Source organism: Streptomyces sp. NPDC127092 (assembly GCF_042722475.1).
Classification (GTDB): domain Bacteria; phylum Actinomycetota; class Actinomycetes; order Streptomycetales; family Streptomycetaceae; genus Streptomyces.
On sequence record NZ_JBHXFE010000037.1, the window covers coordinates 9,157 to 66,827 of the forward strand.

Annotated in this window: 44 protein-coding genes and 1 riboswitch (1 of these 45 running past the window's edge); of the genes, 10 read left to right on the forward strand and 34 right to left on the reverse strand. The window is 73.0% G+C overall.

The genetic code is table 11. The annotated features are described in order from the left end of the window. Nucleotides 1-95: 95 nt before the first annotated feature. The 3 genes from ACFWJO_RS27005 to ACFWJO_RS27015 are packed head-to-tail and all read right to left on the reverse strand — an operon-like array spanning nucleotide 96 to nucleotide 5,112. Nucleotides 96-1,424, reverse strand: a complete 1,329-nt coding sequence (locus ACFWJO_RS27005) for a polysialyltransferase family glycosyltransferase (RefSeq protein WP_386869129.1) — start codon at nucleotides 1,422-1,424, stop codon at nucleotides 96-98. Between the two features lie 2 nt (nucleotides 1,425-1,426). After that, on the reverse strand, nucleotides 1,427-2,392 hold the full coding sequence (locus ACFWJO_RS27010; protein WP_386869131.1) for a glycosyltransferase family 2 protein: 966 nt from the start codon (nucleotides 2,390-2,392) through the stop codon (nucleotides 1,427-1,429). A gap of 41 nt (nucleotides 2,393-2,433) precedes the next feature. After that, nucleotides 2,434-5,112, reverse strand: coding sequence for a YfhO family protein (locus ACFWJO_RS27015; protein WP_386869133.1), 2,679 nt, complete (start codon nucleotides 5,110-5,112; stop codon nucleotides 2,434-2,436). A gap of 233 nt (nucleotides 5,113-5,345) precedes the next feature. Between ACFWJO_RS27015 and ACFWJO_RS27020 the strand changes: the two genes are divergently transcribed. Then, on the forward strand, nucleotides 5,346-6,338 hold the full coding sequence (locus ACFWJO_RS27020) for a GlxA family transcriptional regulator (RefSeq protein WP_386869135.1): 993 nt from the start codon (nucleotides 5,346-5,348) through the stop codon (nucleotides 6,336-6,338). A gap of 93 nt (nucleotides 6,339-6,431) precedes the next feature. Here ACFWJO_RS27020 and ACFWJO_RS27025 read toward each other — a convergent pair whose 3' ends face one another. The 4 genes from ACFWJO_RS27025 to ACFWJO_RS27040 form a co-directional block, all read right to left on the reverse strand. Then, nucleotides 6,432-7,082 carry a thymidine kinase gene (locus ACFWJO_RS27025; RefSeq protein WP_384415126.1) on the reverse strand — a complete coding sequence of 217 codons (651 nt, stop codon included), beginning with the start codon at nucleotides 7,080-7,082 and terminating at the stop codon, nucleotides 6,432-6,434. A gap of 109 nt (nucleotides 7,083-7,191) precedes the next feature. Further along, entirely contained in the window at nucleotides 7,192-8,397 is a 1,206-nt protein-coding gene (locus tag ACFWJO_RS27030; protein ID WP_386869137.1) for an alkaline phosphatase family protein, read from the reverse strand. Next, nucleotides 8,397-8,990 carry a DUF5998 family protein gene (locus ACFWJO_RS27035; RefSeq protein ID WP_384415131.1) on the reverse strand — a complete coding sequence of 198 codons (594 nt, stop codon included), beginning with the start codon at nucleotides 8,988-8,990 and terminating at the stop codon, nucleotides 8,397-8,399. The genes ACFWJO_RS27030 and ACFWJO_RS27035 overlap by 1 nt, the downstream gene beginning before the upstream one ends. A 74-nt stretch (nucleotides 8,991-9,064) precedes the next feature. Beyond that, on the reverse strand, nucleotides 9,065-12,043 hold the full coding sequence (locus ACFWJO_RS27040) for a GNAT family N-acetyltransferase (protein ID WP_386869139.1): 2,979 nt from the start codon (nucleotides 12,041-12,043) through the stop codon (nucleotides 9,065-9,067). Nucleotides 12,044-12,256: 213 nt separating this feature from the next. Here ACFWJO_RS27040 and ACFWJO_RS27045 point away from each other — a divergent pair, with 213 nt between their 5' ends. Further along, on the forward strand, nucleotides 12,257-12,538 hold the full coding sequence (locus tag ACFWJO_RS27045) for an HPr family phosphocarrier protein (protein WP_128976898.1): 282 nt from the start codon (nucleotides 12,257-12,259) through the stop codon (nucleotides 12,536-12,538). A gap of 239 nt (nucleotides 12,539-12,777) precedes the next feature. Here ACFWJO_RS27045 and ACFWJO_RS27050 read toward each other — a convergent pair whose 3' ends face one another. The 4 genes from ACFWJO_RS27050 to ACFWJO_RS27065 form a co-directional block, all read right to left on the reverse strand. Continuing rightward, nucleotides 12,778-13,461, reverse strand: coding sequence for a GntR family transcriptional regulator (locus ACFWJO_RS27050; RefSeq protein WP_386869141.1), 684 nt, complete (start codon nucleotides 13,459-13,461; stop codon nucleotides 12,778-12,780). 229 nt (nucleotides 13,462-13,690) lie between these two features. Next, nucleotides 13,691-14,461 (reverse strand): M23 family metallopeptidase, encoded by a 771-nt coding sequence (locus tag ACFWJO_RS27055; protein ID WP_386869143.1) that lies wholly within the window; start codon nucleotides 14,459-14,461, stop codon nucleotides 13,691-13,693. A gap of 12 nt (nucleotides 14,462-14,473) precedes the next feature. Next, nucleotides 14,474-14,638: riboswitch (cyclic di-AMP (ydaO/yuaA leader) on the reverse strand. Between the two features lie 201 nt (nucleotides 14,639-14,839). Then, on the reverse strand, nucleotides 14,840-16,207 hold the full coding sequence (locus ACFWJO_RS27060) for a M16 family metallopeptidase (protein WP_386869229.1): 1,368 nt from the start codon (nucleotides 16,205-16,207) through the stop codon (nucleotides 14,840-14,842). A gap of 26 nt (nucleotides 16,208-16,233) precedes the next feature. Further along, the gene (locus ACFWJO_RS27065) at nucleotides 16,234-17,580 is read right to left on the reverse strand and encodes a M16 family metallopeptidase (RefSeq protein WP_386869145.1); all 1,347 of its coding nucleotides are present in this window, start codon (nucleotides 17,578-17,580) and stop codon (nucleotides 16,234-16,236) included. A 185-nt stretch (nucleotides 17,581-17,765) separates the two neighbouring features. On the opposite strand from ACFWJO_RS27065, the gene ACFWJO_RS27070 reads away from it, so the two are divergent. Continuing rightward, nucleotides 17,766-20,252 (forward strand): DNA topoisomerase (ATP-hydrolyzing) subunit A, encoded by a 2,487-nt coding sequence (locus ACFWJO_RS27070; protein WP_386869147.1) that lies wholly within the window; start codon nucleotides 17,766-17,768, stop codon nucleotides 20,250-20,252. A gap of 332 nt (nucleotides 20,253-20,584) precedes the next feature. Here the strand turns inward: ACFWJO_RS27070 and ACFWJO_RS27075 are convergent, their stop codons facing one another. Beyond that, nucleotides 20,585-21,667 carry a CobW family GTP-binding protein gene (locus tag ACFWJO_RS27075; RefSeq protein ID WP_386869149.1) on the reverse strand — a complete coding sequence of 361 codons (1,083 nt, stop codon included), beginning with the start codon at nucleotides 21,665-21,667 and terminating at the stop codon, nucleotides 20,585-20,587. Between the two features lie 121 nt (nucleotides 21,668-21,788). Between ACFWJO_RS27075 and ACFWJO_RS27080 the strand changes: the two genes are divergently transcribed. After that, nucleotides 21,789-23,576: an ATP-binding protein gene (locus ACFWJO_RS27080; RefSeq protein WP_386869151.1), complete on the forward strand. Its 1,788-nt coding sequence runs from the start codon at nucleotides 21,789-21,791 to the stop codon at nucleotides 23,574-23,576. Beyond that, nucleotides 23,573-24,265, forward strand: coding sequence for a response regulator (locus ACFWJO_RS27085; protein WP_386869153.1), 693 nt, complete (start codon nucleotides 23,573-23,575; stop codon nucleotides 24,263-24,265). The genes ACFWJO_RS27080 and ACFWJO_RS27085 overlap by 4 nt, the downstream gene beginning before the upstream one ends. A 6-nt stretch (nucleotides 24,266-24,271) precedes the next feature. Here ACFWJO_RS27085 and ACFWJO_RS27090 read toward each other — a convergent pair whose 3' ends face one another. The 3 genes from ACFWJO_RS27090 to ACFWJO_RS27100 form a co-directional block, all read right to left on the reverse strand. Then, nucleotides 24,272-25,864 (reverse strand): cation acetate symporter, encoded by a 1,593-nt coding sequence (locus tag ACFWJO_RS27090; protein ID WP_386869155.1) that lies wholly within the window; start codon nucleotides 25,862-25,864, stop codon nucleotides 24,272-24,274. Then, complete coding sequence (locus tag ACFWJO_RS27095) at nucleotides 25,861-26,334, reverse strand: DUF485 domain-containing protein (RefSeq protein WP_386869157.1); 474 nt, start codon at nucleotides 26,332-26,334, stop codon at nucleotides 25,861-25,863. The genes ACFWJO_RS27090 and ACFWJO_RS27095 overlap by 4 nt, the downstream gene beginning before the upstream one ends. A gap of 158 nt (nucleotides 26,335-26,492) precedes the next feature. Next, entirely contained in the window at nucleotides 26,493-28,610 is a 2,118-nt protein-coding gene (locus ACFWJO_RS27100) for a type IIA DNA topoisomerase subunit B (RefSeq protein ID WP_386869159.1), read from the reverse strand. A gap of 433 nt (nucleotides 28,611-29,043) precedes the next feature. Between ACFWJO_RS27100 and ACFWJO_RS27105 the strand changes: the two genes are divergently transcribed. Beyond that, nucleotides 29,044-29,274, forward strand: a complete 231-nt coding sequence (locus ACFWJO_RS27105; RefSeq protein WP_046910811.1) for a hypothetical protein — start codon at nucleotides 29,044-29,046, stop codon at nucleotides 29,272-29,274. 165 nt (nucleotides 29,275-29,439) lie between these two features. Here the strand turns inward: ACFWJO_RS27105 and ACFWJO_RS27110 are convergent, their stop codons facing one another. The 8 genes from ACFWJO_RS27110 to ACFWJO_RS27145 all read right to left on the reverse strand — a co-directional run bounded on the left by ACFWJO_RS27110 (nucleotide 29,440) and on the right by ACFWJO_RS27145 (nucleotide 42,566). Then, nucleotides 29,440-30,258, reverse strand: a complete 819-nt coding sequence (locus tag ACFWJO_RS27110; protein WP_386869161.1) for a serine protease — start codon at nucleotides 30,256-30,258, stop codon at nucleotides 29,440-29,442. A 159-nt stretch (nucleotides 30,259-30,417) separates the two neighbouring features. Next, nucleotides 30,418-31,962 carry an RNA polymerase sigma factor gene (locus ACFWJO_RS27115; RefSeq protein WP_386869163.1) on the reverse strand — a complete coding sequence of 515 codons (1,545 nt, stop codon included), beginning with the start codon at nucleotides 31,960-31,962 and terminating at the stop codon, nucleotides 30,418-30,420. A 376-nt stretch (nucleotides 31,963-32,338) separates the two neighbouring features. Beyond that, complete coding sequence (locus tag ACFWJO_RS27120; protein WP_386869165.1) at nucleotides 32,339-33,223, reverse strand: FadR/GntR family transcriptional regulator; 885 nt, start codon at nucleotides 33,221-33,223, stop codon at nucleotides 32,339-32,341. A 160-nt stretch (nucleotides 33,224-33,383) separates the two neighbouring features. Beyond that, complete coding sequence (locus tag ACFWJO_RS27125) at nucleotides 33,384-35,237, reverse strand: ATP-binding cassette domain-containing protein (protein WP_386869167.1); 1,854 nt, start codon at nucleotides 35,235-35,237, stop codon at nucleotides 33,384-33,386. A gap of 120 nt (nucleotides 35,238-35,357) precedes the next feature. Then, nucleotides 35,358-36,128: an NUDIX domain-containing protein gene (locus ACFWJO_RS27130; protein ID WP_384415186.1), complete on the reverse strand. Its 771-nt coding sequence runs from the start codon at nucleotides 36,126-36,128 to the stop codon at nucleotides 35,358-35,360. 77 nt (nucleotides 36,129-36,205) lie between these two features. Beyond that, on the reverse strand, nucleotides 36,206-38,260 hold the full coding sequence (locus tag ACFWJO_RS27135; protein WP_386869169.1) for a glycogen debranching N-terminal domain-containing protein: 2,055 nt from the start codon (nucleotides 38,258-38,260) through the stop codon (nucleotides 36,206-36,208). A 178-nt stretch (nucleotides 38,261-38,438) separates the two neighbouring features. Continuing rightward, nucleotides 38,439-40,232: a DUF4192 domain-containing protein gene (locus ACFWJO_RS27140; RefSeq protein WP_386869171.1), complete on the reverse strand. Its 1,794-nt coding sequence runs from the start codon at nucleotides 40,230-40,232 to the stop codon at nucleotides 38,439-38,441. A gap of 147 nt (nucleotides 40,233-40,379) precedes the next feature. Beyond that, on the reverse strand, nucleotides 40,380-42,566 hold the full coding sequence (locus ACFWJO_RS27145) for a RecQ family ATP-dependent DNA helicase (RefSeq protein ID WP_386869173.1): 2,187 nt from the start codon (nucleotides 42,564-42,566) through the stop codon (nucleotides 40,380-40,382). 331 nt (nucleotides 42,567-42,897) lie between these two features. Here ACFWJO_RS27145 and ACFWJO_RS27150 point away from each other — a divergent pair, with 331 nt between their 5' ends. Beyond that, complete coding sequence (locus tag ACFWJO_RS27150) at nucleotides 42,898-43,524, forward strand: hypothetical protein (protein ID WP_386869174.1); 627 nt, start codon at nucleotides 42,898-42,900, stop codon at nucleotides 43,522-43,524. Between the two features lie 375 nt (nucleotides 43,525-43,899). On the opposite strand, the gene ACFWJO_RS27155 is transcribed toward ACFWJO_RS27150, so the two are convergent. From ACFWJO_RS27155 to ACFWJO_RS27165, 3 genes are all read right to left on the reverse strand, one after another. Beyond that, nucleotides 43,900-44,529, reverse strand: a complete 630-nt coding sequence (locus tag ACFWJO_RS27155; protein WP_386869176.1) for a hypothetical protein — start codon at nucleotides 44,527-44,529, stop codon at nucleotides 43,900-43,902. Nucleotides 44,530-44,671: 142 nt separating this feature from the next. Continuing rightward, complete coding sequence (locus tag ACFWJO_RS27160; RefSeq protein ID WP_386869178.1) at nucleotides 44,672-45,382, reverse strand: ribonuclease HII; 711 nt, start codon at nucleotides 45,380-45,382, stop codon at nucleotides 44,672-44,674. Nucleotides 45,383-45,646: 264 nt separating this feature from the next. Then, entirely contained in the window at nucleotides 45,647-46,264 is a 618-nt protein-coding gene (locus tag ACFWJO_RS27165; protein WP_384415203.1) for a TetR/AcrR family transcriptional regulator, read from the reverse strand. A 134-nt stretch (nucleotides 46,265-46,398) separates the two neighbouring features. Between ACFWJO_RS27165 and ACFWJO_RS27170 the strand changes: the two genes are divergently transcribed. Next, the gene (locus ACFWJO_RS27170; RefSeq protein WP_386869180.1) at nucleotides 46,399-47,970 is read left to right on the forward strand and encodes an MFS transporter; all 1,572 of its coding nucleotides are present in this window, start codon (nucleotides 46,399-46,401) and stop codon (nucleotides 47,968-47,970) included. A gap of 61 nt (nucleotides 47,971-48,031) precedes the next feature. Here the strand turns inward: ACFWJO_RS27170 and ACFWJO_RS27175 are convergent, their stop codons facing one another. Both ACFWJO_RS27175 and ACFWJO_RS27180 read right to left on the reverse strand, forming a co-directional pair. Beyond that, nucleotides 48,032-49,480, reverse strand: coding sequence for a DUF4153 domain-containing protein (locus tag ACFWJO_RS27175; RefSeq protein WP_386869182.1), 1,449 nt, complete (start codon nucleotides 49,478-49,480; stop codon nucleotides 48,032-48,034). A 647-nt stretch (nucleotides 49,481-50,127) separates the two neighbouring features. Further along, nucleotides 50,128-51,039, reverse strand: a complete 912-nt coding sequence (locus ACFWJO_RS27180) for an ADP-ribosylglycohydrolase family protein (RefSeq protein ID WP_386869184.1) — start codon at nucleotides 51,037-51,039, stop codon at nucleotides 50,128-50,130. A gap of 169 nt (nucleotides 51,040-51,208) precedes the next feature. Here ACFWJO_RS27180 and ACFWJO_RS27185 point away from each other — a divergent pair, with 169 nt between their 5' ends. Further along, a complete protein-coding gene (locus ACFWJO_RS27185; protein ID WP_386869186.1) occupies nucleotides 51,209-51,484 on the forward strand; it encodes a hypothetical protein in 276 nt (91 codons plus the stop codon). A gap of 53 nt (nucleotides 51,485-51,537) precedes the next feature. On the opposite strand, the gene ACFWJO_RS27190 is transcribed toward ACFWJO_RS27185, so the two are convergent. The 4 genes from ACFWJO_RS27190 to ACFWJO_RS27205 all read right to left on the reverse strand — a co-directional run bounded on the left by ACFWJO_RS27190 (nucleotide 51,538) and on the right by ACFWJO_RS27205 (nucleotide 54,796). Further along, nucleotides 51,538-52,110: a hypothetical protein gene (locus ACFWJO_RS27190; RefSeq protein WP_386869188.1), complete on the reverse strand. Its 573-nt coding sequence runs from the start codon at nucleotides 52,108-52,110 to the stop codon at nucleotides 51,538-51,540. Between the two features lie 320 nt (nucleotides 52,111-52,430). Next, entirely contained in the window at nucleotides 52,431-53,090 is a 660-nt protein-coding gene (locus ACFWJO_RS27195) for a phosphoglycerate mutase family protein (RefSeq protein WP_386869190.1), read from the reverse strand. Nucleotides 53,091-53,339: 249 nt separating this feature from the next. Beyond that, a complete protein-coding gene (locus ACFWJO_RS27200; protein ID WP_384415218.1) occupies nucleotides 53,340-53,945 on the reverse strand; it encodes a YdbC family protein in 606 nt (201 codons plus the stop codon). 32 nt (nucleotides 53,946-53,977) lie between these two features. Then, a complete protein-coding gene (locus ACFWJO_RS27205) occupies nucleotides 53,978-54,796 on the reverse strand; it encodes an arylamine N-acetyltransferase (RefSeq protein WP_386869192.1) in 819 nt (272 codons plus the stop codon). Between the two features lie 86 nt (nucleotides 54,797-54,882). On the opposite strand from ACFWJO_RS27205, the gene ACFWJO_RS27210 reads away from it, so the two are divergent. Continuing rightward, nucleotides 54,883-55,425 carry a TerD family protein gene (locus ACFWJO_RS27210; protein ID WP_386869194.1) on the forward strand — a complete coding sequence of 181 codons (543 nt, stop codon included), beginning with the start codon at nucleotides 54,883-54,885 and terminating at the stop codon, nucleotides 55,423-55,425. A 72-nt stretch (nucleotides 55,426-55,497) separates the two neighbouring features. Here the strand turns inward: ACFWJO_RS27210 and ACFWJO_RS27215 are convergent, their stop codons facing one another. After that, nucleotides 55,498-56,178 (reverse strand): DUF6215 domain-containing protein, encoded by a 681-nt coding sequence (locus ACFWJO_RS27215; RefSeq protein ID WP_386869196.1) that lies wholly within the window; start codon nucleotides 56,176-56,178, stop codon nucleotides 55,498-55,500. Between the two features lie 175 nt (nucleotides 56,179-56,353). After that, nucleotides 56,354-57,671 carry the end of a vitamin B12-dependent ribonucleotide reductase gene (locus ACFWJO_RS27220; protein WP_386869198.1) on the reverse strand. Its footprint extends 1,571 nt past the window's final position, so only the last 1,318 of its 2,889 coding nucleotides appear in the window; its start codon lies beyond the right edge, outside the window; the stop codon is at nucleotides 56,354-56,356.

Consider the following 57,671-nt stretch of genomic DNA (forward strand, 5'->3'; position numbering starts at 1 on the left):
CTGTCGCGGGTGTACCGGCCCCCCCCTCGGGCGCGTTCTGGGATCCGGTCTTTCCCTCCCGAGGGGGCGGACCCCCAGCGCCGGTCGCGCGACCGCTACGCCCGTGCGAGGGCCCGCAGCTCCAGCTCCGCCAGGCGCTCCGCCGGGAAGTGGAGCTCCAGGCCCGGCTCCCCGCCGTGCTCCGCGACGTACCCGGCCGTCTCCTCGCGCAGGGCGGGGTGGGCGGTGGGGCGCATGCAGTAGCCGACCGCCCGGACCAGCGGGGCCAGGCTCTCCGGTGCGGCGCCGGGCACGGCGGGCGCGGTGTCGCCCTCCAGGTCCGGGACCACGTGGCCGACGACCGTGAGCGGGATCCGGTTGCTGTTCTCGTACGGCGTGAGCCGGGCCAGGACCATGTCGGTGCCGACCCGCGCGACCGGAACGCCGTAGTAGACCGCGGCCGTCAGCATGGCCGTGGAGAAGCAGCCCACGACGAGCTGCGGGCGGCAGCGTTCGTAGTAGGTCTCGGCGAGCAGCGGACCGTCCAGGACGGTGAGGGTGACGCCGGTGCGGGCGGCCTCCTCGTGCAGCGCGGTGGAGTAGCTCGCCGGGGCCGTCGGATGCGGCTTGAAGACGACGGATCGGTGGCCGGCCGCGGCGGCGCCCCGCAGCATCCGCACGTGCAGTTCCTCTTCCTCCTCGCCGGTGAGGATCCCGAGGACGGCGAGGTACTGGCCGAGCAGCAGCGCCGTGGGCGCGGCGGCGGCCGCCGCGGTGAGCGCGGCGTTCTCCGCGGAGTCCCGGGAGGCCTCGGCGATCTCCCGCAGCACCGAGCGGAAGGCGTCGTCGGCGACGAGCTCGGCGCCGACGCCGTACTCGGTGAGCAGCAGCGGCCGCAGGCCCGGCACCAGGTCGAGGTGGAGGACCCGGCGGATGCGGCAGGCGATGGACTGGGGCAGCTCGTCGCGGGTGGGACCGTAGCTCATCAGGCCGTCCGCGTAGACGTGGACGGCGCTCTCGGCGAACACCGCGGCGAGCGCCTTGGCCGGGTTGACCTGGATGGACTCCACGACCAGCTCGACGGTCGCGGTGCCGAGGTCCCAGGCGGTGCGGAAGACCCGCTGCCACAGCGGGGACTCCTCGGGGCGCGGGGCCCAGGAGCTGGGGTGGTGCGGGTGAACGGCCTCGTTCCAGTCGACGACCTGGTCGAAGCGGGCCGCGATCCGCTGGTACCCGGTCATCGTCTCCAGGCGTACGGCGGTCTCGGGGATCTCGGCGTTGTTCGAGACGAGCAGGACGCGCCGGGCGTCGCCCTGGCCGCCGAACTGGCCGGCGTCGATCGCGGCGGCCACGGTCGCGGCCCCGTACAACGTGGACACCTGGAAGATCTGGACCCGGTCCGTGGCGGGCAGGGGGCTCGGCGCGGCACCCGTGGTCGTCGGCATGGTCAGGCTGCCTTTCCGGTGTCGCGCAGGCTGCGGAGCAGGGTGCTGCGGGGTGTGTCCATGGTCGCGAGGGTCTCGGCGAGCACCTGCTGCGGCATCCGGCGCAGGGCGTCGGTGACGTCGCGGCGGAGCCGCTTCGTCACGGCCGGCTCGTACTGGTCGGCCTTCGCCATGTGGAAGGCGATCATCGCGCAGTAGGTCCGGACGGCCTTCGGCAGGAAGCGGTCGGCGTCGCGGTCCCGGGACACCTCGTCGAGCAGCAGGTCGTAGGAGGGGATGAAGTCCAGCTGCCGGTTGTCGGTGATCTGGGTCAGCGAGGTGGTGACGCCCCGCCGGTAGAAGACGCCGTGCAGCGAGAGCGCCGCGTAGCTGGTGGCGGTGAGGTGCAGCCGCCAGATCCAGAGCCGGTCCTCGGCGGTGCGCAGCTTCGTCTCGAAGCGCGAGGCGCCGTTCTCGAAGAGCCGGGCGCTGTAGACGCCGAACGGCACGAACGGGTAGTCGACCATCGTGACCATGCTGGACGGGGCGATGCCGTCCCGTGGGTCCATGACGGCGTCCCGCACCTTCGCCGGCGCGTAGCGGATCTGCCGGTTGCGGGCGGTGGACAGGACGTGGTCGGTGCGGGCGAAGTCGCAGCCCAGGCGGTGGATTCCGGTCACCATGGCCCGGAGGTGTCCGGGGGCGTACCAGTCGTCGCCGTCGAGGAAGGTGATGTAGTCGCCGGTGGCCGCGTCGATTCCGGTGTTGCGCGCCTGGGCGACGCCGAGGTTGGTCTCGTGGCGGATCACGGTCGCCTGCGGGATGCGGCTCTTCCAGCGGTCGAGGAGGTCCGGCGTCTCGTCGGTCGAGTGGTCGTCGACCAGCAGGAACTCGGTGTCGTCCTCCGCGTTGTCGGCGAGACTGCGCAGGGTGTCGGGGGCGTAGGGCCCGACATTGTGGAAGGGCACGACGACGGACAGTTTCGGCACTCGGAGATCACCAACTCGCTTATCGGTACTGGTCGGGCAGGCTAGACGGAGGTCTTCTCCGTTGAACGAGCCGTGTGTGCACGGACGGTGAACTCTTCCCGTCCGCGGGGTTCACGCCCGCGAGGGCGGCGGTGGAGCAGCGCGGTCACGAGCAGCGCGAGGAGCGCCGCCGCCCCGACCGCTCCGCCGAGCCGCAGGCCGGGCGGCCGGAACGAGCAGGTCACGGAGGTGGCCCCGCCGTCCAGCGGGACGGCGAGCAGACCGAGGCGGCTGCGCGCGGGCGCGAGCGGCGCGTCGCCTGCGGCGCAGCGCCAGCCGGAGATCCGGGGTACGGCGAGGACGGCGGTGCCGGTGCTGCCCGCGGGGAGCTCGGCGGTGACCGTGTGGCCGGTGGTACGGACGGAGGTCGCACCGCCTGCGGTCAGGGCCCGTACGGCTGTGTCGAGCCGGTGCTGCCGCAGGCAGCCGATCGGGCGGGCGGGGAGCTTGAGCGGGGGCGCGGCTGTGGCCTTGCCCTGGCCCTTCGTCGCGGCTTCGGGGTGGAGGTCGATGCGTACGGTGCCGGAGGCCGGGACGGTGCCGAGCCGCTGCATGGGCGCGAGGACGGAGGGCAGCTTCCCGGCGTACGCCACGGCCGGAGCGCCCCGGCCGTCGGCGAGGGCCGCGGTGCCCTGGTACTCGGGTGCCCAGAACCAGACCTCGGAGCCGGCCGGGCAGCTCGCGGTCAGGGTGGTCGCGGTGCCGTCGGGCGCGGCGGTACGGGCCGGGGCGGCCGGCACCTCGTACACCTGGTGACCGAGCATCCGCTCCTGGCGGGTGAAGGCCGACTCGGGTGCGCCCTGCGGCTGCGCCGGTGTGCGCGGGTGCACGGTGACGAGCGGCGGCACGGGTGTGTCGGTGACGGTGATCGCGGCCTCGGGGAGCCGGTCGAGCGCGAGCGGACCCTCGGGTGTGGAGCGCATCCGGGTGCCGATGGAGAAGATCGCGTCGGTGACCGGGTTGTCGAGGCTGACCGGGTGGCGGCCCTTGGCGTAGTAGCCGAAGCCGAGCCCGGCGAGCATGCGGGAGTACGTGTCGGAGGTGAGGCTGCTGTAGTAGTCGGCGCCCTGGCCGCCGACGAGGAGGACGTCGTTGCCGCCGGGCACCTCGCCGGGGTCGGTGCGGTGGCGCGGCCAGGCGTCCTTCTCGGTGACGGCGGCGGCCATGTCGGTGTGCCAGGGGCCGATCCGGGGCGCCCAGGAGACCTTGGCGAGCTGCTGCTCCTCTATGCGCTTGCCGGTGACCAGGGTCTCGCCCGCCTGGGCCGCGAGCAGCAGGCCGACGGCGAGGACGGGCAGCAGCCGGCGGGCCGGGCGGGCCCGGGCGAGGAGGGCGACCGCGGCGGCGAGGACGGCGGCGCCGGCGCCGGCCGGGTAGGTCCAGCGGTCGATGTCGGCGCTGTCGTTCGCGGCCCGCGCGATGAAGGCGAGCAGTCCGGCGCCCCCGAGGAGCGCGGCGGGCCGGGGCAGGCCGCGCGCCACGGACAGCCACGCGGCCGTGAGCAGCAGCCCGCAGAGGACGAAGGTCTGGCGGTACGGGATGCCGTTGGGCGAGGCGCCCGCGTGCCAGAGCAGATGGGTCGGCTCCCACTGGAGGGAGAGGGCGACCAGCACGATCGCCGTGATCCAGCCGGTGCGGACGCGGGCGGCGACCGCGGTGTTGAAGGGCAGGGTCAGCGCCAGCGCCAGGGCGGGCGTGCCGATGAAGAGGGCGGGCGTGGCGACGCTCGCCGTGGCCGGCAGGAAGCGGGCGAGGACGTCGGTCCAGGCGGCCGGGACGAAGGGCGTGGGCGGGGTCGGATCGGCGGTCTTGGTGCCGAGGAAGATCACGAGGACGAGCGGGGCGGCGAGTCCTACGCCGATGGCGACGGTACGGGCGGCCCGCAGCAGCGCGCGGAACCGCGGGCGCGACGGACGGGGCCGGTTCGCACCGGCGGGGACCCCAGCCCGGGCCTCGGTGCTGGCACCGGTACCCGTGTCGGTGCCGGTGCCGGTGTCGTCGGTGGTGAGCAGCCGGACGACGAGGACGATCGCGGCGCCGATGGTGGCCATGTACGCGGTGTAGAAGTTGGCGATCCACGCGACGGCCACCACCAGCGGCCCGAGGACCGGGCGGCGCCCCTTGCGCGCCCACTCCCCCACCATGCAGAGCAACGGGAAGGCCACCAGGCCGTCGAGCCACATCGGCACGCTCGCGCCGTAGTTGAAGGTCCAGCCGGACAGCGCGTACGCGGTGCCGAGGATCGCGGCGACGGGCCAGGGACCACGCCGCAGGGTGAGGAGCAGGGCCGCCATCGCCGCGCCCGCCGTGGCGATCTTGAGCGCGGTGATGACGTACAGGGCGAGTTCGGGGCGGTCGGCCGGGAAGAGGACAACGAGCAGGTCGAACGGGCTGCTCAGATACGTGCCGAAGTCGCCCAGGAAGTTCGTGCCGAAGCCCGAGGACCAGTTGAGGAAGAGGTCGCCGTCGGTGTCGCCGAGGAGCAGCTTGCGCCAGTAGACGTGGTACGGCAGGTACTGCTGGCCCAGGTCGACGATGTTGCGGGTCCGGGGTCCGAGCGGATGGCTCCCGGCGAGCCGGCCGGCCAGGGAGAACAGCAGGCCGGTGAGCAGGGCCGCACCGGCCGCCGCCCGGAGCCGAGGCCGGGACGGTCGGGACTCGGTCTCGGCTGCGGGTGGCACACGTCCTCCAGAGGCGGTTCGGCTCGGCCCGCGGCGCAGGCCTGCGAGCGCCACGCGGTCCGATGGTCGTAGAGACGCATTACCTCCGAGTCGTGCGACCTTCGGCCGATCGGAAGGAGGTCGCTGGGCACACCTCAGGTGAACAGCCGGTGCCCCTAGGGCGCGCACAGCGGGGCGCGTACGCCGGGGCGCGCACGACCGTCCCTACGAGCGGCCCCGTACGATGCCGAGTCATGAGCACCGTCGGCCGACTCGTCGTCATCGTCCTGTTCGAGGGCGTCGATCTGCTCGACGTCACGGGGCCACCGGAGGTGTTCGCCCTGTTGCGCCGTGAGATCGACGACCCGACGGGCTACGAGGTCCTCCTCGCCGCGGCGTCGAAGGAACCGGTCACCACCTCGGCCGGCGTCCGCGTCCTCCCCGACATCACCTTCGAGGAGGCGGCCGCCCGGAGGATCGACACCCTCATGGTTCCCGGCTCGGTCGAGACGGACGCCGAGCGGCGGGTGCGGGCGCTCGTCGACCCGGAGGTGGTCACCTGGGTGAAGACCCTGGCCGCGCGGACCCGCCGGGTCACCTCCGTCTGCGTCGGCGCGCACATCCTGGCCGCTGCCGGGCTGCTCGACGGCAAGCGAGTCACCACGCACTGGTCGACGGCGGGACAGCTGGCCGCCGACCACCCGGCGGTGGAGGTGGACGCCGATCCGATCTTCATCCGCGACGGCGACGTGTGGACGGGCGCCGGGATCAGCTCCTGCCTGGACCTGTCGCTCGCGCTCGTCGCCGACGACTTCGGCGAGAACACGGCGCTGCGGGTGGCCCGGCAGCTGGTGATGTACCTCAAGCGGCCCAGCGGCCAGAGCCAGTTCAGCGTGCCGCTGGAGCCGGTGTCCACCACCCGGCGGGTGGAGGACCTGCGCCACTACGTCACGCGCCATCTGGACGCCCGGCTGACGCTCGCGGACCTGGCCGAGGTCGCCCACGTGAGCGAGCGTCAGCTGACCCGCATCTTCAAGTCGGAGCTCGGCACGACGCCGAGCGCGTACGTGGAGTCGGCGCGCGTCGAACGGGCCCGCATCCTGCTGGAGTCGACGGACGCGACCCTCGACCGCATCACCACCACCTGCGGGTTCGGCACGACGGACACGCTCATACGGGCGTTCCGGCGCAGGCTCGACACGACGCCGATGGAGTACCGGCGCCGCTTCCGGGCCGTACCGGGCTGACGGACCGCCTCGGCGGGGGGATCCTCGGGTCCTCCGCGTCCCGCGACAGCGGGCGGGTGGGCGGGCAGTCGCCTGGGACGCGAAACAGTGTGCCTAGGACGCGTCCGGGACCGGCAGGACGTCCGGCGACAGGGCCGCGGCGCGGGCGGTGGCGGCGGTCATGCGGCGCCGGTGGTGGCGCCGGCACAGCACCTCGTAGCCGACCTCGTCGCCCGCGTTGACATCGCCGACCACGACCTGCGCGCCCTCGACGACCATCTCGCCGCCCACGGTGCGCGCGTTGTGCGTGGCGCGGGCGCCGCACCAGCACAGGGCCTCGACCTGGAGCACCTCGACCCGGTCCGCGAGCTCGACGAGCCGCTGCGAGCCGGGGAACAGCTTGGAGCGGAAGTCGGTGGTGATGCCGAAGGCGAAGACGTCGAGTTCCAGGTCGTCGACGACGCGGGCGAGCTGGTCGATCTGCTCGGGCGCGAGGAACTGCGCCTCGTCGGCGATGACGTAGTCGCAGCGGCCGCCCTTGGACAGATGGGCGACGAGGTACGCGTAGAAGTCGAAGCCCTCGGCGGCCTCGACGGCGTCGGTGACGAGGCCGAGCCGGGAGGAGAGCTTGCCCTCGCCGGCGCGGTCGTCCCGCGTGAAGATCATGCCCTGGAGGCCGCGGGCGGAGCGGTTGTGTTCGATCTGAAGAGCGAGGGTGCTCTTTCCGCAGTCCATCGTTCCGGAGAAGAACACCAGCTCGGGCATGGGAGGTCGAGGACCTTTCGGGTCGGAGGAGGAGGTGGAGCGGGAGGCGGGGGGCAGGGGGCGGGTCGGGCATCCAGGAGGTGCCCGGCGGGCCCGGCCGCCCGTCGCCTCAGGAGCGTACTTCGAGCAGGGGGACGAGCTGCTCCGCCGCGGTCATGGAGCCGTGCATGCCCGCCATGGCGGACTCGTTCGGCTCGTTGACGGAGGCCGTGATGGCGAGGTCGTCCTGGGCGGCGGCGACCACGTCGCCGATGCGTCCGTACACCCGCTCGTCGATCCGGTCGCCGAACCAGCCGAGCGCGATGGCCTCGTCGCGGCTCGCGACCCAGAAGCGGTCGCCGAGGACCTCCCGCCAGCAGGTGAGGACGTCCGCCTCGGCGCCGGGGACCGCGTAGACGTGCCGGGCCCTGCCCTCGCCGCCGAGCAGGGCGACGCCGGCGCGCAGCTCCCAGTCCTCGTCGAAGTCGATCCGGTGGTCCTCGTCGAAGGGGATGTCGACCATGCCGTGGTCGGCGGTGACGTAGAGGGCCGCGCGGGGCGGGAGCTGCTCGGCGAGCCGCTGGACCAGCCGGTCGACGAACATCAGCTGGCCGCGCCAGGCGTCGGATGCGACGCCGAAGCGGTGTCCGGCGCCGTCGAGCTCGCTGTAGTACGTGTAGACGAGGGAGCGGTCGCCGGCGGCCAGCTGCTCGGCGGCGACGTCCATCCGCTCCTCGCCGGAGAGCCGGCCGTGGAAGGTGCCGCCGCTCAGCGCGATCTTGGTGAGCGGGGTGTCCTGGAACGCCGGGGAGGAGACCTGCGCGGTGTGGACCCCGGCCTCGTCGGCGAGCCGGAAGACCGTGGGGTACGGCTGCCAGACGCGCGGCGAGGTCCAGGGCTTCCAGCGGAGCTGGTTCATCAGCTCGCCGGTGTCCGGGTTGCGCACGGTGTAGCCGGGCAGTCCGTGGGTGCCGGGGAACTGCCCGGTGCCGACGGAGGCGAGCGAGGTCGCGGTGGTGGCGGGGAAGCCGGCGGTGAGCGGGCGGCCGGTGCCGCCGCGGGAGGTGGCGAGCAGCGAGGTCAGATAGGGAGCCTCGTCCGGGTGGGCCTTGATCTGCTCCCAGCCGAGCCCGTCGATGAGGAAGACGCAGTTGCGGTCGGCGGGGCCGAGCTCGGTGATCCGCGGCTCGAAGCCGGGCACTCCCTGTCCGGCGACGAGCGTCGGCAGCAGGTCTGCCAGGGAACCGCTGCCGTATGCGGGGACCGGTGCGGTGGCGGGGTCGAGCGGCACCGGCTCGTCCGGCCAGCCCTGGGCGACGGCGGCGGGCAGCGCCATCAGCGGGCGGCCGGGGTCGTCGCGGTGGCCTCGGAGAGCGCCTGGGCGAAGGCGAGGGTCTGCCGGACGGTGTCCGGGCCGTCGCCGGCGTCGCTGACCCGGAGGCTGAGGTCGTCGGCGGTGGAGTTGCCGGTGTAGCCGTGGTCGGCGTCGCAGTTGGGGTCGCCGCAGGCGGCCGGCTCCAGGTCGATCCGGGAGACGGCGCCCCAGCCGATGGTGAGGACGACCTCGCGGGGCAGGGTGCCCGGGGTGTACGACTCGGGGTTGGAGACGACGCGGCTGACGACGACCGAGGAGATCCGGTCGAGCTTCACGGACTCGGTGGAGGTCGTGGCGTACGGCGTCGGGGAGCTGGTGTCGGCGGCCTGCTCGTCGGTGTGGCTCACGATGAAACGGTTGGCCGTGAGGACGAGGACGGTGACGTGGCGCCGGACCTCGTTCGCGTCGAAGGTCGTCTCCTGGTGGACCACGTACGACGTGACGGCCTCGCCGCCGACGGCGGACTCCACCGCCTCGGCCACGAGGGCCGGGTAGTAGCCGCTGCGCTCGATCGCCGCGCGCAGCCCCTGGGTCGTCGTACCGGTCTTCGCCATGGGCTCCATCCTACGGGGCTGCGGGCCCCCCTCCGGCCCTCCGGCGGCGCTCGTCGGCTCGGTCACGGGCGGGGTCAGTAGCTCGGGAGGCGGCGCGGGCCGAGGTCGGTGCGGGGCGGGGGCGGGGCGAGGCGGACGGTGGCGCCGAGGACGGAGAGGCCGCGCGGGGCGACGACGACGGGTTCGAGGGAGACGGCGACGACCTCGGGGTGGTCGTCGACCAGCCGGGAGACCCGCAGCAGCAGTTCCTCGAGGGCGGGGGTGTCGACGGGGGCGGAGCCGCGCCAGCCGAAGAGGAGCGGGGCGGTGCGGATGGAGCGGACGAGTTCGGCGGCGTCGCGGTCGGTGGCGGGGACGAGCCGGTGGGACATGTCGCCGAGGAGCTCGGAGGCGGCGCCGGCGAGCCCGAAGGAGAGGACGGCGCCGACGGCGGGGTCGATCGCGGAGCGGACGACGGTGTCGACGCCTCGCGGGACCATCGCCTGGACGACCGGCTGGAGCTCCTCGGGCTTGCCGAGGGTGTCGGTGAGCTCGTCGTAGGCGGTGCGCAGCTGCTCCTCGGTGGCCAGGTCGAGGCGTACGCCGCCGAGGTCGGGGCGGTGGCGGAGATGGGGCGCGGTGGTCTTGAGGGCGACGGGGAAGCCGAGGCGGGCGGCAGCGCGTACGGCCTCGTCGGCGCTGGGCGCGGGCAGCGTGGGCCTGACCTCGATGCCGTACCGGCCGAGGAGCTCTCTGGTGTCGTCGCTGCCCAGGGTGACGCCGCGTTCGTCGGCGCCGGGCGCGCCGAGGGCCCGGTCGACGAGGGCCGCGGCGCCCGGCTCGTCGATCCGGTCGAACTCGGGAACCCGTCCCGGGTCGGCGGCCTGGCGGCGCCACTGGGCGTAGCGGACGGCCTCGGCGAGGGCGCGGACGGCGCGCTCGGCCGCCGGATAGGCGGGGATGACGCCGGGCTGGGGCGCGGGGGGCGACGGCGGGGCCGCGGATGCGGCGGTGGCGGTGGCTGCGGATCCGGCTCCGGCTCCGGCCGGCTCGGGGACGGCTGCGGGGGGTCCGGGCGGGACCGGGGCCGCAGGCCCGGCGGCCCCGGCAGCCACCGCAGGCCCGGCGGCCCCGGCAGCCGTCACCGGCACGGCCGGCCCCGGCGCCGGCGTCGCGGGGCGGGTGCGGGTGGCCTCGGACAGGGCGTCCGCCAGGGCGCCCATCTCGACGTGGACGACGACGACCGGCTTCGTCGGTCCGGGGCCGGGTGCGGCGGTGACGGCGGAGCGGAGGGCGGCGGCCAGGACCTCGCCGTCGCCGGACTCGGTGGCGCCGTTCTCGCCCACCCAGGGGATGGCCGTGACGACGACGGCGTCGCAGGTGTCGTCGGACAGCGCGGCGGTGAGCGCGGCGCGGAAGTCGGCGGGCGTGGCGCCGGTGGTCAGGTCGACGGGCCGCAGCGGGCGGAGCCCTTCGGTGAGGCAGGCGTCGTAGGTGAGCAGGCCGAGGGACTCGGAGTTGCCGAGGATCGCGACGCGCGGGCCGGCGGGCAGCGGCTGCTCGGCGAGGAGGAGGCCCGCGTCGACGAGCTCGGTGACGGTGTCGACGCGGATGACGCCGGCCTGCCGCAGCAGCGCGGAGACGGTGGCGTGCGGGATGCGGGTGACGGGGACGCGGTGGCCGGGCGGGGCGCTGCCGCTGTGCCGTGCTCCCTTGACGACCACGACGGGCTTGACGGCGGCGGTCCGGCGGGCGAGCCGGGTGAACTTCCGCGGGTTGCCGATGGACTCCAGGTAGAGGAGGACGACGTCGGTCGCGGGGTCGTCGTACCAGTGCTGGAGGAGGTCGTTGCCGGAGACGTCGGCGCGGTTGCCGGCGGAGAGGAACGAGGACAGGCCGGCGCCGCGCCGGTGGAGGCCGGCGAGCAGGGCGATGCCGATGGCGCCGGACTGGGTGAACAGCCCGATCCGTCCGGTGGCCGGCATCTGGGGGGCGAGGGAGGCGTTCAGGCGTACGGGCTCGGCCGTGTTGATGATCCCGAAGGCGTTCGGCCCGATGATCCGCATCCCGTACGAGCGGGCCTGGCGGACCAGGGCGCGCTGGCGCTCGCGTCCCTCGGGCCCGCTCTCGGCGTATCCGGCGGACAGGACGACGAGGCCGCGGACACCGTGTTCGCCGCAGTCGGCGACGGCCTCGGGGACGCGCTCGGCGGGGACGGCGACGACGGCGAGGTCGACGGGTTCGCCGATGTCGGCGACGGAGCGGAAGGCGGGCACGCCCTCCAGCTCGTGCGGGCGGCCCTCCTCCAGCGCGGCGTTCACCGCGTGGACGCGGCCGGTGTATCCGCCGTCGAGGAGGTTGCGCAGCACGGTGCGGCCGACGCCGCCGGGCGCGCGGCCGACGCCGATCACGGCGACGGAGCCGGGGGCGAGGAGCCGCTGGACGGACCGGGCCTCGGCGCGCTGTTCGCGGGCGCGCTGGACGGCGAGCGAGCGGTCGGTGGGCTCCAGGTCGAGGTGGAGGCGGACGGAGCCGTCCTCGAAGCTGCGCTTCTGGGTGTAGCCGGCGTCCGTGAAGACCTTGATCATCTTGGTGTTGGCCGGCAGCACCTCGGCGGCGAACCGGCGGATGCCGCGTTCGCGGGCCACCGCCGCGATGTGTTCGAGCAGCGCGGAGGCGACGCCGCGGCCCTGGTGGGCGTCCTGTACGAGGAAGGCGACCTCGGCCTCGTCGGCGGGTGCCGATGCGGGCCGGCCCAGCTCGTTGATGCGGTCGTAGCGCACGGTGGCGATGAACTCGCCGCCGACGGTCGCCGCGAGCCCGACCCGGTCGACGAAGTCGTGGTGGGTGAAGCGGTGGACGTCCTTGGCGGAGAGGCGCGGGTAGGGCGCGAAGAAGCGGTAGTACTTCGACTCGTCCGACACCTGCTCGTAGAAGCTGACCAGGCGCTCGGCGTCGTCGGCGGTGATGGGCCTGATGCGCGCGGTGCCGCCGTCCCGGAGGACCACGTCCGCTTCCCAGTGGTCGGGATAGGCGTGCTCCGGCTGCCCCGACTCTTCCGACGCGCTCTGCATGGGGCAAGCGTACGGCCGGGGTACGACAGTGGCACCGGCCGTGCGGGGCACGGTCCCGCGCGGCACCGGCGCACCGCTCGCGCCCGGGGTTCGCGCCGTGCAAGGTAGGGAGGGCCGATCGGCCGCCGGCGTCGGGCCGAAGGTCGGTACGAGCATGTCGTCACCCGTGAGAGACTGGTCTAGACAACCGCTGAAAGTTGAAGGGCAACCACCATGGCTGAGCGCCGCGTCAACGTCGGCTGGGCCGAGGGCCTGCACGCCCGCCCCGCCTCCATCTTCGTCCGTGCCGCCACGGCCGCCGGCGTCCCCGTGACGATCGCCAAGGCCGAAGGCAACCCGGTCAACGCCGCGTCCATGCTCGCGGTGCTCGGCCTGGGCGCCCAGGGTGGCGAGGAGATCGTGCTCGCTTCGGACGCCGACGGCGCCGAGGCCGCGCTCGACCGCCTGGCGAAGCTGGTGGCCGAGGGTCTCGAGGAGCTTCCCGAGACCGTCTGACCCGTCACCTCCCCGACGACGGATCGCGAAGCGGCCGTGTCCTCCGGTTCTCCGGCAGGCACGGCCGTTTTCCTTTCCCGGCGGCGGGGCTCCGGTCCGACGGAAATTCAGCAATGGGTATTGCCGTATTGCCGCCCGCCCGGAAGTCATGGACGGGAGCGAAGCGCCATGGAATTCCGATTCAGGGCAGCACGGAACAGCGGGAAAGAATTCCCGGCTCTTTGTATACGACCCTCGCGTTAATTCCGCGGTCCCGGACTGTTTACGGCATGTTGCGAAACCCTCACACGCGGCCGGTCCGCCTGTTTCAGCCGGTACAGCGGGGCCGCGCGCTCCACGTGCAGCGCGGTCAGCGCCCGGGCCCGTTCCGCGTCGCGGCGGGCGACGGCGTCCACGATGGCCCCATGCTCGGCCCAGGACTCCGCGGGCCGCTCGGCCGGGTCGAGCGCGTACATCCAGGCGATCTTGTGGCGCAGCTGGGTGAGCAGCGTCGTGAGCGGCGGACTGCCCGAGGCCTGGGCGAGGGTCTCGTGGAACCAGCCGCCGAGCGCCGCCAGGTCCTCGCCGCGGCCGCTCCTGGCCCGCTCCTGCCCGAGTCTGACCAGGCCCCGCAGCACCTTGAGGTGGGCGTCGGTGCGCCGCTGGGCGGCCCGGGCCGCACCCAGCGGCTCCAGCAGGGAGCGCATGTCGAGCAGGTCGGCGGCCTCCTGCACGGTGGGCTCGGCGACATGCGCGCCGGCGTGCCGGCGGGTCACGACGAAGCCTTCCGACTCCAGGGTGCGCAGCGCCTCGCGGACCGGGACGCGGGAGACGCCGTAGCGGCGGGCGAGCTGTTCCTCGGTCAGTCTGGCGCCCCGCGCGTACACCCCGGAGACGATGTCGTCCCGGATCGCCGTGCATACCGAGTGCGCGGGAATGCGCATGTCCGACCTCCGAATTCGTCCGCGCTAAACCCCCGTCGGGCGGCGCCTGTCCGGCGACTCTATTGCAGGACGGCGGAATTTCCGATGCCGCCCGGTGACAAAGAACGCAAAAAGCCCCGGCTCGTTTCGAGCCGGGGCTTTCGTGCGGGATGCGCGCGCCGGACCGCGCGGGATTCGCGCCCCGGAAGCCCGCGCCGGACGCCCGTGCCGGATGTCCGTACGGGGTGCGTCAGACGTTGACGCCGCGTGCGCGCAGGTAGGAGATCGGGTTGATGTCGGAGCCGTAGTCCGCGCCGGTGCGCGCCTCGAAGTGGAGGTGCGGGCCGGTGGAGTTGCCGGACGAGCCGGAGACGCCGATCTGCTCGCCCGGCGTGACCTTCTGGCCGACGCGGACGGTGATGGCGGAGAGGTGGCCGTACTGGGTGTACGTGCCGTCGTTCATCCGGATCACGATGTTGTTGCCGTACGCGCCGCCCCAGCCGGCCTCGACGACGGTGCCGGAGCCGACGGAGACGACCTTGCTGCCGTAGGCGGCGTGGAAGTCGATGCCGGAGTGGCTGCCGGAGGACCAGAGCGAGCCGCCGGTCTTGTAGCCGGTGGTCACGTACGAGCCGGCGACGGGGAGCTGGAAGGAGGCGAGGCGCTTGCGCTCCGCCTCGCGGGCGGCGCGCTCCTTGGCCTCGCGGATCTCCTTGGCGCGGGCCTCGGCCTTGCGCTTCGCCTCGGCGGCGGCCTTGACGCGGGCCTCGGCCTCGGCGGCGGCCTTCTCCTGGGCGGCGGCCTGGGCGTCGACGCGCTCGGCGAGGGAGTCCTCGGCGATCACCTGGGTGAGGCCTGTGTCCTCGAGGGAGGTGTCGTCCGTGTCGGCGGCGAGCGCCGGGGAGGCGAGGGTGCCGATCACACCGGTGGTGGCGAGCGTCGCCACGCCGGCGATGCCGGCGCCTCGACGAGCCAGCCGGCTCGGACCACGATGCTTCCCGGTGGCACGGGTGAACGCCATGTAGTGGCTGATCCTTTCCTTCCCTCTCGCCTACCGGGTTAGCTGACGGGTTCGGAGCAGGAAGGTCTCCTACGGGCCCCTCCGCCTGAGCGAAGGCGTCCGATTCACCCCAGGGACTGCGCGTGGGTCCCCGGCTCCCCAGGCTCGCGCCTTGCGGGGACTCGGCGATGACTGTCCGTTGCCGCGGATGCGGCGTCGTGCAACGGCCGGACAGCCGGGTCGACGCTAGGCCGATCTTCTGTCAATCGCCAAACAGACAGCCCAGTTTGTAAGACATGCCACAGGGCAGAAGATCACACTCCTTGGCAATAGGGACATACGGGAGGACCCTGACTAACCGGGTCGTCAGGGTCCTCGAAACCGGGTGCGGCGGCTCAATCAGCCGCTGACGACGGTCACTTCACCGATGCCGAGCGCCCGCACCGGCTCCGCGATCTGCGCCGCGTCGCCGACCAGGACCGTCACGAGCCGGTCCACCGGGAAGGCGTTGACCACGGCCGCGGTCGCCTCCACCGTGCCCGTCTCGGCCAGCCGCGCGTACAACTGCGCCTGGTAGTCGTCCGGGAGGTGCTGCTCGACCTGGTCGGCCAGCGTCCCGGCGACGGACGCGGCCGTCTCGTACTTCAGCGGTGCCACGCCCACCAGGTTCTGCACGGCCACGTCGCGCTCCGCGTCCGTCAGGCCCTCGGCGGCCAGGGTGCGCAGCACCTTCCACAGGTCGTCAAGTGCCGGGCCCGTGTTGGGAGTGTCGACCGAGCCGCTGATGGCGAGCATCGACGCGCCGTTGCCGGCGCCGTCGGAGCGCAGCACCTGGCCGAAGGCCCGCACGCCGTACGTGTAGCCCTTCTCCTCGCGCAGGACGCGGTCCAGGCGGGAGGTGAGGGTGCCGCCGAGGCAGTACGTGCCGAGCACCTGGGCCGCCCACACGCTGTCGTGGCGGTCCGGGCCGACGCGGCCGATGAGCAGCTGCGTCTGGACAGCGCCGGGCCGGTCCACGATGACGACCCGGCCGGTGTCGTCGGCCGTGACGGGCGGCATCGGGCGCGGCGCGGCCGGCTTGCCGCTCCAGGCGCCCAGGGTCTCGGCGAGGACCTTGTCGAGGTCGACGCCGGTCAGGTCGCCGACCACGACGGCGGTGGCGGCGGCCGGACGGACGTACGCGTCGTAGAAGGCGCGGACGGCGGCGGCGTCGATCGCGGCGACGGTCTCCTCGGTGCCCTGGCGCGGCCGGGACATGCGCGAGGCGGCCGGGAACAGCTCCTTGGAGAGCTGCTTGGCGGCACGGCGGGCCGGGTTGGCCGTCTCGTGCGGGATCTCGTCCAGCCGGTTGCGCACCAGCCGCTCGACCTCGGACTCGGCGAACGCCGGGGCGATCAGCGCCTCCGAGAGCAGGCCGAGCGCCTTGGGCAGCCGGGAGACCGGCACCTCGAGCGAGACCCGTACGCCGGGGTGGTCGGCGTGCGCGTCCAGCGTGGCGCCGCAGCGCTCCAGCTCGGCGGCGAACTCCTCGGCCGAGTGCTGGTCGGTGCCCTCGGACAGGGCCCTCGCCATGATCGTGGCGACGCCGTCCAGGCCCTCGGGCTCGGCGTCCAGCGGGGCGTCGAGGAAGATCTCGACGGCCACCACCTGCTGGCCGGGGCGGTGGCAGCGCAGCACGGTCAGGCCGTTGTCGAGCGCGCCGCGCTCCGGGGCCGGGAAGGCCCAGGGCTTCGCCTCGCCCGGGGTGGGCTGCGGGTGGAAGGTCATGCTGGTCAAAGACGTGGCGGCGTCGGTCACCGGTCCGCTCCCTCTTCCTCGTCGCTGTCGGTCTCCTCGGCGGTGTCGCCCACCGGCTCGTAGACCAGGACGGCGCGGTTGTCCGGGCGCAGCCGGGCCTTGGCGACCTCCTGCACCTCCTCGGCGGTGATGTCGAGGACCCGGTCGACGGCGGTCAAGGCCAGCTGCGGGTCGCCGAAGAGCACCGCGTACCGGCACAGTTCGTCGGCGCGGCCGGCGACGGTGCCGAGCCGGTCCAGCCACTCGCGCTCCAACTGGGCCTGGGCGCGCTCCATCTCCTCGGGCGTGGGGCCCTCGGCGGCGAACCGGGCGAGCTCCTCGTCGACGGCCGCCTCGATCTGCGGCACCTCGACGCCGCCGGAGGTCTTGACGTCCAGCCAGCCGAGCGAGGGCGCGCCGGCGAGCCGCAGCAGGCCGAAGCCGGCGGCCACGGCGGTGCGGTCGCGGCGGACCAGCCGGTTGTGCAGGCGGGAGGACTCGCCGCCGCCGAGGACGGTCAGGGCCAGGTCGGCCGCGTCGCACGCGCGCGTGCCGTCGTGCGGCAGCCGGTAGGCCGCCATCAGAGCGCGGGCCGGGACCTCCTCCTCGATGACCTCGCGGCGCTGTTCGCCGATGGTCTCGGGCAGGTCGCCGGGGCGCGGCGCGGGCTTGCCGTCGTGCCCGGGGATGGAGCCGAAGTACTTCTCCACCCAGGCGAGGGTCTGCTCGGGGTCGATGTCGCCGACGACCGAGAGCACCGCGTTGTTCGGCGCGTAGTACGTACGGAAGAAGTTCCGCGCGTCTTCCAGGGTGGCGGCGTCCAGGTCGGCCATCGAGCCGATCGGGGTGTGGTGGTACGGGTGGCCCTCCGGGTACGCGAGGGCGGTGAGGCGCTCGAAGGCGGTGCCGTAGGGCACGTTGTCGTAGCGCTGGCGGCGCTCGTTCTTGACGACGTCGCGCTGGTTCTCCATGGAGACGTCGTCGAGGGCGGTGAGCAGCGAGCCCATGCGGTCGGCCTCCAGCCAGAGCGCGAGCTCCAGCTGGTGCGCCGGCATGGTCTCGAAGTAGTTGGTGCGCTCGAAGCTCGTCGTGCCGTTGAGCGAGCCGCCCGCGCCCTGCACCAGCTCGAAGTGGCCGTTGCCGTGGACCTGCTTCGAGCCCTGGAACATCAGGTGCTCGAAGAGGTGGGCGAGGCCGGTGAGGCCCTTGACCTCGTGACGGGAGCCGACGTCGTACCACAGGCAGACCGCCGCGACCGGGGTCAGGTGGTCCTCCGAGAGCACCACGCGCAGGCCGTTGGCCAGCCGGTGCTCGGTCGCTGTCAGTCCGCCGGAGCCGGCCTCGGCCTCAGCCGTGTGACCCATGGGCGTGTGTCCCTTCGATCGCGATCGGGAAAAGTCCTGCCACTGTATGCAAGCGCGCCGACACCTGGCGAAGTTCCCGGCCGCATCGGATGTCCCTCTTCCGGGTCGCGGTCGGCGTTGTCGGTGCCACGGTCCACAATGGTCCGCGTCAGATCAACCTTGTTGGTGAAGGAGCCGCAGCCGCGATGGCCCGCCGCAGCACGAAGACACCGCCGCCGGACGACGCGTTCGAGGAGCGAATCCTCGACATCGACGTCGTTGACGAGATGCAGGGCTCCTTCCTCGAGTACGCGTACTCGGTGATCTACTCGCGCGCGCTGCCCGACGCCCGCGACGGCATGAAGCCCGTGCAGCGGCGCATCGTCTACCAGATGAACGAGATGGGCCTGCGGCCCGACCGGGGCTTCGTCAAGTGCGCCCGCGTCGTCGGCGAGGTCATGGGCAAGCTGCACCCGCACGGCGACGCGTCCATCTACGACGCGATGGTCCGCATGGCGCAGCCCTTCTCCATGCGCGTGCCGCTGGTCGACGGACACGGCAACTTCGGCTCCCTCGGCAACGACGACCCGCCGGCCGCGATGCGGTACACGGAGTCGCGGATGGCGCCGGCCGCGCTGCTGATGACGGAGTCCATCGACGAGGACACCGTCGACTTCGCGCCCAACTACGACGGCCAGGAGCAGGAGCCGGTCGCGCTCCCCGCCGCGTACCCGAACCTGCTGGTCAACGGCGCCTCCGGGATCGCGGTCGGCATGGCCACCAACATGCCCCCGCACAACCTGGCCGAGGTCGTCGCGGCCGCCCGCCACCTGATCCGCCACCCGAACGCGGACCTGGAAGCGCTGATGCGCTTCGTGCCCGGCCCCGACCTGCCCACCGGCGGCCGGATCGTCGGCCTGTCCGGCATCAAGGACGCGTACGAGACGGGCCGCGGCACCTTCAAGATCCGCGCGACGGCCACCGTGGAGACGGTGACGGCGCGCCGCAAGGGCATCGTCGTCACCGAGCTGCCCTTCACCGTCGGCCCCGAGAAGGTCATCTCCAAGATCAAGGACCTGGTCGGCTCGAAGAAGCTCCAGGGCATCGCCGACGTCAAGGACCTCACCGACCGCAACCACGGCCTGCGCCTGGTCATCGAGGTGAAGAACGGCTTCGTGCCGGAGGCGGTCCTGGAGCAGCTCTACAAGCTGACGCCGATGGAGGAGTCCTTCGGCATCAACAACGTGGCCCTGGTCGACGGCCAGCCGCTCACCCTCGGCCTCAAGGAGCTGCTCGAGGTCTACCTCGACCACCGCTTCGACGTGGTCCGGCGCCGTTCGGAGTTCCGCCGCGGCAAGAAGCGCGACCGGCTCCACCTGGTGGAGGGCCTGCTCGTCGCGCTCCTCGACATCGACGAGGTCATCCGCCTCATCCGGGAGAGCGAGAACTCGGCGGAGGCCAAGGAACGCCTCATCGAGCGCTTCTCGCTGAGCGAGATCCAGACGCAGTACATCCTGGACACCCCGCTGCGCCGGCTCACCAAGTTCGACCGCCTGGAGCTGGAGAGCGAGCGCGACCGGCTCAACGGCGAGATCGACGAGCTGACCGGGATCCTGGAGTCCGACGCGGAGCTGCGCAAGCTGGTGTCGGCGGAACTGGCGGCGGTCTCGAAGAAGTTCGGCACCGACCGGCGCACGGTCCTGCTGGAGTCGGCGGGCGCCCCGGCCGCGGCCGTGTCCCTGGAGGTCGCGGACGACCCGTGCCGGGTGCTGCTCTCGTCGACCGGTCTGCTGGCCCGCACGGTGACGGAGGACCTGCCGGCCGAGACGGACGGCAAGCGTGCCAAGCACGACGTGATCGTCTCGGCGGTGGCGGCGACGCAGCGTGGTGACGTCGGCGTGGTGACCTCGGCCGGCCGGCTGCTGCGGGTCGCGGTGATCGACCTGCCGCAGCTGCCCGACACGGCCGCGGCGCCGAATCTGGCGGGCGGGGCGCCGCTGTCGGAGTTCGTCACGCTGGAGGCGGACGAGACGGTGGTCTGCCTGACCTCGCTGGAGGAGGCCTCGCCGGGTCTGGCGATCGGCACCCTGCAGGGCGTGGTCAAGCGCGTGGTCCCGGACTACCCGGCGAACAAGGACGAGCTGGAGGTCATCTCCCTCAAGGAAGGCGACCGGATCGTCGGCGCGACCGAGCTGCGTACGGGCGAGGAGGACCTGGTCTTCATCACCTCCGACGCCCAGCTGCTGCGCTACCCGGCCTCCCAGGTGCGGCCGCAGGGCCGTCCGGCGGGCGGTATGGCCGGAATCAAGCTGTCGGCGGGCGCGGAGGTGCTGTCCTTCACGGCGGTGGACCCGGCCGTGGACGCGGTGGTGTTCACGGTCGCCGGTTCGACCGGGACGCTGGACGCCTCGGCCGGCACCTCGGCCAAGCTGACGCCGTTCGACCAGTACCCGCGCAAGGGCCGTGCCACCGGCGGTGTGCGCTGCCAGCGCTTCCTGAAGGGCGAGGACGTGCTCGTCCTGGCCTGGGCCGGTGCCACTCCGGCCCATGCCGCGCAGAAGAACGGCACTCCGGTGGACCTGCCGGAGCCGGACCCGCGCCGTGACGGCTCGGGCACGCCGCTGCCGAAGCCGGTCGCGGTGGTGGCCGGCCCGGCGCACCAGGGCCCGGCGAGCCGGGTTCCGGCGAACTAGCGCCAGGCGAGCCCGGGGGCTGTCCGGCGGTCAGGGCCGGACAGCCCCGGCCGGCTCCCCGGGCCCGGGCACCGGGCCCGGATCCGGACCGCACGCCGCCTGTTCCGCGCCGTCAAGGCGCGGGGCCAGGGGTCCTGGGTCCTGGCGGCGGTCGGCGCCGATGGCCCGGAGCCCGCCGAGGTCCGCGTACCGGCCGGCGCGTGACCCTGCACCACTGCCGACGGCGCACGAGGACGCCGGCCTCGGCGCGGCACCCCACGGCGACCCCGGTGGGCGACCTCGGCGGCGACGCCGGCGGCGACCTCCTCGGCGACCTCGGCGGCGACGCCGTCCTAAAGGGTGCCGGGCTCGGTCTCCGGCTCGTCCTCGCTGCCGGGCACGTACCTCAGGACGCCCCACATCGCGGTCTCGTCCGGCACGTCGTGCGGACCGTTCAGCTCGCAGCCGGCGAGCTCCTTGCGCAGGGCCGCCGCGTCCACGCCGGAGCCGATGAGGACGAGCTGGGTGAGCCGCTCCTCCCCGGCCGGCCACGGCTCGGGATAGAAGCGCAGGAAGCGGCCGACGGCGTGCACGGTGTAGCGGTTGGCCGGATCGGCGGCGCCGAAGTCGACGAAGCCCTTGATGCGGTAGAGCCCTTCGGGGCGCGAGTCGAGGAAGGCCATCAGCCGGCGCGGGTGCAGCGGCGTCGAGGCCGTCAGCGACACCGACTCGTACGCGGCGTGCGGATGGGCGTGGCCCCCGGCGCCGTCGACGTCCTCGCCCTCCTCGCCGTACAGGATGTCCTCGATCGACATCTGGCCCTCGATCTCGCCCTCGGGCACCACCCGGTCGAAGAGCAGCTCCGGGTCGATCCGTCCGTGCGCCGAGGCCACCACGGCGGCGCGCGGGGCGAGCGCGGAGACCTCCTCGCGTACGGCGGCGAACCGATCGGCGGGCACCCGGTCGGCCTTGTTGACGACCACGAGGTCGGCGGCGGCGAGATGGCGGTCGGTCTCCGGGTGGCGGGCGCGGGTCGCGGCGAACTCCGCGGCGTCCACGACCTCGACCAGCCCGCCGTACACGATCCGCTCGTTGTCGCTGGCGAGCACCATCCGGACGAGTTCCTGCGGCTCGGCGAGGCCGCTGGCCTCGATCACGATCACGTCGAGGCGCAGCTCCGGCCGGGTGAGCACCTCCAGGTACTCGTCCAGCTCGCTCGCGTCCACCGCGCAGCACAGACAGCCGTTGCCGAGCGAGACCGTGGAGCCGACCTGTCCGGCCACGGTCATGGCGTCGATGCCGATGTCACCGAAGTCGTTGACCATGACCCCGATCCGCGTTCCGCGCGCACTGCGCAGCAGATGGTTGAGCAGGGTGGTCTTCCCCGCCCCGAGAAACCCGGCCAGGACGACGACGGGGATCTGCTGGGTGGTCAAGGGTCATGCCTCCGGGCCATCGGTGCCTGCGACTGCGAAGCCCCCAGGATAGGCAGGCCCCCGCTCCACTCCCGGCAGCGGCATTTCCGGTCGGCGCCCTCGTCCCCGTACCGTTTCCGCCATGAGCCCCGCATCCGCCTCCCGCTCGCGGCGTCCCGTGCGGCCTCCCGTGCGCAGGCGCAGGATCGGGTGGCCGCGGCGGGTGTTCTCGCAGGTCCTGCTGATGCAGCTGGCCATCGCGACGGGTGTGACGGTGCTCGCGACCGGGCTGTTCCTCGCCCCGCTCAGCGCCCAGCTGGACGACCAGGCCATGCGCCGCGCGCTGGCCATCGCGCAGACCACCGCCTCGCCGCAGGTCGCCGCCGACCTGGCGGCCACCAGGCCTTCGGCGCAGGGGCCGGTGCAGGCGGAGGCGGAGCGGATCCGGCGCTCGACCGGGGCCGAGTACGTGGTGGTGATGGATCCCCGGGGGATCCGCTGGTCGCACACCGACCCCGCCCAGATCGGCAGGCGCGTCTCCACCGACCCGAGCGAGGTGCTCGCCGGGCACGAGGTGATGGAGATCGACAGCGGCACCCTGGGCCGCTCGGCTCGCGGCAAGGCGCCGCTGCGGGACCGGCGCGGCGAGATCGTCGGCGCGGTGTCCGTCGGCATCGAGTACGACAGCGTCCGCGACCGGCTCGTGGCGGCGATCCCCGGCCTGCTCCGGTACGCCGGCGGTGCCCTGGCGGCGGGCGCGCTCGCCGCCTATCTGATCTCCCGCAGGCTCCAGCGGCAGACCCACGACCTGGCCTTCTCCGACATCTCGGCGCTGCTCGCCGAGCGCGAGGCGATGCTCCACGGCATCCGCGAGGGAGTCGTCGCCCTCGACGGCCACGGACGGATCCGGCTCATGAACGACGAGGCGCAGCGGCTCCTCGGCCTCGGACCGGAGGCCACCGGCCGGCCTCTGGAGGAGGTGCTGGGCGCCGGCCGCACCGCGGACGTGCTCGCGGGCCGGGCGACCGGCGAGGACCTGGTCACGGTGCGCGGCAGCCGGGTGCTGATCGCCAACCGGATGCCCACGCACGACGGCGGCGCCGTCGCCACCCTGCGCGACCGCACCGAGCTGGAGCGGCTGGGCCGCGAGCTGGACTCCACGCGCGGACTGATCGACGCCCTGCGCGCCCAGGACCACGAACACGCCAACCGGATGCACACCCTGCTCGGCCTGCTCGAACTGGAGATGTACGACGAGGCCGTCGAGTACGTCACCGAGGTGGTCGGTGTGCACCGGGCGACCGCCGAACAGGTCACGGAGAAGGTCCACGACCCGCTCCTCGCGGCGCTCCTGGTCGGCAAGGCCGCCGTCGCCGCCGAGCGGGGCGTCTCGCTGCGCGTCGCACCCGGGTCGCTGCTCCCGGACCGGCTGGTGGACCCGCGTGAGCTGGTCACGGTGGTCGGCAACCTCGTCGACAACGCGCTGGACGCCGCGTCCGGCACTCGCCACGCGCGCGTGGAGGTGGATCTGCGCACCGACGGCCGGACGGTGGTGCTGAAGGTCGCGGACAGCGGCTCCGGTGTGCCCGACGAGCGGCGCGAACTGATCTTCACCGAGGGATGGACGACCAAGGAGCCGCCGGCCCACGGCAAGCGGGGCCTGGGGCTCGCCCTGGTGCGCCGGCTCGCGGAGCGGCGCGGCGGCAGCGCCCGGGTCGGCTCCGGTGCGGACGGCGGTGCGGAGTTCACCGTGGTGCTGCCCGACGCGCTGGGCGAGGCGGACGAGGAGCGCGTGCCCGACGACGAGCGCGTGCCTGACGACGCGCGCAGGCCTGATGTGGAGCGCGTGGCCGACGACGAGCGCGGGCCGGATGGGGAGCGCGGGCCCGACGGGGAGCGCGGGCCCCTGGCCGCGGAGGAGGCGCGGTGATCGGCGTCCTGGTCGTCGACGACGACGTGCGGGTGGCGAAGGTGAACGCCGCGTACGTGACGAAGGTGCCGGGCTTCCACGTGGTCGGCGTGGCCCACTCGGCGGCGGAGGCGCTGGACCGGCTCGCCGAGGCGGAGCCTCCGGTGGACCTGGTCCTGCTCGACCACTACCTCCCGGACGGGAACGGTCTCGGGGTCGTACGCGAGCTGCGCGCCCTGGGCCGGCAGTGCGACGTGATCATGGTGACCGCGGCCCGTGACGTGGCCACCGTCCAGGCGGCGATGCGGCACGGGGCGCTGCAGTACCTGGTGAAGCCGTTCGGCTTCGCCGGGCTGCGCGCCAAACTGGAGGCGTACGCGGCGCTGCGGCGGACCCTGGACGTCGGCGGCGAGGCCGAACAGGCCCAGGTGGACCGGATCTTCGGGGCGCTGTCGGCGGGCGCGGTCGAGCCTGATCTGCCCAAGGGGCATTCCCCGACGACGGCCGAGCTGGTGCGTCAGGTGCTGCTCGCCGCGGACGGGCCGCTGTCGGCGCAGGAGATCGCCGAGCGGGCCGGGGTGAGCCGGCAGACCGCCCAGCGCTATCTCAAGCTCCTCGAGCGCACCGGCCGGGTGCGGCTCTCGCTGAAGTACGGCGAGACGGGCCGTCCCGAGCACCGGTACGTGTGGGAGAGCCCGGCCACGCGCTGAGCGCCGTCACACGGCCCCGGCTCCGGTGAGGGCCCGCACCTCCGTCTCGGCGTACCGGGCCTCGTCCGGCGGTTCGGGCGAGGTGACGGTGCCGAGCCAGCCCGCGAGGAAGCCGAGCGGGATGGAGACCACGCCGGGGTTCTGCAGCGGGAAGAGCTGGAGGTCGACGCCGGGGAACAGGGACTCGGGGCTGCCGGAGACCACCGGCGAGACCACCACGAGCAGCACCGCCGGGACGAGTCCCCCGTAGACCGACCAGACGGCGCCCCGGGTGGTGAACCGGCGCCAGAAGAGCGAGTAGAGCAGTACGGGCAGGTTCGCGGAGGCTGCGACGGCGAAGGCGAGGCCGACGAGGAAGGCCACGTTGAGGTCGCGGGCGAGCAGCCCGATGCCGATCGCGGCGATCCCGATCCCGGCCGCGGCGATCCTGGCGACCGTCACCTCGCTGTACTGCCTGGCGTGGCGGCGGCGCAGGGAGGCGTAGAGGTCGTGCGCGACGGAGGCGGAGGAGGCGAGCGTGATGCCCGCGACCACCGCGAGGATGGTGGCGAAGGCGACGGCGGCGACCACCGCGAACAGCACGGTGCCGCCGGTGGATCCGGCACCGCCGCCGAGGTCGAGGGCGAGCAGCGGCACGGCGGTGTTGCCGGCGCTACTGGAGGCGCGGACGGTGTCGGGGCCGACCAGCGCGGCGGCGCCGAAACCGAGGACGATCGTCATCAGGTAGAAGCTGCCGATGAGGCCGATGGACCAGACGACCGAGCGGCGGGCGGCGCGGGCCGTGGGCACGGTGTAGAAGCGGGCCAGGATGTGCGGGAGTCCCGCGGTGCCGAGCACCAGGGCGAGGCCGAGGCTGACGAAGTCGGCCCGGGAGGTCCAGTCGCCGCCGTAGCGCAGGCCCGGGGCGAGGAAGTCCCGGCCGTGTCCGCTGCGTTCGGCCGCGGTGGTCAGCAGCTGGTCCACGTCGAAGTGGAAGCGGAGCAGGACGAGCACGGTGAGGGTGATCGTGCCGGCCATCAGCAGGACGGCCTTCACGATCTGGATCCAGGTGGTGGCCCGCATGCCGCCGAGCGACACGTACACGACCATCAGCGCGCCGACGCCGATCACGGTCCAGGCGCGGGCGGCGTCGCTGGTGCCGCCGAGCAGCAGGGCGACCAGGCTGCCGGCGCCGACCATCTGGGCCACCAGGTAGAGCACGGAGACGGTGACGGAGGAGGCGCCGGCCGCGATCCGGACGGGCCGCTCGGCCATTCGCGAGGCCACGACGTCGGCGAGGGTGAACCGGCCGCAGTTGCGGACGAGTTCGGCGACGAGGAGGAGGACGACCAGCCAGGCGACGAGGAATCCGACGGAGTAGAGCATGCCGTCGTAGCCGAAGAGCGCGATGAGGCCGGAGATGCCGAGGAAGGAGGCGGCGGACATGTAGTCGCCGGCGATGGCGAATCCGTTCTCCATGGGCGAGAAGAGCCGGCCGCCGGCGTAGAACTCCTCGGCGGAGCCGCGGCGGTTGCGGCTGACCCAGGTGGTGATGCCGACGGTGACCGCGATGAAGGCGCTGAACAGCAGCAGCGCGAGCGTCTGGTGGTTGCCGGTCACTGCCGCACCCCTCGGGTCATCTCCTGGGTGTCCCAGCGCAGTTCGAGGGCGGCGCCGTCGCGGCGCAGCCGGGCGTGCCGGGCGTAGGCCCAGGTCAGCAGGAAGGTGGTGGCGAACTGGCCGAGTCCGGCGACCATGGCGACGTTGACCGCTCCGGCGACGGGCCGGGCCATGAGCCCCGGCACGGCCGTGGCGGCGACGACGTACGCCAGGTACCAGACGAGGAAGGCGAGGGCGGCGGGGAAGGCGAACCGGCGGTAGCGGCCGCGCACCTCCTGGAAGGCGGGGCTGCGCTGGACCTCCAGGTAGATGTCGGCGGCGCTGGGGGCGGCCTGCTGCCGGGGAACGGTGTCCGGCGCGGCCCCGGCGTCGTCGGTCGGATCGTGCTCGCCCCAGCCGGCTGCCAGCTCGTCGTACCAGGGGTCGTCGAACCGTACCGTCGCGGGGTCGCGCCCTTCCTGCTTCTCCACAGGCGAACTCTCCTTGTCAGCGAACCGTTTCGGCCGCGTGCCCAAGGATGGACAGAGCGGGAAGATCCCGGACTCTTCTCCCGTCCCTTTTCACCCCATGGTGTGAAGAAGCCCCCGACGCGCGCGTGGCGCCGGGGGCGGTGTCCTGAGGGTGGCCGTCAGGCGTCGATGCGCGAGCGGTCCAGGGTCGCCGCGGAGCTGGTGATGAACTCCTTGCGGGGCGCCACGTCGTTGCCCATGAGCAGGTCGAAGACCTGCTCGGCCGCCTCCAGGTCGCCGATGTTGATCCGGCGCAGGGTGCGGTGGCGCGGGTCCATGGTGGTCTCCGCCAGCTGGTCGGCGTCCATCTCGCCGAGACCCTTGTAGCGCTGGATGGAGTCCTTGTAGCGGACGCCCTTGCGCTGGAACTCGAGCAGGGTCTGGCGCAGCTCGTTGTCCGAGTACGTGTAGACGTACTTGTCCTGGCCCTTCTTGGGCTGGATCAGCTCGATGCGGTGCAGCGGCGGCACCGCGGCGAAGACCCGGCCCTGCTCCACCATGGGCCGCATGTAGCGCTGGAACAGCGTCAGCAGCAGCGTGCGGATGTGGGAGCCGTCGACGTCGGCGTCGGTCATCATGATGACCTTCCCGTACCGCGCGGCGTCGATGTCGAAGGTGCGGCCCGAGCCCGCTCCTATGACCTGGATGATCGCTCCGCACTCGGCGTTCTTGAGCATGTCCGAGACGGAGGACTTCTGGACGTTGAGGATCTTGCCGCGGATCGGCAGCAGTGCCTGGAACTCGCTGTTGCGGGCGAGCTTGGCGGTGCCGAGCGCGGAGTCTCCCTCGACGATGAAGAGCTCGCTGCGCTCGACGTCGTCGCTGCGGCAGTCGGCGAGCTTGGCGGGCAGCGAGGAGGACTCCAGGGCGGTCTTCCTGCGCTGCGCCTCCTTGTGCTGGCGGGCCGCGATGCGGGTGCGGGCGGCGGCGACCGTCTTCTCCAGGACGGCGCGGGCCTGGGCCTTGGCGTCGCGCTTGGTGGAGGTCAGGAAGGCCTTGAGCTCCTTGCTCACGACGTTGGCGACGATCCGGCGGGCCGCGGAGGTGCCGAGGACCTCCTTGGTCTGGCCCTCGAACTGCGGCTCGGCGAGGCGCACGGTGACGACGGCGGTGAGGCCTTCGAGGGCGTCGTCCTTGACGATGTCGTCCTCGGCCACGCGCAGCAGCTTGGCGGAGCGCAGTACCTCGTTGACCGTCTTGGTGATCGCCTGCTCGAAGCCGGAGACGTGCGTGCCGCCCTTGGGCGTGGCGATGATGTTGACGAAGGAGCGGACCGTCGTGTCGTAGCCGGTGCCCCAGCGGAGGGCGACGTCGACGCCGAGCTCACGGGTGACCTCGGTCGGGGTCATGTGCCCGCGGTCGTCGAGGACCGGGACGGTCTCCTTGAAGGTGCCCTGGCCGGTGAGGCGGAGCACGTCGCAGACGGCCTTGTCCTGGGCGAGGAACTCGCAGAACTCGCTGATGCCGCCGTCGAAGCGGAACGTCTCCTCGCTCTTGCCGATCCCCTCCAGGTCGCGCTCGTCGCGCACGACGATGGTGAGGCCGGGGACGAGGAAGGCGGTCTGCCGGGCGCGCTGGTGCAGCGTCTCCAGGGAGAGCTTGGCGTCCTTGAGGAAGATCTGGCGGTCCGCCCAGTAGCGCACGCGGGTGCCGGTGCGGGTCTTGGGCACGCGCTTGCCCTTGAGGAGGCCGCTGGACGGGTCGAAGGGGCTGTCGGGGCCCTGCTCGGTGAAGATGCCGGGGACACCGCGGCGGAAGCTGATCGCGTGCGTGGCGCCGTTGCGGTCGACCTCGACGTCGAGGCGGGCGGAGAGCGCGTTCACCACGGAGGCGCCCACGCCGTGGAGACCGCCGGAGGCCGCGTACGAGCCGCCGCCGAACTTTCCGCCGGCGTGCAGCTTGGTCATGACGACCTCGACGCCGGACAGGCCGGTCTTGGGCTCGACGTCGACGGGGATGCCGCGGCCGTTGTCCCGGACCTCGACCGAGCCGTCGTCGTGGAGGATGACGTCGATGTGGTCGCAGTAGCCGCCGAGGGCCTCGTCGACGGAGTTGTCGATGATCTCCCAGAGGCAGTGCATCAGGCCGCGGCTGTCCGTCGACCCGATGTACATGCCGGGGCGCTTGCGGACGGCTTCGAGCCCTTCGAGGACGAGCAGGTGCCGCGCGGTGTAGTTGGAACCGTCACGGTCTGCGGTCAGCAGCGCACTGGACGGCACGGACGTCTCGGCGGTCACGCGGTTCGCTCCTCGCTGAATTTGAAATCTTGGCCTGGTGGGTAAGGCCTGGGCCCGGTCACCGGTCAGAGGGTACCGATGCCTGGTAGAGCCGTTGTCACGCCACCCTCCTGATGCCTCATGCTAGTCCAGCGTCGTATGGATGTTCGATCCCTCGATGGGGTGACGTGAACATCACGTTCCCTTCCAGGCATGAACCATTTAGGGTTCGGGCACGTCCTCATGAACAACCGGCAACCCGCCGGAGGGACACGACCACACACAGCAATGCGAAACCCGTAGAGCGAAGCAATACGGCTCATTCGCCGCCAACCGGCAGCAGACAGCCACCTTGCGAAGAAGTTTCGAGGAAAAGCCACGAGCGGGAACGTTTTCGGCCTGGTTGGATGTTGACCCTGGTACGACAGCTCGTCGAGCTAGAGAAGAGGCGACGTTGACTACTGTTCTGACCCCCGCGAGCCCCCTGACGGCCGCTGACCGCTGCGACCGCTGCGGCGCCCAGGCATACCTGCGTGTCGTTCTCACCAGCGGCGGTGACTTGCTCTTCTGCGCCCACCACGGACGCAAGTTCGAGCCGGAACTCAAGAAGATCGCCGCTGAGATACAGGACGAGACGGACCGGCTCACCGACGTGCCGGCCCGGACGATGGGTGACGAGCACTGACGCTTCGCAGCCACGACGAGCCAGGAGCCGGTTCCTGACGACCGGCCGACGGGCGGCCACTCCCGCAGCACCAGGGGGGTGGCCGCCCGTTCTCGTACCGTCACGGGCCGTTGACGCCGCGTCACGACGCCGCTCTGCGGCGTGGCGGCGGCTCCCGACGTCGGCTCAGATGCGGCTGGGCAGCACCACAGGGACCCGCGTGTAGACCCCGGGGTTCTCCGCCTGCCCGCAGCCGCTCCCCCACGACACCAGACCGATCAGCCGGCCCTTGGCGACCAGCGGCCCGCCGCTGTCCCCCTGGCAGGCGTCCCTGCCGCCGCCCGGGTCTCCCGCGCAGAGCATCGTGTCACCGCGGTACGAGGCACCCGGACCGCCCGGGTAGGCCCGCTCGCAGGACGCGTCGGGCAGCACCTGCACCCGCGCGGACCGCAGCGACATCGCGTACGTCCCCTTGCCGGTGGTGTCGCCCCAGCCGTACACGGTGGCCGCCGTCCCCGGCGCGAGCGCCGCGTCGTCGGGCCGGGCCACCTCGATCACGTACGACGCCGGCAGCGCCTTCTCCAGCGTCAGCACCGCCAGATCGCCGGAGTTGCTCCACCGGTCGTAGTCCGGGTTGATCCAGGTCCCGGAGATCCGCACCTCCTGGCCGCCCTGCCCGCGCAGCGAGGTGCGTCCCGCGATCACCTTGAAGTCGGACAGCTGCCACGGCTCGCCGCCCAGCACCTCGCGGCCCAGGCAGTGCGCCGCGGTGAGCACCTTGGTGGGAGCCACGACGACCCCTCCGCAGAACTGGCCCGCCCGCGTACCTCCGAACCGGTCACGGCTGGAGAGGGCCACGACCCACGGCGCCTCGGTGATCCGGGTCGGCTGCCCGCCGACCACGACGCTGTCGGCGGCCGCTGGTGCCGCGGCGGCGAGCGGTCCCGCCGCCGCCGCGATCAGGCCCAGGGCACCGGTCAATGCTCGGGCGATGGGACGACGCATGGAGCCTCCTGACTCTCCGGTGATGTCGGTTCACCCAGCGTCGTGCAGCCGGGCCTTCCGTGCACCCGCGCACACGCCGAAGGGCCCGGCTCCCCCGTGGGGAACCGGGCCCTTCGTTCGTCGTACGCGTCCCTCGTCCGGGTCTGCCGACGGGCAGGCTCAGTCGAGGTAGTCGCGCAGCACCTGCGAGCGCGACGGGTGACGCAGCTTCGACATGGTCTTCGACTCGATCTGGCGGATGCGCTCACGCGTCACGCCGTAGACCTTGCCGATCTCGTCGAGCGTCTTCGGCTGGCCGTCGGTCAGGCCGAAGCGCATGGAGACCACGCCGGCCTCACGCTCGGAGAGGGTGTCGAGCACCGAGTGGAGCTGCTCCTGGAGCAGCGTGAAGCTGACCGCGTCGGCCGGGACGACCGCCTCGGAGTCCTCGATGAGGTCACCGAACTCGCTGTCGCCGTCCTCGCCCAGCGGGGTGTGCAGCGAGATCGGCTCGCGGCCGTACTTCTGGACCTCGATGACCTTCTCGGGGGTCATGTCGAGTTCCTTGGCCAGCTCCTCCGGGGTGGGCTCGCGGCCCAGGTCCTGGAGCATCTGGCGCTGCACGCGGGCGAGCTTGTTGATGACCTCGACCATGTGCACCGGGATGCGGATGGTGCGGGCCTGGTCGGCCATGGCGCGGGTGATCGCCTGACGGATCCACCAGGTGGCGTACGTGGAGAACTTGTAGCCCTTGGTGTAGTCGAACTTCTCGACGGCGCGGATCAGACCCAGGTTGCCCTCCTGGATCAGGTCCAGGAAGAGCATGCCGCGACCGGTGTAGCGCTTGGCCAGCGAGACCACCAGACGGAGGTTGGCCTCCAGGAGGTGGTTCTTGGCGCGGCGGCCGTCCTCGGCGATGATCTCCAGCTCGCGCTTGAGCTTCGGGGCGATCTTGTCGGAGTTCGCCAGCTTGTCCTCGGCGAACAGACCGGCCTCGATGCGCTTGGCGAGCTCGACCTCCTGCTCGGCGTTGAGCAGCGGGACCTTGCCGATCTGCTTGAGGTAGTCCTTCACCGGGTCCGCGGTGGCACCGGCGACGGCGACCTGCTGCGCGGGCGCGTCGTCCTCGTCCTCGTCGGACAGGACGAAGCCCTTGCTCTCGCCCTCGGTCTCTTCCTCGTCCTTGCCGGGCGCGACGTCCTCGAGCAGGTCCTCGCCCTCGAGGAGCTCGTCCTCGTCCTTCTTGGCGCTGGTCTTCTTCGCCGCCGTCTTCTTGGCGACGGTCTTCTTCGCCGCCGTCTTCTTGGCGACGGTCTTCTTGGCGGCCGCCTTCTTGGCCGGGGCCGCGGCCTCGTCGGCCGGGTCCGCGCTCTCGGCCGCCGGGGCCGCACCGGCGGCCGAGACGGTCTTCGTCACGGTCGTCCTGGCGGTGACGGTCTTGGTGGCGGTGCGCTTGGCCGGGCTCTTCGCTGCGACGCTCTTGCGGGCGCGCTTCGGCGACTCCGCTGCACTGACCATCAGCGTCACACCCTCTTCCTCGAGGATCTGATTGAGGCTGCGCAGAACATTCTTCCACTGGGTTGGCGGAATCTGGTCAGCCTCGAAGGCCCGACGCACGTCATCGCCGGCGATCTGCCCATCAGCCTTTCCCCGCTCGATGAGCGCCATCACAGACTCGGACTCGGCGATCTCCGGCGGGAGCGTACGGGATGTGCTGGCCGACACGAACAACCTCTCGGAACGATGGAAAACGGCTTCCGGCCCCGCCCTGGATCGGGCCGGAGCCGACGACCGTCGGGCGGGAATGTGCCGACGGCGCGGGCTGGACCGGGGAACTGCACAGCGCCACGAGCGGCTGCTGTATTCCTTCCTCGGCTGTCACCTCTTAGGTCATCGCGCAGCTTCGAGGAGTGTTACGCCCAATCCGCGTGGCCCGAGTCACACCTCATTTGCGGCGAATCCGCCATGAACCGTCCGAAACGTCACAGGATCCCACCGCCGGGCCCGGGCGCACCCGGGGGCGGTGTCCGCCCCCGGGCTCCGCTCGGGTCCGGCGGCACGCGATGCGTGCGTCACGGCACTGCTGGCCACGGCTCGGGGATCAGTTCCCGCGGGGAGCCGGCACGACGCGCTCCACCTCGGGGTGGACGGTCAACAGCTGGCGCATGGCCGTCTCGGCGCCGAGGGCGTCGCCGGCGGCGAGGGCGTCGACGATCCGGGCGTGGTGCGCGAGGCAGCTCTCGCCCGGGCGGTCGCAGCCGGTGGCGGGGGCCCCGGAGACCTGGAGCGCGGCGGCGACGATGCCGGAGAGGTGCTCGAGCATCCGGTTGCCCGCGAGCTGGATGAGGAGCGCGTGGAACTCGGCGTCGGCGCGGGAGAAGGTGATGCCGTCGCCCTGGGCGTACGCGTGGCTCATGATCTCGACCATGTCGGAGAGGCGCTGCTGGACGTCCTCGCGGCCGTGACCGGCGGCGAGGCGCGCGGCGAGGGGCTCGATGGTCCAGCGCAGCTCGTTCAGCTCGCGGCGCTGATCGTCGCGCTGCGGGCCGAAGGCGCGCCACTCGATGATGTCGGGGTCGAGCAGGTTCCAGTCGCTGACCGGACGGACGCGGGTGCCGACGTTGGGGCGGGCGCTGACCAGGCCTTTGGCCTCGAGCACGCGCAGCGACTCGCGGACCACGGTGCGCGACACCTCGAAGCGCTGGCCGATCTCCTCGGGGACGAGGGGACGGTCGGCGCCGAGGTCGCCGGAGACGATCATCTGGCCGAGCTGCTGGACGAGCTGTCCGTGGAGCCCGCGGCCGCGGCTTCCGGCGGCCCTGCGGCCGACCCGGCCGAGGTCCTCGGTCGCCTCCCAGGCCGGCGGGCCGACGCGGTCGGCTCCGGGCGCCTCCGCGTAGGGGTAGCGGTCGAGATCACCCGGGGCGCCGAGGCCGGACTCGACGGGGCGGGCGGGGGTCATCATCGTGTGCGCAAGGGTACTCACGCATCCTTTGTCGGCGTGGCTCCGGTGCCCCTTGAGGTCTTTGGTGAAAAGCACACGAAAGGGTGATCGGCACCCCATGCGCAATTGACGATTTATCGGACATAACCGGCAATTTCCAAGGGAGTTGCCGCTGAAACGAAAACTTTCGAACCAAAGATGATCACCAACGGGCGCGGCTGTGGCGGCCGGTGAGCACATAGGCGCAGAGCAGGACCGTCAACGTCAGCCCCAGGGCCACTCCCACGGGCTGTCCCACCACCCGCAGCGCCCCCATCACCCAGCGGTCGGCGGCGGACGACCACTCGATGCTGGCGAACTCCCTCAGACGTGCCGGGAGTCCGGCGACGGTACGGCCCGGCACTCCCGCGAGCACCCGCTGCAGCGGCGGGGCGAAGACCACCGGCACGGCGAGCACGGCGGCGACACCGGCGGCCGCGGCCCGGAAGACCCCCGCACCGAGCAGCCCGGCCCAGGCGCAGCCGACCACCAGGCCGAACCAATTCGCGCACAACGTGGGCCAGTTCGGCGGTACGGGCACCAACTCGCCGCCGTAGACGAACCGCAGGGCCTCGAGGTCGGCCACGACCACGAGCACCGCGAGGAACGCGCCGACGGCCGCCGAGACCGTCAGTTTCGCGAGGAGGAGGCCGAGCCTGCGGGGAACGGCGCCGCGTCCGGTCGTCAGCGCCGGGTAGCGGTACTCCTCACCGAAGGAGAAGGCGCCGAGGAGCCCCGCGCCGAGCGCCGCGGGCGGCAGCGGCGAGACGGCCGGCCAGCCGGCCAGGACCGCGGGCAACGGCGTCCGCCCGCTGCGCGCGAGCAGGACGGCCAGGGTCACGGACACCATCAGCACGCCCGCGGCGACGAGCGGTGTGGACGGCACGCCGAGGAGGCGGCGGACCTCGTACCGCAGCGGGCGGAGCGGGGAGCGGCGGGGCGCCCGGTGCGAGCGGGGCGCCCGGCCGGGCGTCTGGGCAGGGCGGGCGGACCGGGCCTCGCCGCCGGCGGGCCCGGAGTCCCCGGCCGGGGCGTCCGGGGCGGAGGGATCCGAGACGGTGGCAATCGAGGCGGAGGCATTCGAGGCGAAGGCATTCGAGGCAGAAGGATCGGGGACGGGCGGGGCGGGCGGCTGCGGGGTGGGGCGGGTGTCGCCGGTCTCGTCGGCGAGTTGGTGGATGAGGACGCCGTTGCGGAACGCGCTCTCGCCGACGCTCGCGCAGTCGCTGCCGTAGACGGAGAGCCGGTTGCCGCCCTCGGTCACCACCTCCACGGGGCGCCGGGCGGCACGGGACTCCTGGGTGAGGACGGCGGCGAGCCGGGCGGCGTGCGGGGTGCGGACGGCGACCCTGGGGCGCAGCCGCGTGCGGGCGAACTCCGCGGCGTCCTGGTCGGCACGGAGGCGCCCGGCGTCGAGGGTGACGACCCGGTCCGCGTTGCGGGCGGCGTCCTTGGGGTCGGCGGTCGTGTAGAGGACGGTGCCGCCCTCGTCGGCATGGGTGCGCAGGATGTCGTACAGCCAGGCGCTCTCGCGTACGGAGAGCCCGGCGGCGGGCTCGTCGAGCAGCAGCGTGTGCGGGTCGCCCAACAGGGCCGAGGCCAGGCCCAGTCGTCGGTCCATGCCCCGCGGCAGGGTGCCGATCCGCTGGTCGTGGACGCCGGTGAGTCCCACGACCCGCAGCATGTCGTCCGCGCGGGCGCCGGGGACCCCGGCGGCGGCGCAGAGCATGCGGAGCTGGCTGCGCAGGGTACGTGAAGGGTGGCCGGGGACGTCGCCGAGCAGCACGCCGACCTCCCGGGCCGGGTGGGCGACGCGGTGCAGCGGGCGGCCCCGGAAGTAGGTGATGCCACGGCCCGGTTCGAGCTGGAGCATGAGGCGCAGGGCCGTCGTCTTGCCGGCGCCGGCCGGCCCGAGCAGGGCGGTGACGGTGCCGGGAGGGGCCTCGAAGGTGAGGTCGTCCACGGCGGGCGGGCGATCCCGGCGGGGGGTGCTGGTGAGTCCGATGGCCTGGAGCATCGCTTCTCTCGCGGGTAGGTGAGACCGCTCCGCGGCAGGGCGGCTATCCCAGCAAGATAACGCCACATTTCGGACTTTTGGCGCAGGGTTGGCGGCGCGGAGCGGCCTCGCACGCGCCGGTCAGACCTCCGGGCGGAGCATCGGCGGGTTCAGCAACGTCGCTCCACCAGCACGGAACAACTGCGCCGGCCGGCCGCCCTGCCGCGTCGTGGTGCCGCCCGCCGGAACCAGGAAGCCGGGCGTGCCGGTCACCTTGCGGTGGAAGTTGCGCGGGTCCAGGGCCACTCCCCAGACCGCCTCGTAGACCCGGCGGAGCTCGCCGACCGTGAACTCCGGCGGACAGAAGGCCGTGGCCAAGGACGAGTACTCGATCTTGGAACGGGCGCGCTCCACGCCGTCGGCGAGGATCCGCGCGTGGTCGAAGGCGAGCGGCACCGGCTGCTCACCCTCCCGCTCGGCGGCGCCGTCCTGACCGATCAGCTCCTCGACCGGCGCCCAGCGGGCGCTGTTGGCGTCCCCGCCCGCGCGGGGCGCGGGCAGGTCGGGAGCGAGCGCGAGATGCGCCACGCTCACCACACGCATCCGCGGATCACGGTCCGGCGCCCCGTACGTCGCCAGCTGCTCCAGGTGCGCGCCGTTGCCCGGCTCGGGCTGCGGGGTGCCCGGGTCGTGGACGCACAGTCCGGTCTCCTCGACCAGCTCGCGCGCCGCGGCGGCGTCGAGATCCTCGTCGTCACGCACGAACCCGCCCGGCAGCGCCCAGCGCCCCTGGAAGGGCGGCTCCCCCCGTTTCACGATCAGGGCGCACAGCGAGTGGCGCCGCACGGTGAGCACGACCAGATCGACGGTGACAGCGAAGGGCGGAAAGGCCGACGGGTCGTAGGGAGACATGCCCGTGATCATAGTCGTCTTCCTGACGATAAACACGTCCGCCGGAAGGATCCGCCCCCACTTCTTCACGCGTCCGGTCACACACCCAGCTGCAGGCCGGGGGCCGCCTCCTCGACCATGCCCAGACCGAGCCGGCCGACGCGCGCCGCGAACGGCGCACCGGCGACCACCAGGCCCGACAGCCGCACCTCGCCGAGCGGGGCCGAGCGCACGGGATGCAGCGCGACCGTGCGGCCCGGGACGTCCGGACGGATCCCGAGAGCGGCGGTCAGAAGGTGCACACCGGACGCGGCGGCCACCGCGGCGGGACGGCACGCGGCCGGGTGCGGCACCGGCGGGGCACCGGACGTACGCCGCTCCCCCGCGTACATCTCCGGCAGCCGGAACTCGAAGGCCTCCGCGGCATCGAGCGCGCCGCGCAGCAGAGCGGCGGCCTCGCTCTCGTACCCGGCCGCGGCGAGCCCCGCGACGGCGATCGCCGTCTCGTGGGTCCGCACCGCTCCCGACCGGTGCCCGAACGGCTGATAGCCCGGCTCCTTCTCCCCGAGCCCGCGCAGGCCCCAGCCCGAGTCCAGAGCCGGGGAGGCGAGCAGCCGGGCCAGCCGCTCCGTCCGCGCCTTGTCGAGCAGCCCCGGCGCGGGCCGGCCGGCGGCCGTGAGCCCGGTGTCCAGGAGATGCGCGGCCCAGCCGCCCAGCTGCGGCACCGGCCGTCCGTCGGGCAGACGGGCGAGCAGCGGACGACCGCCCGCAGGGTCGTCGAGCCAGAACCGGGCACGGAACCGCTCGCGCAGCGCACGGGCCCACTCCCGCCACCCGTCCCCGCCGGGCCGCCCGCAGGCGTCGAGCAGATCGGCACCGAGCACGGCCGCGCGGTGCGCGTGGGCCTGGGTCTCGGCCCGCGCGGGCCCGGCGGGCCACGGGTCGGGCACGAACCCGCTGTCGTCGACGACACCGCGCAGCCAGTCGAGGCAGCGCTCCGCGGCGGGCAGCAGTTCCGCGAGGTCCTGGTCCGGCAGTCCCCAGCGCCGGGCCTCGGCCAGCACGGCGGGGAAGGCGAGCGTGGCCTCGACACCGGTGCACCGGGGCGGCAGGAGAGGGCCCGCGTCCCGGAGCGGCCCGGGGATGCGCCCGGCACCGGGGCCGGTGCCGCCGAGCTGCGTGCGGGCGAGGGCCCGCAGGGTGGTCGCGGCGAGCCGGGTGCCCAGCGGGAGCGCCATGCGCGCGGCCCACAGGGCCTCGGCGGTGACAGGTCCACAGCGCCACGGGATCCCGGCCGCGAGGTGGACGTCGGCGGGATGCGCGGGATCGCGCTGGAGGAGCGCGCGCAGATCGGCGACGCAGGCGCGCAGCAGCGGACCGAGACGAGGATCGTCGCCTTCGGCGGCGGCGTCGGCGAGGACGTGCCCACCGGGCCGCCCCGCACCGGGCGGCTGCTGCCGGCCGGCGCGCTCGCCGCGGACCCGGAGGGTGAGGACGAAGGGGGCGCCGGGAGCCGGTTCGGCGTCCCAGCGGAGCACTCCGGCCGCCCCCAGCGCGTCGCTGGGCGGCGGGTCGGCCGACACGGTGACGGCGGTCCCGTCGGCGGCCGTCCAGCGGAGTCCGGTGCCGTGGACGCTGGCGGAGAGCTCGGGCCCCGGCCGCCCGGCCGCCACCGCGCCCAGGTCCGCGAGATCCGTGCCCAGAGCGAGCTCCACGGGGATCCGCACCGGCCGGAGGGCGGAGCTGCGCAGGGTGATCCGCTCGGTCCCGTCCGCGTCGCGGCTGCGCTCGACGACGAGGCCGGGGTCGGGCCCGAGGTCCCCGGGCGCGCGCAGGACACCCACGAAGTCGGCTCGCTCCGCACCGGACGCGCGGCTCTGAAGCGGGAGGGGTTCGCGTCCGGCGACGCGCAGGACGCAGCGCGAGAGGAGCCTGCGCCCGGCGAGGAACACTCCTTCGAGGCCGGCGCCGGTGAGCTGTCCGTGCCGGGGACTGACGGCAAGGGCGGGCAGGGCGACACCGACGAGGGCGTCGTGGGCGGCCGGCAACTCGCCGTGCCGGGCCGCCGCACCGCCCGGTCCTTGTGGTGTCGCTCCCGGGTGGGACCGGTGTCCGGTGGAGGGTCCGGGGGCCTGGGCGGGGCTGGGGGCCATGACGGGTGCGCGGCGCTCTCTGTGCGGTCCTGACGGCCCGGCAGGGCCCGGACGGGGCCGTGACCGGGTCCTCGCGGCCGGTCCCGGCGGCCCGCCGGTCCGGCCGGGGGTCGGCGGACCGGCTCCTGCGGGACCGCCACAGAGGTGAACGCCGCTCCGGCCCGGCGGGTCACGGCCCTCATGTCCCGCTCCTCGCCCCACGCCGCCCCGTCCGCCGCACCGCGGCCTTCCGGGGCGAACGGAGTTCGGCCGCCCGCGCCCCTGTCCGACGTGCCGCCCGCCGGGCCGTCTGCCGCGCCCGCTGCCGCTGCAGGGCCCGCGCCGCCGCGGAAACCCCCGGACGCTCCCGGCCGGCGCCGTTGCGATCGGACGGGCCGCCGCGATCGGACGGCCCGCGGCGGTCGGCACCCGCACCAGGACCGGCGCCGGGACCAGCGTCGGCGCTGGCACCTGCACCGGAACCGGTAACGACGTCGGAACCGGAACCGGCGTCGGGACCGTCATCGGAACCGCCGACAGTGCCGGTGCCGGTACCGGTACCGGTGTCAGCGCCGGAACCTGGACCGAGAGCCTTGCCGAGGTCGACGCCGGAGCCGGAAGCGTGACCAAGGCCGGGACCACAGCCGGGATCGAAGCCGGCATCGAGGGCGGGTTCCCTGGTGTCCACCCTTCGCCGCCGTTCGGCGGCCAGGCGCGCGTCGCGCTCCTTCCGCAGGCATTCGCGCAGCGCCTCGGGGTCGAGCCCCTCGTTGCACGCCTGGTGGAGCAGCCGGGCGAAGAGGTAGTCGGGGTCGGCCTCCAGAGCGAGCCCGAGGGCGACCCGGGCGGAGGGCTCGTCGCCGGTGGACCAGGCGACCCAGCCGGCGAGGGTCAACGGGGCCGCGGCGTACTCCTCGTAGGGCGGCACGCAACGCCGGGACAGCGCGCGCCAGAGCCGTAGCGCGGGAGCGGCCTCCGGGCCCTCCATCCACTCGGCGGCCTGGTCGCGGGTGTCGCGGTCCTGGAGTCCGAGGATCAGGGCGGCGGCCTCGTCGGGCGTGAGCAGTCCGTCGTCCCTGGCGTCCGACGTCGCCGTGCCCGTCGGAGGGATCGTGAGCACATGACCGGTGAGCCCCGGCCGTGCGGCGCCCGGGCCGCCCGTGGGCCGGGGCACCGGAGTCTCCGGCGACCCGGAGAACCGCTCGATGAGGCGCCGGGCCAGGCCGAGGGTGGTCTCGCGCGTCTCCCGCCGGCCGACGCCGCTCGCGGGCCCGTCGAGGATCCTCGGCACGATGACCGTCGCGGCCTCGTTCAGCGCGGCTCGCTGGGCCGCTTCGTTCTCGGCCCCCGCCGGCCTGAGCCGGGCCTCCATCTCCTTGAGGGTGCCGCGCACCTGGATGCCCGCGTAGGCGGCGGACGCCGCCATCACCGACGTACCGGAAAGGGCCAGAGGTGTGCCGTCGGGCGGACAGCAGCGGGCGTCCGGGCAGCAGTAGGAGAAGTAGAGGCCGTCGGAGATGCAGAGGGCTTCGAGGACCGGGACGTCGAGCGCCCCGCAGGCGGTGCGCAGGCGCTGGGCGAAGGGACGCAGCCGCTCCATCACCCGTCGGCCCGTCTCGCCGGGCCCTGGGTCCTGGCAGAGGAAGACGACGATGGCGTCGGGGCGGTCGCCGCGCCGGCCGGAGCCTTCGACGAGGCATTCGGCCAGATGCTCGGCGATGGCGGGCCATTCGCGCGGCGAACCGGGAATGCCGACCCTGACCCGGCCGCCGAAGCGTCCGTGCTCACCGTGGAGGGCGACGAGGACGACGGAGTCGCTGGGATGGAAGCCGAGCATGAACGGCAGCGCGTCGGCCAGTTCGGCCGGGCCGCGCAGCGTGATCTGCTCGGTCGCTGACGGTCCGTGAGCGCCGCGAGAGCTGTGGGATCCATGAGACTCGTGCGAGCCATGGGAGTCGTGGGATCCATGGGAATCGTGGTGGTTCGTGTTCATGGTCACGACGGTCCCGCGATCGCCGCGATCGCGAAACCCCTGTGGATAACTGCCGGTTGAGGCGTTCATGCCGGAAGTGGGAGTTATCCACAGGGGTGGCGGCCCGGTCACGCGTTGCCGGACGATGGAGGCCTCTCACTCCACGCGTCAGCCCGCCGCCGCGAGGACCAGCGGCAGGACCGGGCCGCTGCCGGCGCGGCGCAGGAGGCGGGCGGCGACCGCGAGGGTCCAGCCGGAGTCGGTGAAGTCGTCCACGAGCAGCACCGGGCCGGGTGCGTCGCGCAGGGCGGCGGCCAGCTCCTCGGGGACGGCGAGGGCCCCGGAGAGTGCCCGCAGCCGCTGGGCGGAGTTGCTGCGGCGGGCCGCGTACGCACCGTTCTCGGTGGTGTACGTCAGCGCGCCCAGGAACGGCAGGCGGCCGACGTTCGCGATGCCGCGCGCGAGCGAACCCACCAACTGCGGCCGGGACATCGACGGCAGGGCCACCACTCCCACCGGCCGGTCCTGGGCGTCCGCCGCGCCCGACGCCCAGCCGCCCGGAGACCGGGCCCAGTCGGCGAGCACCGCCACCGCGGCCCGCAGCACGTCGTCGGACACGGGGCCGTCCGGCGCGTGCTCGGCCAGCAGCGGGCGCAGCCGGTTGCCCCAGCCGATGTCGGAGAGCCGCCCCAGCGCGCGGCCGGTGGCGCACTGCTCGCCCGCCGGAATCCGCCCCTTGAGGTCGACGCCCAGGGCCGGCATCCCCGTCGGCCACATGCGGCGCGGCTCGATCTCCACTCCGGGGCGGTCCAGTTCCTTCTCCGCCGCGGTCAGGGTCTCGGCGGAGACGGCGGAATCCGCCCACGGTCCCGCGCAGTTGTCGCAGCGGCCGCAGGGCGCCGCGCCCTCGTCGTCCAGCTGCCGGCGCAGGAACTCCATCCGGCACTCGGTCGTGTCCACGTAGTCACGCATCGCCTGCTGCTCGGCGGCCCGCTGCCGCGCCACCCAGGCGTAGCGCTCGCTGTCGTACGTCCATGGGGCGCCGGTCGAGATCCAGCCGCCCTTCACCCGCTTCACCGCGCCGTCCACGTCGAGGACCTTGAGCATGGTCTCCAGGCGGCTGCGGCGCAGGTCGACGGCCGCCTCCAGGGCCGGCACGGACAGCGGCCTGCCCGCCTCGGCGAGCGCCGCGAGGGTCTGGCGGACCTGCGCCTCGGGAGGGAAGGCGGTGTCGGCGAAGTAGCGCCAGATGGCCTCGTCCTCCTTGCCCGGCAGCAGCATCACGTCGGCGTGGTCGACGCCGCGACCCGCGCGGCCGACCTGCTGGTAGTACGCGATCGGGGAGGACGGGGAGCCGAGGTGCAGCACGAAACCGAGGTCCGGCTTGTCGAAGCCCATGCCCAGGGCCGAGGTCGCGACCAGCGCCTTGACCCGGTTGCCCAGGAGATCGGCCTCGGCCTGCAGCCGGTCGGCGTTCTCCGTACGGCCGGTGTAGGAGGCCACGGCGAAGCCGCGCTGCCGCAGGTAGGCGGTGGCCTCCTCGGCCGCCGCCACCGTCAGCGCGTAGACGATGCCGGAGCCCGGCAGCTCGTCCAGGTGCTCGGCGAGCCAGGCGAGGCGGTGCGCGGCGTCCGGGAGCCGGACCACCCCGAGGCGCAGGCTCTCCCGCTCCAGCGGGCCGCGCAGCACCAGCGCCTCGCCGGCTCCGGTGCCCAGCTGCTCGGCCACGTCGGCGGTGACCCGCGCGTTGGCGGTCGCCGTCGTCGCGAGCACCGGTACCCCGGGCGCGAGTTCGGCGAGCATCGCCCTCAACCGCCGGTAGTCGGGCCGGAAGTCGTGTCCCCAGTCGGAGATGCAGTGGGCCTCGTCGACCACGAGCAGACCGGTCGTGGCCGCGAGCCTGGGCAGCAGCTGCTCGCGGAAGTCCACGGAGTTGAGCCGCTCGGGGCTGACCAGGAGGACGTCCGTCGCGCCGCGCTCGACCTCCTCGTGGATGGCGTCCCACTCCTCCGGATTGGCCGAGTTGATGGTGCGGGCCCGGATGCCCGCCCGCTCCGCCGCCTCGACCTGATTGCGCATCAGGGCGAGGAGCGGGGAGACGATGACCGTGGGCCCCGCGCCGCGGCGGCGCAGCAGCGCGGTGGCGACGAAGTACACCGCGGACTTGCCCCAGCCGGTGCGCTGCACCACGAGGGCTCGCCGGCGCTCCCGTACCAGCGCCTCGACCGCCTGCCACTGGTCCTCACGCAGTCGCGCGGAGCCTCCCGGGTCGCCTACCAGCTCGGCGAGGACGGTGTCGGCCTCGGTGCGCAGATCCGGGTCGTTCGGGTGGTCCAGGCGGTCCAGGTTCTCCATGCACCCCATGCAACCCGATGGCACCGACAGTCGGCCACTTCACCGCCTGTGACCACCCGTAACGGCGCACACGGCGCACGACACCCGGCGTACGCCCGCGCTTCCTGTCCGTATACGGAACAGAGCGTGAACAATGGGTAACTGGGCAGGGATATGAGAGTCATACCGGTTCATTCCAGTCAGCGGCCTCAATTGCTCGTTGCCGCCCGCGCACGGGCCAGGGAAGAATTGGAAATCCACCCCGCACGCCCAACGCGGTCCGTTGACCGTGCCGTGGTGCGCCCTCATCCGACCCTGCCCGCGGAGCGGGCGCGTATCCGAAGGGAGGATCGTGACCCTCGGATTCGCTCCGTCCTCGACCACTCCGGTCAACTCGTCGTCCGGGTCGGCCAGCCGCCTCGCTCGGATGCTCGAACCGGCCGAGTGGGCCTCGGCCGGGATCCCGCTGCTGCGCAACCCCCGTGAGGTCGTCAGCGGTCTGCACTCGAGGCACCGGCCCACGCCCTCGACGGCCGTGGTCGCCGTGCTCGACCACGAGGAACGGCTCGCGGCCAGCGCCTCGTTCACCCGCCGGCCGGCCCCCGCGGACGGCTGGGAGTTCCGCAACGCGCTCCTCGCGCACCTGCGCCGGGTCATCCCGCACGACCTGCGCCGGCGCGCCCCGGTGCGCACGGCCGTGCTGCTCTACTGCCGCGAGGGCGACGAGCGGTGGACCGAGGAGGACGGCGCGTGGATGTGGGGACTGCGGGACGCCTGCACGCTCCACGGGCTGCGCTGCGGCGCGTACATCACGCTGACCGGCGCCGGCTGGCAGGTGCTCGGCGAGGGCCGGGGCGGTCGCAGGCCGAGTTCCGACTCGCGGCCCACGCCGCTGGGCGAGGACCCGGCGCTCGACCTGCTGGTCCCGCGGATCGCGAGCGGCGCCCCCGAGCCACTGCGCCGGGCCGCCGCCCGCTGAAGGGACGGCGGTCGGAGCCGACGGCTCTCCGGCCACCAGTCGTCCGGATGATGCCAGACGTCCGGACGACGCCAGACGTCTGGGCAGGACACGTCTGAACGCCGTCCGCCTGGCGGGCACCCCGCCCGGACACCACCTGCCCGGAGACCACCTGCCCGGCGGACGCCCGCCCGGACGCCGAGCCAGCCTGGGGCCACCTGCCCGGCCGCTGCCAGAGCGGCCGGGACCGCTGCCAGAGCGCCGGGACCGCTGGGAGAGCGGCCGGCACCCGGGCGACCGCTGCCCGAAGGGCGGCCGCCAGAACAGCAGTTGCCCGAACGACGGTTGCCAGGCGGCCGACCGCCGTGACGCTCTACGCCGTCCGCCCCGGTCGCCTCAGACGCCGGCGCCGAGCGCGGCGTTGACCCGCTCGGGTTCGCCGCAGACGATCAGCAGGGCGGTCGCCCGCCGCATCGCCTCGGGCAGCCGACGGGCGACGGCCTCGTCGGTGCCGCCGTTGACGGCGACGACGACCACGGGCCGGGCGGCGGCCCGGGAGACGGCGGCCGCGTCCGCGAAGAACACGTCCTCACGGGTGTCCTGCTGCGCCCAGTAGGCGTCCTCGCCGAAGGACAGCTCGTGCGCCGCCCACGGGTGCTGGTCGCCGGTGGTGAGCACCAGGACGTCGCCGGGTGCGCGACCGGACTCGAGGAGCAGGTCCACCGCCTCCTCTGCGGCGTCGACGGCACCGTCGACGGGCGCGGGGATCAGCTGGATCTGCGGTTCGGTCCGCCGGTCGGAACGATTCTCCGTACGGTCTGCCGGCACCGGTCCGGCAGCGGGCGGTCGGGGCACCGGCGGGGCGGGCCTGGCCGGACCGGGGCCGGGACGGCCCGGGCGCGGGGAGGCCGCGGAACGCGGGCCGGGTACGGGTCGGGGGGTCGGCACGGGGCGGTCTGCGGCCGCGGTCGCGCGGGGACCCTGGGCGCTCTCGTGAATCTGAGGCTCCTCGGGATTGAGAGGCATGGGTGGATGTCTATCAAACGCCGTCGCACCGGGCTCCGGCGGGTGGGCGCACAAGGGCGCCCCGACTGCTGGAAGGGCTCTGCCGGAGCGGTCCGCAGAGGGCCGCGCCGGGTGTCAGGTACCGGAATCCAGGAGCCGGAAGTCAGAAGTCGAAGCCGAGTTGACCCCCGCTTTCGAGTGCGGCGGCCTCGGCCGAGAGGCGCACCTTCTTGAGGTGCCGCCAGCGGGGCATCGCGTCGAGGTAAGCCCAGGAGAGCCGGTGGTACGCGGTGGGTCCCAGCTCTTCCAGCGCGGCCTTGTGGACCGGCGAGGGGTAGCCCGCGTTGTCCGCGAAGGCGTACGCGGCGCAGTCGTCCGTCTCGGCCCCGAGGGTGGCCATCAGCGTGTCCCGGCGGACCTTGGCGATCACCGAGGCGGCGGCGACGGCGACACAAAACTGGTCGCCCTTGATCACCGTACGGACCTGCCAGGGGCTGCCCAGGTAGTCGTGCTTGCCGTCGAGGATCACCGCGTCGGGGCGGACCGGCAGGCCCTCCAGCGCGCGGATCGCGGCCAGCCGCAGTGCGGCGGTCATGCCGAGCTCGTCGATCTCGGTGGGCGAGGCGTCGCCCAGCGCGTACGCCGTGACCCACTGCTCGAGTTCGACGGCGAGTTCGGTGCGGCGCTTGGGGGTGAGCAGCTTGGAGTCGGTGAGCCCGGCGGGCGGGCGGCGCAGGCCGGTGACGGCGGCGCACACGGTGACGGGACCGGCCCACGCCCCGCGTCCGACCTCGTCGATCCCGGCAATGATCTTGGCACCGGTGGTCGCTCGGATCGAGCGCTCGACGCTGTGGGTGGGTGGTTCGTACGGCATGGCGCTTGTCAGATTACGCCGGTGGGCGCCCGCCTCGGTACCCGGATACCCCTCCGCCGTCCGGACCCGCCCGGAAGTCGTCCGGAACCCGACCGTTCGCGGACCGCCCCCGACCACTGGCGGGCCCCCTTCCCGAACCGCCCCGACCACTGGCGGCCCCCCTTCCCGAACCGCCCCGACCACTGGCGGGCCCCCTTCCCGAACCGCCCCGACCACTGGCGGGCCCCCTTCCCCGAACCGCCCTGACACCGCCCCGACGCCGCCCTAACGCCGCAGCAGCGGCATCATCACCAAATCGATCATCTCGGCGAGCTCGGCATCGCTCCATTCACTGGCGCACACCTTCGACCGGTACATCATCAGCGCCGGGATCACGTCGAAGACGATCTCGTGAGCCGCGTCCTCGCGCACCTCGCCGCGGGCGATGCCGCGCTCGATCACCTCGCGCAGCAGCCGCTGCGAGGGTTCGGTCACCGCGGTCGTGATCAGTTCGTGGAAGCGGTCGGCGGCCTCGTGGTCGCATTCGTGAAGCACGGCGCGCAGGGCGAAGCCGGGCTTCGAGTACATGACGGCCCGCACCCGGCCGCACAGCTGGTACAGGTCCTCGCGCACCCCGCCGTGGTCGGGCGCGTCGTCGAGGGCGGGGAGCCCGGCCCTGAGCGCGTCCGCGACCAGGTCCTCCTTGGACGGCCAGCGGCGGTAGACGGCGGCCTTGCCGGTCTGGGCTCCGGAGGCGACGGCCTCCATCGTCAGACCGTTCCAGCCGACCGTGCTCAGCTGTTCGAGGGCCGCTTCCAGGATGGCGCGTTCCAGTACCGCGCCGCGCCGGCGCGGCGCCGCCCCCTGCGGCCGAGCGGCGGCCTCGGAGTGCGAAGTAACCATCAGAACCTCTCTGTTGGGGAGGAACGGCTCGCCCGGCAGCACTCAGTGAACGCTTGCGTTCCCTGAGGGGGAGTCACTACCGTGGGCGACAGTGAACGAGTGCGTTCACTAAATTCTTCCGTGGGGGATACATAGTGACAACATCTCCGGTGGACACCCAGACCGATCCCGGCCGCAGTCCGGGTCCCGGCTCCGCCCGGTATCCGAACCGGCCGGGGATCGCGCTGACCGTCATCGCCGCCTGCCAGCTGATGGTCGTTCTGGACGCCACCATCGTGAACATCGCGCTTCCGCACATCCAGGAGGCGCTCTCCTTCTCCACCACCGACCTGTCGTGGGTGCTCAGCGCCTACACCCTCACCTTCGGCGGCCTGCTGCTGCTCGGCGGCCGGGCCGGCGACATCCTCGGCCGCCGCCGGGTGTTCCTGACCGGCATCCTGGTCTTCACCGCCGCCTCCCTCCTCGGCGGTTTCGCCCAGGAGCCGTGGCAGCTCCTCGCCGCGCGCGCCCTCCAGGGCGTCGGCGGCGCGATCGCCTCGCCCACGTCGCTGGCCCTGATCACGACGACGTTCCCCGAAGGTCCCGAACGCAACCGTGCGTTCGGCGTCTTCGCGGCCGTGTCCGCGGGCGGCGGCGCGATCGGACTGCTCGCCGGCGGCATGCTGACCGAGTGGCTCGACTGGCGCTGGGTGCTCTTCGTGAACGTCCCGATCGGCCTGCTCATCGCGTTCTTGACGCCGCGCTTCATCAACGAGTCCGAGCGCCACCCGGGCCGCTTCGACCTGGCCGGCGCGTTCTCCTCCACCCTCGGCATGGCCGCGCTCGTCTACGGCTTCATCCGGGCCTCCGAGGAGGGCTGGAAGGACTCGCTGACCATCGGTTCGTTCGTGTCCGCGGTGATCCTGCTCGCGGCCTTCGCCGTGGTCGAGTCACGCGCCCGTGAACCCATCACGCCGCTGCGGATGTTCGCCGACCGCAACCGCTCCGGCACGTACGTGATCATGCTCAGCCTGGCCGCCGCCATGTTCGGCATGTTCTTCTTCATCGTCCTGTTCGTGCAGAACGTGCTCGGCTACACGCCGATCCGCGCCGGTTTCGCCTTCCTCCCGGTGACGCTCGCCATCGGTGCGGGCGCCGGTCTCGCCCAGCGGCTGCTGCCCGTGCTCGGGCCCAAGCCGTTCATGGTGGCCGGTGCGGCGATCACCGGCATCGGCCTGTTCTGGCTGACCTTCATCACGCCGGACAGCTCCTACGCGAGCGGGGTCCTCGGGCCGATGGTCACCTTCGGCTTCGGCATGGGACTCAACTTCGTGACCCTCACCCTGACCGCGGTCTCGGGCGTCGCCCAGCACGAGGCCGGTGCGGCCTCGGGTCTGCTCAACGCCACCCAGCAGGTGGGCGGTTCCCTCGGTCTGTCCATCCTGGTCACGGTCTTCGGCACCGCGAGCAAGGACGAGGGCGAGCGGCAGGCGCAGGACTTCCTGGCGCACGCGACGGACGCGCAGAAGGCGGAGTTCCTCAAGGAGAAGCAGCTCCCGGCGCCGTGGTCGCACGAGGTGCTGACGGCCGGCATATCGACCGCGTTCGTCGCGGCGGTCGCCATGGTGCTGATCGCGTTCGTCACGGCGGTCGCGGTGATCCGCGTACGCAAGAGCGACCTGGAGGCCCTCAGCGGCAAGGCGGAGGCCGCCGGCCCGGTCGCATGACGCCGACGGCGTGCCCCCTCCCGCACGAGGGGGCACGCCGGTACGCGTGTGGCTGTAGGGCCTAAGGGGCGTAAGGGTCGTACGTGCTGTACGGATCGGCGTCCGGGTCGTACTCCTCGTCCCGGGTGGGATCGCCGCAGGAGGCGAAGCGGCTCACGGGCCGCGCGGCGAGGATGTCCCGGGCCCGGGACTCGGAGAGGCTGGTGGCGTACCAGCTCACGTCGCCCTCGTCGTCCAGCCGCTCGGCGATGTCCCGCAGCGCGCAGTCGCGCTGGGCACCCCGAAGCCGGTCGAGGGCGGGTACGGCGTCGGTGGAGAGCCCGGAGAGATAGCGCACGTCGATCTTGCCGAGCCGTTCGTAACGGTCGACGTTCTGCTGCGCGATGAGCGCGTCAGGCTGGATCAGCCCGAAGGCGAGGACGAAGCCGGCGGCGCTCACGGCCAGGGCGCGGGGCAGCAGCCGGGCGCCCCAGATCCCGGACGCCATGATCAGCAGGATCGCGACGCCGAGCCATATCTCCATGGTGGCCACCGAGATGCGCAGCCGGGTGAGCCCGTACGCGTCGACGTAGAGGTCCATCCTGCGCAGGGCGGAGGCGACCACGACCAGGGTGAGGACGCACAGGGTGCCGAGGACAGCCCGGACGAGCCGGGTGTCGCGTACGTCGCCCCGGGGCGCCCAGCGCAGCGCCAGGCCGATCACCACGAGAGTGAGGAGGGTGGCCATGAGCAGCTGCCAGAAGCCCTGGCGGGCGTACTCGGCGTAGGTCAGACCGGTCTGGCTGAGGACCTTGTCGTAGCCGCCGAAGAGCACGGCGAGCTGGATGGCGTTGAAGGCGGCGAAGAGCAGGTTCAGGACGACGAGCGGCAGCGCCCACTCCAGCCGGCCGCGAGCCCGGCCCTGGCCGAAGCTCAGCCGGTCCCAGCGCAGCGGCGCGGCGGCGGTACGGGCGACGGCCATCGCGCCGAACAGCCCGAGCAGGAAGCACAGGAACCGCCAGGGCGCCTGGTCCAGCGAGATGTCGGGCAGGAGGGAGCCGAGCAGATCGGCGAAGGCCGCGTCGGCGGCGGCGAACAGCCCGCCGAAGACCACCAGCAGGCCCGCGGCGACGAGCACCGTGCGCAGCACCGGGCCCCAGCGGCCCTGCGAGCCGCCGGCGCGTTCGCGCACGCCTCGCCAGGTCCATGCCATGCCGGTACCGAGGGAGTCGAAGAGCCCCACCGGCCCGAACAGCATGCTGGGCCAGCCCCGGCCGCCGTGCAGCGCGTAACCGGTGAGTCCCAGCGCCGTGACGATCGCGAGGAAGGTCGGCCAGCCCGCGTCGCTGAGTACGGGTACGAGGAGCAGCGCGGCGCCGCCGACGGCCCACACCAGCGTCCAGGGCCGCAGTCGACGGCCCGCCGCACGGGCGGCGAAGGCTCCGGCGAGGGTGGCGGGCACGGCCACGAGCAGCAGGTTCACGCCGGCGCCGCCGCTGAGCAGCAGCGAGGCCACCAGCGCGGTGGCCACGACGGCCCACAGCGTCGGAGAGGTCGGAGCGGCCGGCGCCGGGGGCCTGAGCTTGCTGGGCGCCGGCTTCCGCGGCGGCCCCCACGTCTGGTACGGCGGGGGGTACGACCCCGGCCGGTACGGCCCGTGCGGCGGCGCGGCCGCGGCCGACGCCGGAGTGGCGCTCGACGCCGGAGTGGCGCTCGACGTCGGAGTGGTACTCGGCGTCGGAGTGACGCTCGACGCCGGAGTGGCGCTCGACGTCGGCTTGGCGCTCGGCGTCGGGCTTCCCGGCGGCGGGCTGTCCTTGGGCGGCTCAGCGGATGGATTGTCGGTCACGGGACCCCCTCCCGGCCCGGTCCGCCCTGCCGTGCGGCTGCTCGGCGGTCCCGGTGGCTCGTCGGCGCGCTGTGTTTGTCATGATCAGCGCTGCGAGTGGCCGACTCTAACCGCGCGGCGACCCGCCGAACCGTTTCGGCCCCGGCTGTGGCAGGACCGTGACACTCGTGCCCGGAACGCCCGGTACCGTCCGTCATCCCGCCGCCCGGGCCGCTCGGCCTGCCCGGATGGCGGGACGACGACAGCGCGCTCGACGCCGCACTCGCCGGCGCGCTCGACCGCGCTTGAGACCTGCGACGACGGCGACGGCGACCGCGCTCGAGCCCTCCCTAGGAGTGCGCCGCCGTCGGCACCCACTCCGGCAGTTCCTCGGTCTGCTCGAGCCAGGCGGCGGGCGGCTCGCCGCCCGGTCCCGCCGCGACGACCCCGCAGGCGATGGCGCACGTGGTGTCGACGTCACCGCCCACCCCGGCCGTCGTCCAGAAGACCCGCTCGAAGTCCCCGAGTGCCCGCGCCGCGGACCACAGGGCGAACGGCACGGTGTCGTGCGCGCTCGTCCGCCGGCCGCTGCCGAGGACCGCCGCGACGGTCGCCGCGTCGCCGTAGTCGAGCATGTCGCGGGCCCGGCGAAGACCGGCGCCGACCGCGCTGCGCGGAACGAGCGCGACGACACCGTCGAGCAGCGCCTCGGGCGTGGGCGGACCGGCCGGGTCCGCGACGAGGGCGGCCGCGGCGGCGACGGCCATCGTCCCGACGACGGCCTCGCGGTGCTGGTGGGTGGTGTACGCGGAGATCTCGGCCTGGTGGGTCGCCTGTTCCGGGTCGTCGGCGTACCAGGCGCCGAGCGGCGCGATCCGCATGGCGGCGCCGTTGCCCCACGAGCCCTGCCCGTTGAAGAGACCCGCGGCGAGCTGCCGCCAGTCCCCTCCCTCGCGGATGAGCCGGAGCATCCGGTTGACGGCGGGGCCGTAGCCGCGGTCGAAGTCGTGGTGCACGGCGAAGGACTGCGCCAGCGCGTCCTGGTCGATCCGCGCGTGGCGGGCGAGCACGGCGAGGACCGAGCAGGCCATCTCCGTGTCATCGGTCCACTGCCAGGGGCCGGTCGGCGGCTCGTGCCGTTTGAGCAGGGGATAGTTGGCGGGAACGAAGTACTGGGAGCCCAGGGCGTCTCCCACGGACAGCCCGCGCAGGCTGGCCAGGGCGCGTTCGAAGCGCCGGTCGAGAGAGGAGTCAGCGGTCATCGGTCTGCCACTCTAATTCGTAGCCAACGGATCCAGCACCATCAAAGTGGTGCGGCTGTGCCTCTTCGGCCCCTGTCGCGGCTGCCGGCGTTGTCTGTTCCGCACCGCGGCTGCCGTCGGAGTGCTGTCCTCGCGTAGGAGCCGGTGCCTACGATCGATCTCGACCCTGGTGCTCGCGACACTGGTCAGCTTCGGCGTCGACGTCGTGGTGGGCTTCCTGCCCTTCGACTCCATGGTGAGCAGAGCAGGGAACGGTTCTGCCGGCGTAGCGGACGTGGCCGCGTTCCTCGGGCTCGTCCTCGGGGCCACCGGTCTGTTCATCGGCGTGCTGATGTTCCAGATCGCCTTCACCCACCTGGTCGGATACCGCCTCTGTGCGACCTTGCGGGTCCGCCACGCTGCCCTGGCCCCGCCGCCCCGGCACGGAGCCTTCCCGCCGCGGTGAACGAGGCCCCGCCGGCATCCCTCGTCGTCTGGCGGGGCCGCGCTGCTGCGCAGCTACTTCACCGGCTTCCACACCTCGCAGCCCTCGGACGTGAACTGGCCGTCCGACGACCGGATCGTGATCGTGATCTTCCGCGCGGACGTCGCGAAGTTGTTGTCGATGATCTCCCCGGACTCCGACGTCCGCTCCCAGTAGCAGTTCTCCATCTTTCCCTCGGCCCGGTACGTGCCCGGCGGGATGGTGTCCCCGTCGCCGTCGGCGGCAGGCTTCGACGACACCACGTACGTGCCGTTGCCGAACCACCGGTCGTACTTCCCCGACACCGCCTGCTTCAGGACCGTCGACCACTTCGGGCACAACTTCGGGATCCCCGCCTGCAGGATCGCCTTGCCGTCACCCTCGAAGTTGCCGGACTCCGCCAGCCACTGCGGCCGTGACCAGTTCCCGGCCCCGCTCGTGGGCAGCGACTCGCAGATGTCCTCCACGAACGCGGCAGCCGAGCCCGCGTACAGATCGTCGACCTCCCAGTTCTTCTCCGCCGCCAGAAGATCCAGCTCCTCCTGCGGTGTGGCCGGCGTGCTCGGCGCCTCCGTGACCGGCTCCTCCGTAGCCGGTGCGACGGACACATCGACCGTCGGTGTGTCACCGACCGTCGGTATCTCACTGACCGCGGGGATCGTCCCCGCCCCCTTCGCGGAGTTGTCGTCGCCCCCCGAGCACCCGGACACCATTGCCGCCGCGGCCGCCATCGCGACCGCCGCCCCCACCCTGCGCACATGTCTCATCCCGCGAATATGCCACCGCCCGGCGGCCTGGGGGTCGAGAACAGCCACACAGGGGCTCCGAAACGACGGCGCGGGGCCTGACCAGGCTCTATGAGCGATCGCTGTTCGCACACCGGGACAGTGCCTGACGAGTCGGCACCATGAGGTGTCGACCCGGGTGTCTACCCGGTGGGCCCGTACGGTTCCGGGGTACGCCAGCGTTCGAAGGGCCGGTCGAGCCGGTACTTCCCGTCCTTGCCGAGCAGCAGCATCCGGGTCTCCGCGTTGTCCGGGTTGGACAGCGATTCGAACTCGGCGACCGTCCAGTGGAACCAGCGCATGCAGAAGAGGCGCATGGTCAGTCCGTGGGTGACGAGCAGCACGTTGGGCGGGTGGTCGGGCGCCTCGAAGCTCCGGTAGAGGCTCTCCAGGAAGGCACCCACCCGGTCGTACACGTCGGCGCCGGACTCGCCCTGTGCGAAGCGGTAGAAGAAGTGGCCGTAGGCGTCGCGGTACGCCTTCTGGAGGCGTACGTCCTCCCGCTCCTGCCAGTTGCCCCAGTCCTGCTCGCGCAGCCGGGGCTCCTCCCGCACGCGGACCCGGCGCGGGTCGAGCCGGAAGGCGTGCAGCGTCTCATGGGTGCGGCGGTACGGCGACACGTAGACGCTGACCCGTTCGTCCCCGAACAGCTCGCGCAGCCGCTCACCCGTCCTCTCGGCCTGGCTCCGCCCGGTCCTGGTGAGGCGGAGTGCGTGGTCGGGCTCGCGCTCGTACACCGTGTCGTCCACATTGCCCTCGGACTCTCCGTGTCGTACGAGGACGATGCGTCGCGGTCGTGCCATGCCACGACCCTAGACGGCACCCCGCCGACCGGCTCAGCCGGGCAGGCGCCCGGCGTCCATCCGGCGTACGGCCCCTCGACGAGACGGGCGCCCTAACGGCTGCCGGGGACCCGATCCTCGAACGCGTGGCGGGCCTCACCGCGGCACCCTCGCCACGGCCGCCCCCGCCGCCCCCGCCGCGCCACCGCCACGGCCGCCCCCCGCCGCCTCAGCCGAGCGAAAAGCGTCACCGGCGGGCATCCAGGAAGATCACACCGTCCAGGCGGACTCGAGCTGCACCACGTCGCCCGTCATCGCCGCGACATCGGCCTCGGTCTGCGCCCGCAGGCCGAGCCGCTCGATCCGCTCGACGCGGTACTTGCCGTGCTCCGCCGCCGAGTTCCACATCGACAGGACCAGGAACTCGTGCCCGGGCGCCTCGCCGAACAGGCCCCGGAGCATGCCGGGAGACCCGGCCATCGCCGGGTTCCACACCTTCTCCTGCATCAGGGCGAAGTGCTCCACGCGCTCCTCGTGCACCCGGCAGTGCGCGACCCGGGCCACGTCCGCGTCGGCGAACCGCGGCTCGAAACCCGTCTTCACGTCGAAGCGGTGGTCGAACAGCTTGACCTGGGCGTCCCGGTACGTGCCGACCTGGGAAGCCGCGAGCCGGTCGTGCGAGCGGGCCATGAAGGAGTCGTAGAACGCGCGGCTCTCCCAGAACGCGAAGACATGGGCGACATCCGGCCGCCGCCGGCTCCACCCTCCGCCCTGCCCCCGGAATCCCGGCTCACCGAGCAGACCCGCCCACTTCCGCTGCCCCCGCTCGAACCCTCGACGGTCCACCACGGTGCAGCGAATCCACTTGACCAGCACCGAGCCATGGTACGGGGCGGACGGGCGCGCCGTCAGACCTCGCCGGAGTGCACCCGCACCAGACCCGCGGCCTCCTCCTCGTCCACCTCGATCCCGAAGACCTCGGCCAGGGTGACCGTCAACTCCTCCGTCTCCACCCGGCGTTCCTCCCGCGATCCGTCGACGAGTACCGAGGTCAGGCCGTCGCGCACCAGCGCCCGGCGCACCGCCGCGCCCGGAAGATGGGCCACCACCTGGCCGAGGAAGCGCGACCGGGGATGGCTGGAGCTGTAGTGGTTCATGAGCTCGAAGTCCACGGGGAACAGGGTGTGCGGTGCGAAGGAGTAGAGGTCGGTCCACCCCTCCGGGCGAAGCGCGCGCAGCACGTGGACGCCCTCCGCCTCGACGCCGACGCCGAAGACCCAGCCGTCCTGCTCGACGCGCGCGCCGTCGGCGAGCGGCACCGGCTCCAGCGGCCCCTGCCAGCCGAAGCCGGCGTCCGCGAGCCACTGCTCGCCGCCCACGGTGACGACGAGCACCGCGTGGGTGATCGGCGTCAGTGCGTCACCCCGGCTCCGGTTACGGGCGCCGCGCCCCGCGACCTCGAAACCGATCCGTTCCAGGGCCGCGGCGAGCAGCGAGTTCTGCTCGTAGCAGTAGCCGCCGCGACGGCGGGCGACGAGCTTGGCCTGGAGGCTCTTGAGGTCCAGGTCGATCCGGCGCCCGAGTGCCACGTCCAGGTTCTCGAAGGGGATCGCCTCCACGTGCGCCCGGTGCACGGCGCGCAGGGTCGCGATATCGGGGGCGAGCTCCCCCGAGTACCCGATCCGCGCCAGATATGCGTCCAGATCCAGCTCTTCCCCGCCCCACATGCGGCACTCCCCCTCGACCGATGACATGTTGATCACATGACACCATGAACGCACGTCAGGAACCTTACGGAGAGAGGGGATTCACGGTGAGCGGGCTCAACAAGGGGGTCGGCAAGGTCGAGGTCTCGCTCAAGTGGGATCCCAGCCCGGCCGGTGCTCCCGCGCACGACCTGGACCTCGTCGCGGCCGTCTACACGGCGGACGCCCCGTACGGGCCTCCGGCCTATCTGGTGCACTTCGACAGCCGCTCGCCCGACGGCACCATCACCCTCCACCGCGACAGCCGTACGGGCCAGGGCCTCGGCTACGACGAGTCGATGACGCTGGAGCTCACCAGGCTCGCGCCGCGCTACGCGCGCGTGGTGGTGGGCGTGGCCGTACAGCAGGGCGGTGGGCGGCTCACGTTCGGCCAGGTGGCGCGGACCGGCGTCCGGGTGCGCGAGGGCTACACCGACCTGCTCGACGACGGCCTCGCGTCCGTGGCGGACGCGACGGCGGCGACGGTCGCGGAGTTCGTCCGCGAAGGCGCGTCGGACGCCTCCGAGGAGTGGGACTTCCGCCCCCTCCTCCGCGGCTTCGACATCGATCCGAGCACCTTCGGCACCGTGATGGGCGCGCGGCCCGCCTGAGCGCCGCAGCCTGCCGGGAGCGGTCGTCGGGCGCCCGGCGGCCGGTCCTTCCCTCGGCACCGCGCCCGTCCGTCAGTTCCCCGCCCAGCCGGGAACCGTCGGCAGGACCCGTTCGGCGACCCGCAGCAGCGCGGCGTCGTCCGGGATCCCCTGGTCCTCGCGCCAGATGACGAGCTCGTAGGAACCGCCGCCGTCCTCGGCGTCCCTGGCGACCACCAGGTGCCGGGCGATGCCGCCGGTGCCCGACTCGGCCTTGCCGCCGCCGAGCGGGATCTTGAGGGCGAGCGTGCGGTCCGAGTAGAGGAACGCCGCGCGCCCCTGGAACGTCGTGGGCTCCGTACCGCCGAGGAGCCGCCCGAGGCGGGCGACCGGCATCCGGTCGTACGAGAGGCTGAGCTGCACCGAGTACGTGGGGAGGCCGACCTGGCCCTCGGGCCGGGGAGCCCTGCCGCCGGTGGGATCCTCGCCGTCGTTCCCCCACGCGTTCTGCGCCTGCTCCCCCGGCGTGCCGAGCAGCGTCGGAAGGTCCGGCCGGTTGAGCGCCTGGCACAGCCGTGTGCCGTTGACGTACGTCGCTGGCAGCTTGCCGGTGGACGCCCGGCACTCGGCCGGTCCGCGCGCGGCGGCACTCTCCTGCTCGTTCTGCGCCAGGTACCAGAACCCTCCCGCCAGGACCGCCCCCAGCACGAGCGCGGCCGTCGCCTGCGCGCCGGCTCTCGGGCCCTTGGCCTCCGCCGCCACCTGCTCCGTCATGTTTCCCCCCTGCTCAGCGCGCCGTTCGCGCGCCGCAGAGCCTAACCCGCGAGGAGGAGAAGGCGCGGGCGGCTGTACGGGCGGGCGTACGGGCCGGCCCGGGGTGCGGCACGACGGAGGGTGCCGCCCCCGGCTTCCGGGAACGGCACCCTCCGTCAGGTGTCACTCAGGACGGTCAGCTGCAACCGCTGGTCGAGCCGCAGCCCTCGCAGATGTAGCAGGAGCCGGCGCGCTGCATCTTCGTGCCGCAGGAGAAGCAGAGCGGGGCGTCCGCGCTGATGCCGAGCTGCATCTCGACGAGCTCCGCGGAGGTGTGGGCCTGCTTCGGCGCCGGGACCTCGGCCTTCGCCGGGGCGGCGACGGCCTTGAGCTCCTGGGTGCGGGGCGCCGACTGGGCCAGGCCCTCGACGTCGACCTCGTCGTCGGCGGGCTCGTAGGAGCCCGTCTCCAGGTGACGCTGGCGCTCCTCGGCGGAGTGGATGCCGAGGGCGGAGCGGGTCTCGAAGGGCAGGAAGTCGAGCGCCAGGCGGCGGAAGATGTAGTCGACGATCGACTGCGCCATCCGCACGTCCGGGTCGTCCGTCATGCCGGCCGGCTCGAAGCGCATGTTGGTGAACTTCGAGACGTACGTCTCCAGCGGCACGCCGTACTGCAGGCCGACCGAGACCGCGATGGAGAAGGCGTCCATCATGCCCGCGAGGGTCGAGCCCTGCTTCGACATCTTCAGGAAGACCTCGCCGAGACCGTCGTCCGGGTAGGAGTTGGCGGTCATGTAGCCCTCGGCGCCACCGACGGTGAAGGAGGTGGTGATCCCCGGGCGGCCCTTCGGGAGGCGCTTGCGGACCGGGCGGTACTCGACGACCTTCTCGACGGCCTCGCGGATCGTCGCCTCGGTCTTCGCGGTCACCTCGGCCTTCTCGTCCTCCTTCTTCTTGGCGGAGAGCGGCTGGCCGACCTTGCAGTTGTCGCGGTAGATCGCGAGCGCCTTGACGCCCATCTTCCACGCCTCGAAGTAGATCTCCTCGACCTCCTCGACGGTCGCCGTCTCCGGCATGTTGACCGTCTTCGAGAGGGCGCCCGAGATCCAGGGCTGGATGGCGGCCATCATGCGGACGTGGCCCATCGCGGAGATGGAGCGCTCGCCCATGGCGCAGTCGAAGACCTCGTAGTGCTCGGTCTTCAGGCCGGGGGCGTCGATCACGTTGCCGTGCTCGGCGATGTGGGCGACGATCGCCTCGATCTGCTCCTCCTGGTAACCCAGGCGGCGCAGGGCCTGCGGGACGGTGCCGTTGACGATCTGCATCGAGCCGCCGCCGACCAGCTTCTTGAACTTGACCAGGGCGAGGTCGGGCTCGAGGCCGGTGGTGTCGCAGGACATCGCGAGACCGATGGTGCCGGTCGGGGCGATGACCGAGGCCTGGGAGTTGCGGAAGCCGTTCTTCTCGCCGAGGCGGATCACGTCCTGCCAGGCCTCCGTGGCGGCGGCCCAGATC

Bases quoted from the DNA above. Each gene is read 5' to 3' on its own strand.
- ACFWJO_RS27160 (WP_386869178.1), bottom strand. From the start codon at position 45,382: ATGCCGTACGAACCACCCACCCACAGCGTCGAGCGCTCGATCCGAGCG.
- ACFWJO_RS27135 (WP_386869169.1), bottom strand. From the start codon at position 38,260: ATGGCCCCCAGCCCCGCCCAGGCCCCCGGACCCTCCACCGGACACCGG.
- ACFWJO_RS27070 (WP_386869147.1), top strand. From the start codon at position 17,766: ATGGCCCGCCGCAGCACGAAGACACCGCCGCCGGACGACGCGTTCGAG.
- ACFWJO_RS27020 (WP_386869135.1), top strand. From the start codon at position 5,346: ATGAGCACCGTCGGCCGACTCGTCGTCATCGTCCTGTTCGAGGGCGTC.
- ACFWJO_RS27165 (WP_384415203.1), bottom strand. From the start codon at position 46,264: ATGGTTACTTCGCACTCCGAGGCCGCCGCTCGGCCGCAGGGGGCGGCG.
- ACFWJO_RS27030 (WP_386869137.1), bottom strand. From the start codon at position 8,397: ATGGCGCTGCCCGCCGCCGTCGCCCAGGGCTGGCCGGACGAGCCGGTG.
- ACFWJO_RS27055 (WP_386869143.1), bottom strand. From the start codon at position 14,461: ATGGCGTTCACCCGTGCCACCGGGAAGCATCGTGGTCCGAGCCGGCTG.
- ACFWJO_RS27110 (WP_386869161.1), bottom strand. From the start codon at position 30,258: ATGCGTCGTCCCATCGCCCGAGCATTGACCGGTGCCCTGGGCCTGATC.
- ACFWJO_RS27060 (WP_386869229.1), bottom strand. From the start codon at position 16,207: ATGACCTTCCACCCGCAGCCCACCCCGGGCGAGGCGAAGCCCTGGGCC.
- ACFWJO_RS27140 (WP_386869171.1), bottom strand. From the start codon at position 40,232: ATGAACACGAACCACCACGATTCCCATGGATCCCACGACTCCCATGGC.
- ACFWJO_RS27130 (WP_384415186.1), bottom strand. From the start codon at position 36,128: ATGTCTCCCTACGACCCGTCGGCCTTTCCGCCCTTCGCTGTCACCGTC.
- ACFWJO_RS27040 (WP_386869139.1), bottom strand. From the start codon at position 12,043: ATGCAGAGCGCGTCGGAAGAGTCGGGGCAGCCGGAGCACGCCTATCCC.
- ACFWJO_RS27125 (WP_386869167.1), bottom strand. From the start codon at position 35,237: ATGCTCCAGGCCATCGGACTCACCAGCACCCCCCGCCGGGATCGCCCG.
- ACFWJO_RS27215 (WP_386869196.1), bottom strand. From the start codon at position 56,178: ATGACGGAGCAGGTGGCGGCGGAGGCCAAGGGCCCGAGAGCCGGCGCG.
- ACFWJO_RS27180 (WP_386869184.1), bottom strand. From the start codon at position 51,039: ATGACCGCTGACTCCTCTCTCGACCGGCGCTTCGAACGCGCCCTGGCC.
- ACFWJO_RS27025 (WP_384415126.1), bottom strand. From the start codon at position 7,082: ATGCCCGAGCTGGTGTTCTTCTCCGGAACGATGGACTGCGGAAAGAGC.
- ACFWJO_RS27065 (WP_386869145.1), bottom strand. From the start codon at position 17,580: ATGGGTCACACGGCTGAGGCCGAGGCCGGCTCCGGCGGACTGACAGCG.
- ACFWJO_RS27005 (WP_386869129.1), bottom strand. From the start codon at position 1,424: ATGCCGACGACCACGGGTGCCGCGCCGAGCCCCCTGCCCGCCACGGAC.
- ACFWJO_RS27080 (WP_386869151.1), top strand. From the start codon at position 21,789: ATGAGCCCCGCATCCGCCTCCCGCTCGCGGCGTCCCGTGCGGCCTCCC.
- ACFWJO_RS27045 (WP_128976898.1), top strand. From the start codon at position 12,257: ATGGCTGAGCGCCGCGTCAACGTCGGCTGGGCCGAGGGCCTGCACGCC.
- ACFWJO_RS27035 (WP_384415131.1), bottom strand. From the start codon at position 8,990: ATGGCGAAGACCGGTACGACGACCCAGGGGCTGCGCGCGGCGATCGAG.
- ACFWJO_RS27195 (WP_386869190.1), bottom strand. From the start codon at position 53,090: ATGGCACGACCGCGACGCATCGTCCTCGTACGACACGGAGAGTCCGAG.
- ACFWJO_RS27205 (WP_386869192.1), bottom strand. From the start codon at position 54,796: ATGTGGGGCGGGGAAGAGCTGGATCTGGACGCATATCTGGCGCGGATC.
- ACFWJO_RS27145 (WP_386869173.1), bottom strand. From the start codon at position 42,566: ATGGAGAACCTGGACCGCCTGGACCACCCGAACGACCCGGATCTGCGC.
- ACFWJO_RS27050 (WP_386869141.1), bottom strand. From the start codon at position 13,461: ATGCGCATTCCCGCGCACTCGGTATGCACGGCGATCCGGGACGACATC.
- ACFWJO_RS27155 (WP_386869176.1), bottom strand. From the start codon at position 44,529: ATGCCTCTCAATCCCGAGGAGCCTCAGATTCACGAGAGCGCCCAGGGT.